58 protein-coding genes are annotated in these 56,955 nt (G+C 68.9%); 31 read left to right on the top strand and 27 right to left on the bottom strand.

The features are described 5' to 3' along the window. The first annotated feature begins 55 nt into the window (after positions 1-55). Positions 56-880, top strand: a complete 825-nt coding sequence (locus ACWGID_RS30100) for an aldo/keto reductase (RefSeq protein WP_452202224.1) — start codon at positions 56-58, stop codon at positions 878-880. Here the strand turns inward: ACWGID_RS30100 and ACWGID_RS30095 are convergent. After that, positions 877-1,770: a LysR family transcriptional regulator gene (locus tag ACWGID_RS30095; RefSeq protein WP_452202222.1), complete on the bottom strand. Its 894-nt coding sequence runs from the start codon at positions 1,768-1,770 to the stop codon at positions 877-879. The genes ACWGID_RS30100 and ACWGID_RS30095 overlap by 4 nt on opposite strands. A 265-nt stretch (positions 1,771-2,035) precedes the next feature. Between ACWGID_RS30095 and ACWGID_RS30090 the strand changes: the two genes are divergently transcribed. Continuing rightward, a complete protein-coding gene (locus ACWGID_RS30090) occupies positions 2,036-2,935 on the top strand; it encodes a LysR family transcriptional regulator (RefSeq protein WP_452202220.1) in 900 nt (299 codons plus the stop codon). 1 nt (position 2,936) lies between these two features. Here the strand turns inward: ACWGID_RS30090 and ACWGID_RS30085 are convergent, their stop codons facing one another. Continuing rightward, the gene (locus ACWGID_RS30085; protein WP_452202218.1) at positions 2,937-3,608 is read right to left on the bottom strand and encodes an NAD(P)-dependent oxidoreductase; all 672 of its coding nucleotides are present in this window, start codon (positions 3,606-3,608) and stop codon (positions 2,937-2,939) included. A gap of 98 nt (positions 3,609-3,706) precedes the next feature. Here ACWGID_RS30085 and ACWGID_RS30080 point away from each other — a divergent pair, with 98 nt between their 5' ends. Continuing rightward, positions 3,707-4,345, top strand: a complete 639-nt coding sequence (locus ACWGID_RS30080; RefSeq protein WP_452202216.1) for a TetR/AcrR family transcriptional regulator — start codon at positions 3,707-3,709, stop codon at positions 4,343-4,345. Here the strand turns inward: ACWGID_RS30080 and ACWGID_RS30075 are convergent. Further along, entirely contained in the window at positions 4,296-5,063 is a 768-nt protein-coding gene (locus ACWGID_RS30075) for an SDR family NAD(P)-dependent oxidoreductase (RefSeq protein WP_452202214.1), read from the bottom strand. The genes ACWGID_RS30080 and ACWGID_RS30075 overlap by 50 nt on opposite strands. Positions 5,064-5,118: 55 nt before the next feature. Between ACWGID_RS30075 and ACWGID_RS30070 the strand changes: the two genes are divergently transcribed. The 6 genes from ACWGID_RS30070 to ACWGID_RS30045 all read left to right on the top strand — a co-directional run bounded on the left by ACWGID_RS30070 (position 5,119) and on the right by ACWGID_RS30045 (position 10,374). Then, entirely contained in the window at positions 5,119-5,763 is a 645-nt protein-coding gene (locus ACWGID_RS30070; RefSeq protein ID WP_452202212.1) for a pyrimidine 5'-nucleotidase, read from the top strand. 96 nt (positions 5,764-5,859) lie between these two features. Continuing rightward, positions 5,860-6,558, top strand: a complete 699-nt coding sequence (locus tag ACWGID_RS30065) for a FadR/GntR family transcriptional regulator (protein ID WP_452202210.1) — start codon at positions 5,860-5,862, stop codon at positions 6,556-6,558. Beyond that, on the top strand, positions 6,555-6,983 hold the full coding sequence (locus tag ACWGID_RS30060; RefSeq protein ID WP_452202208.1) for an N-acetyltransferase family protein: 429 nt from the start codon (positions 6,555-6,557) through the stop codon (positions 6,981-6,983). Before ACWGID_RS30065 ends, ACWGID_RS30060 begins: the two co-directional genes overlap by 4 nt. Before the next feature lie 72 nt (positions 6,984-7,055). Next, positions 7,056-9,026 (top strand): glycosyl hydrolase family 28-related protein, encoded by a 1,971-nt coding sequence (locus tag ACWGID_RS30055; protein ID WP_452202206.1) that lies wholly within the window; start codon positions 7,056-7,058, stop codon positions 9,024-9,026. Positions 9,027-9,108: 82 nt separating this feature from the next. After that, the gene (locus tag ACWGID_RS30050; RefSeq protein WP_452202204.1) at positions 9,109-9,903 is read left to right on the top strand and encodes a LuxR C-terminal-related transcriptional regulator; all 795 of its coding nucleotides are present in this window, start codon (positions 9,109-9,111) and stop codon (positions 9,901-9,903) included. Positions 9,904-9,960: 57 nt separating this feature from the next. Then, positions 9,961-10,374, top strand: a complete 414-nt coding sequence (locus tag ACWGID_RS30045; RefSeq protein ID WP_452202202.1) for a hypothetical protein — start codon at positions 9,961-9,963, stop codon at positions 10,372-10,374. 16 nt (positions 10,375-10,390) lie between these two features. Here ACWGID_RS30045 and ACWGID_RS30040 read toward each other — a convergent pair whose 3' ends face one another. After that, a complete protein-coding gene (locus ACWGID_RS30040; protein ID WP_452202200.1) occupies positions 10,391-11,950 on the bottom strand; it encodes an MFS transporter in 1,560 nt (519 codons plus the stop codon). 117 nt (positions 11,951-12,067) lie between these two features. Between ACWGID_RS30040 and ACWGID_RS30035 the strand changes: the two genes are divergently transcribed. Further along, the gene (locus ACWGID_RS30035) at positions 12,068-12,511 is read left to right on the top strand and encodes a MarR family winged helix-turn-helix transcriptional regulator (RefSeq protein WP_452202198.1); all 444 of its coding nucleotides are present in this window, start codon (positions 12,068-12,070) and stop codon (positions 12,509-12,511) included. A gap of 10 nt (positions 12,512-12,521) precedes the next feature. Further along, positions 12,522-13,673: a pyridoxal phosphate-dependent aminotransferase gene (locus ACWGID_RS30030; RefSeq protein ID WP_452202196.1), complete on the top strand. Its 1,152-nt coding sequence runs from the start codon at positions 12,522-12,524 to the stop codon at positions 13,671-13,673. A gap of 150 nt (positions 13,674-13,823) precedes the next feature. Here the strand turns inward: ACWGID_RS30030 and ACWGID_RS30025 are convergent, their stop codons facing one another. The 10 genes from ACWGID_RS30025 to dnaK form a co-directional block, all read right to left on the bottom strand. Then, on the bottom strand, positions 13,824-14,318 hold the full coding sequence (locus tag ACWGID_RS30025; RefSeq protein ID WP_452202194.1) for a hypothetical protein: 495 nt from the start codon (positions 14,316-14,318) through the stop codon (positions 13,824-13,826). Positions 14,319-14,524: 206 nt separating this feature from the next. Beyond that, positions 14,525-14,872, bottom strand: coding sequence for an ArsC/Spx/MgsR family protein (locus ACWGID_RS30020; RefSeq protein ID WP_452202192.1), 348 nt, complete (start codon positions 14,870-14,872; stop codon positions 14,525-14,527). A gap of 15 nt (positions 14,873-14,887) precedes the next feature. Next, entirely contained in the window at positions 14,888-15,352 is a 465-nt protein-coding gene (locus ACWGID_RS30015; RefSeq protein WP_452202190.1) for a hypothetical protein, read from the bottom strand. Between the two features lie 71 nt (positions 15,353-15,423). Further along, entirely contained in the window at positions 15,424-16,017 is a 594-nt protein-coding gene (locus ACWGID_RS30010; protein ID WP_452202188.1) for a hypothetical protein, read from the bottom strand. Positions 16,018-16,094: 77 nt separating this feature from the next. Continuing rightward, the gene (gene clpB, locus ACWGID_RS30005; RefSeq protein ID WP_452202186.1) at positions 16,095-18,677 is read right to left on the bottom strand and encodes an ATP-dependent chaperone ClpB; all 2,583 of its coding nucleotides are present in this window, start codon (positions 18,675-18,677) and stop codon (positions 16,095-16,097) included. Positions 18,678-18,809: 132 nt separating this feature from the next. Continuing rightward, on the bottom strand, positions 18,810-19,337 hold the full coding sequence (locus ACWGID_RS30000; protein WP_452202327.1) for a GNAT family N-acetyltransferase: 528 nt from the start codon (positions 19,335-19,337) through the stop codon (positions 18,810-18,812). Positions 19,338-19,584: 247 nt separating this feature from the next. Further along, entirely contained in the window at positions 19,585-20,040 is a 456-nt protein-coding gene (locus ACWGID_RS29995) for a heat shock protein transcriptional repressor HspR (protein ID WP_452202184.1), read from the bottom strand. After that, a complete protein-coding gene (dnaJ, locus tag ACWGID_RS29990; RefSeq protein ID WP_452202182.1) occupies positions 20,040-21,218 on the bottom strand; it encodes a molecular chaperone DnaJ in 1,179 nt (392 codons plus the stop codon). The genes ACWGID_RS29995 and dnaJ overlap by 1 nt, the downstream gene beginning before the upstream one ends. A gap of 27 nt (positions 21,219-21,245) precedes the next feature. Then, positions 21,246-21,941, bottom strand: a complete 696-nt coding sequence (gene grpE / locus ACWGID_RS29985; protein WP_452202180.1) for a nucleotide exchange factor GrpE — start codon at positions 21,939-21,941, stop codon at positions 21,246-21,248. Then, positions 21,938-23,815, bottom strand: coding sequence for a molecular chaperone DnaK (dnaK, locus tag ACWGID_RS29980; RefSeq protein WP_452202178.1), 1,878 nt, complete (start codon positions 23,813-23,815; stop codon positions 21,938-21,940). Before dnaK ends, grpE begins: the two co-directional genes overlap by 4 nt. Positions 23,816-24,032: 217 nt before the next feature. Here dnaK and ACWGID_RS29975 point away from each other — a divergent pair, with 217 nt between their 5' ends. Beyond that, entirely contained in the window at positions 24,033-24,509 is a 477-nt protein-coding gene (locus ACWGID_RS29975) for a GNAT family N-acetyltransferase (protein WP_452202176.1), read from the top strand. Positions 24,510-24,536: 27 nt separating this feature from the next. Here ACWGID_RS29975 and ACWGID_RS29970 read toward each other — a convergent pair whose 3' ends face one another. Beyond that, positions 24,537-24,968, bottom strand: coding sequence for a phosphoribosyltransferase family protein (locus ACWGID_RS29970; protein ID WP_452202174.1), 432 nt, complete (start codon positions 24,966-24,968; stop codon positions 24,537-24,539). Positions 24,969-25,210: 242 nt separating this feature from the next. Between ACWGID_RS29970 and ACWGID_RS29965 the strand changes: the two genes are divergently transcribed. Further along, complete coding sequence (locus ACWGID_RS29965; RefSeq protein WP_452202173.1) at positions 25,211-26,161, top strand: hypothetical protein; 951 nt, start codon at positions 25,211-25,213, stop codon at positions 26,159-26,161. 28 nt (positions 26,162-26,189) lie between these two features. Here ACWGID_RS29965 and hutI read toward each other — a convergent pair whose 3' ends face one another. The 9 genes from hutI to hutH all read right to left on the bottom strand — a co-directional run bounded on the left by hutI (position 26,190) and on the right by hutH (position 36,549). Then, complete coding sequence (gene hutI, locus ACWGID_RS29960) at positions 26,190-27,353, bottom strand: imidazolonepropionase (RefSeq protein WP_452202171.1); 1,164 nt, start codon at positions 27,351-27,353, stop codon at positions 26,190-26,192. Then, positions 27,350-28,660, bottom strand: coding sequence for a formimidoylglutamate deiminase (locus ACWGID_RS29955; protein WP_452202169.1), 1,311 nt, complete (start codon positions 28,658-28,660; stop codon positions 27,350-27,352). Before ACWGID_RS29955 ends, hutI begins: the two co-directional genes overlap by 4 nt. Further along, entirely contained in the window at positions 28,657-29,844 is a 1,188-nt protein-coding gene (locus tag ACWGID_RS29950) for an allantoate amidohydrolase (RefSeq protein ID WP_452202168.1), read from the bottom strand. The genes ACWGID_RS29955 and ACWGID_RS29950 overlap by 4 nt, the downstream gene beginning before the upstream one ends. A gap of 7 nt (positions 29,845-29,851) precedes the next feature. After that, the gene (locus tag ACWGID_RS29945) at positions 29,852-30,775 is read right to left on the bottom strand and encodes an ABC transporter substrate-binding protein (RefSeq protein ID WP_452202166.1); all 924 of its coding nucleotides are present in this window, start codon (positions 30,773-30,775) and stop codon (positions 29,852-29,854) included. A gap of 119 nt (positions 30,776-30,894) precedes the next feature. Then, complete coding sequence (locus tag ACWGID_RS29940; protein WP_452202164.1) at positions 30,895-31,545, bottom strand: ABC transporter permease; 651 nt, start codon at positions 31,543-31,545, stop codon at positions 30,895-30,897. Position 31,546: 1 nt separating this feature from the next. Beyond that, positions 31,547-32,203: an ABC transporter permease gene (locus ACWGID_RS29935; RefSeq protein ID WP_452202162.1), complete on the bottom strand. Its 657-nt coding sequence runs from the start codon at positions 32,201-32,203 to the stop codon at positions 31,547-31,549. Next, positions 32,200-33,198, bottom strand: coding sequence for an ABC transporter ATP-binding protein (locus ACWGID_RS29930; protein WP_452202161.1), 999 nt, complete (start codon positions 33,196-33,198; stop codon positions 32,200-32,202). Before ACWGID_RS29930 ends, ACWGID_RS29935 begins: the two co-directional genes overlap by 4 nt. A gap of 134 nt (positions 33,199-33,332) precedes the next feature. Beyond that, positions 33,333-34,988, bottom strand: coding sequence for a urocanate hydratase (hutU, locus tag ACWGID_RS29925; protein ID WP_452202159.1), 1,656 nt, complete (start codon positions 34,986-34,988; stop codon positions 33,333-33,335). Between the two features lie 16 nt (positions 34,989-35,004). After that, positions 35,005-36,549, bottom strand: coding sequence for a histidine ammonia-lyase (gene hutH / locus ACWGID_RS29920; protein WP_452202325.1), 1,545 nt, complete (start codon positions 36,547-36,549; stop codon positions 35,005-35,007). A gap of 104 nt (positions 36,550-36,653) precedes the next feature. On the opposite strand from hutH, the gene ACWGID_RS29915 reads away from it, so the two are divergent. The 15 genes from ACWGID_RS29915 (at position 36,654) to ACWGID_RS29845 (ending at position 52,208) form a co-directional block, all read left to right on the top strand. Beyond that, positions 36,654-37,550, top strand: a complete 897-nt coding sequence (locus ACWGID_RS29915; protein ID WP_452202157.1) for a GNAT family N-acetyltransferase — start codon at positions 36,654-36,656, stop codon at positions 37,548-37,550. Continuing rightward, a complete protein-coding gene (locus tag ACWGID_RS29910) occupies positions 37,547-37,738 on the top strand; it encodes a hypothetical protein (RefSeq protein WP_452202155.1) in 192 nt (63 codons plus the stop codon). The genes ACWGID_RS29915 and ACWGID_RS29910 overlap by 4 nt, the downstream gene beginning before the upstream one ends. Before the next feature lie 15 nt (positions 37,739-37,753). Beyond that, entirely contained in the window at positions 37,754-38,512 is a 759-nt protein-coding gene (locus tag ACWGID_RS29905) for an IclR family transcriptional regulator (protein ID WP_452202154.1), read from the top strand. Between the two features lie 72 nt (positions 38,513-38,584). Further along, entirely contained in the window at positions 38,585-39,376 is a 792-nt protein-coding gene (locus tag ACWGID_RS29900; protein WP_452202152.1) for a thymidylate synthase, read from the top strand. Next, the gene (locus tag ACWGID_RS29895) at positions 39,373-39,855 is read left to right on the top strand and encodes a dihydrofolate reductase (protein ID WP_452202150.1); all 483 of its coding nucleotides are present in this window, start codon (positions 39,373-39,375) and stop codon (positions 39,853-39,855) included. The genes ACWGID_RS29900 and ACWGID_RS29895 overlap by 4 nt, the downstream gene beginning before the upstream one ends. 236 nt (positions 39,856-40,091) lie before the next feature. Then, positions 40,092-41,354: a toxic anion resistance protein gene (locus tag ACWGID_RS29890; RefSeq protein WP_452202148.1), complete on the top strand. Its 1,263-nt coding sequence runs from the start codon at positions 40,092-40,094 to the stop codon at positions 41,352-41,354. A 32-nt stretch (positions 41,355-41,386) separates the two neighbouring features. Further along, complete coding sequence (locus ACWGID_RS29885; protein WP_452202146.1) at positions 41,387-42,037, top strand: hypothetical protein; 651 nt, start codon at positions 41,387-41,389, stop codon at positions 42,035-42,037. Further along, on the top strand, positions 42,034-43,356 hold the full coding sequence (locus ACWGID_RS29880) for an AAA family ATPase (protein WP_452202144.1): 1,323 nt from the start codon (positions 42,034-42,036) through the stop codon (positions 43,354-43,356). The genes ACWGID_RS29885 and ACWGID_RS29880 overlap by 4 nt, the downstream gene beginning before the upstream one ends. Further along, the gene (locus ACWGID_RS29875; protein ID WP_452202142.1) at positions 43,353-44,678 is read left to right on the top strand and encodes a hypothetical protein; all 1,326 of its coding nucleotides are present in this window, start codon (positions 43,353-43,355) and stop codon (positions 44,676-44,678) included. Before ACWGID_RS29880 ends, ACWGID_RS29875 begins: the two co-directional genes overlap by 4 nt. Beyond that, the gene (locus tag ACWGID_RS29870; protein WP_452202140.1) at positions 44,675-45,637 is read left to right on the top strand and encodes a glutamate ABC transporter substrate-binding protein; all 963 of its coding nucleotides are present in this window, start codon (positions 44,675-44,677) and stop codon (positions 45,635-45,637) included. Before ACWGID_RS29875 ends, ACWGID_RS29870 begins: the two co-directional genes overlap by 4 nt. After that, positions 45,634-46,749 carry a hypothetical protein gene (locus ACWGID_RS29865; RefSeq protein ID WP_452202138.1) on the top strand — a complete coding sequence of 372 codons (1,116 nt, stop codon included), beginning with the start codon at positions 45,634-45,636 and terminating at the stop codon, positions 46,747-46,749. The genes ACWGID_RS29870 and ACWGID_RS29865 overlap by 4 nt, the downstream gene beginning before the upstream one ends. Then, positions 46,746-49,115, top strand: coding sequence for a tetratricopeptide repeat protein (locus ACWGID_RS29860; RefSeq protein WP_452202136.1), 2,370 nt, complete (start codon positions 46,746-46,748; stop codon positions 49,113-49,115). The genes ACWGID_RS29865 and ACWGID_RS29860 overlap by 4 nt, the downstream gene beginning before the upstream one ends. Next, positions 49,112-50,173 (top strand): protein phosphatase 2C domain-containing protein, encoded by a 1,062-nt coding sequence (locus ACWGID_RS29855; RefSeq protein WP_452202134.1) that lies wholly within the window; start codon positions 49,112-49,114, stop codon positions 50,171-50,173. The genes ACWGID_RS29860 and ACWGID_RS29855 overlap by 4 nt, the downstream gene beginning before the upstream one ends. A gap of 38 nt (positions 50,174-50,211) precedes the next feature. Next, the gene (locus tag ACWGID_RS29850) at positions 50,212-51,489 is read left to right on the top strand and encodes a VWA domain-containing protein (RefSeq protein WP_452202132.1); all 1,278 of its coding nucleotides are present in this window, start codon (positions 50,212-50,214) and stop codon (positions 51,487-51,489) included. A 230-nt stretch (positions 51,490-51,719) separates the two neighbouring features. Then, positions 51,720-52,208, top strand: a complete 489-nt coding sequence (locus ACWGID_RS29845; RefSeq protein ID WP_452202130.1) for an FHA domain-containing protein — start codon at positions 51,720-51,722, stop codon at positions 52,206-52,208. An 8-nt stretch (positions 52,209-52,216) separates the two neighbouring features. Here the strand turns inward: ACWGID_RS29845 and ACWGID_RS29840 are convergent, their stop codons facing one another. Next, complete coding sequence (locus ACWGID_RS29840; RefSeq protein ID WP_452202128.1) at positions 52,217-52,678, bottom strand: hypothetical protein; 462 nt, start codon at positions 52,676-52,678, stop codon at positions 52,217-52,219. Between the two features lie 95 nt (positions 52,679-52,773). Continuing rightward, positions 52,774-53,709: a GNAT family N-acetyltransferase gene (locus ACWGID_RS29835; RefSeq protein ID WP_452202126.1), complete on the bottom strand. Its 936-nt coding sequence runs from the start codon at positions 53,707-53,709 to the stop codon at positions 52,774-52,776. A 216-nt stretch (positions 53,710-53,925) separates the two neighbouring features. Here ACWGID_RS29835 and ACWGID_RS29830 point away from each other — a divergent pair, with 216 nt between their 5' ends. From ACWGID_RS29830 to ACWGID_RS29820, 3 genes are all read left to right on the top strand, one after another. After that, complete coding sequence (locus tag ACWGID_RS29830; protein ID WP_452202125.1) at positions 53,926-54,363, top strand: ribonuclease domain-containing protein; 438 nt, start codon at positions 53,926-53,928, stop codon at positions 54,361-54,363. Positions 54,364-54,429: 66 nt separating this feature from the next. Beyond that, positions 54,430-55,392, top strand: coding sequence for a glycoside hydrolase family 6 protein (locus tag ACWGID_RS29825; protein ID WP_452202123.1), 963 nt, complete (start codon positions 54,430-54,432; stop codon positions 55,390-55,392). A gap of 275 nt (positions 55,393-55,667) precedes the next feature. Next, positions 55,668-56,321 carry a hypothetical protein gene (locus tag ACWGID_RS29820; RefSeq protein WP_452202121.1) on the top strand — a complete coding sequence of 218 codons (654 nt, stop codon included), beginning with the start codon at positions 55,668-55,670 and terminating at the stop codon, positions 56,319-56,321. Positions 56,322-56,333: 12 nt separating this feature from the next. Here the strand turns inward: ACWGID_RS29820 and ACWGID_RS29815 are convergent, their stop codons facing one another. Continuing rightward, entirely contained in the window at positions 56,334-56,813 is a 480-nt protein-coding gene (locus ACWGID_RS29815; protein ID WP_452202119.1) for an AAA family ATPase, read from the bottom strand. Between the last annotated feature and the right edge of the window lie 142 nt (positions 56,814-56,955).

Genomic DNA, 56,955 nt, shown 5'->3' with positions numbered 1-56,955 from the left:
GTTGTCACACGTCAGATGACTGGGCCGGAAACCTTTTGCCGGGTGGAATGGGTAGATGAGCACAGTCCCCTCCATCACTCTGGACAACGGCGTCGAGATCCCGCAGCTGGGCCTGGGGGTCTGGCAGATCGAGGACGAGATCGTCACCGACGTCGTGACCGCTGGGTTCGAGACCGGCTACCGGCACATCGACACCGCGGCCATCTACGGCAACGAAGAAGGTGTCGGCCGGGCCATCGCCGCGTCCGGCATCCCCCGTGACGACCTGTTCATCACCACCAAGGTGTGGAACAGCGACCAGGGCTACGACTCCACGCTGAAGGCGTTCGACACCAGCCTGGCGAAGCTCGGCCTCGAGTACGTCGACCTGTACCTGATCCACTGGCAGTCGCTGCAGCGCGATCTGTACGTCGACACCTGGAAGGCCCTCGAGCAGCTGTACGCCGACAAGCGGGTCCGCTCGATCGGTGTCTCGAACTTCCACGAGCCCGCGCTGCGGCGGATCTTCGAGGAGACCACGATCCGGCCGGCGGTGAACCAGATCGAGCTGCACCCGGCGCTGCCGCAGGACGACCTGCGCGCGTTCAACGCCGAGAACGACATCGTCACCGAGGCGTGGAGCCCGCTGGCCTCCGGCGACCTGCTGGAGAACGCCGCGCTGAAGACGATCGGTGCGAAGTACGGCAAGTCGGCCGCGCAGGTGATGATCCGCTGGCACCTGCAGCTCGGCAACGTGGTGATCCCGAAGTCCAAGACGCCGAGCCGGATCCAGGAGAACTTCGAGGTCTTCGACTTCGCCCTGGACAACGACGACATGGCCGCGATCGCCGACCTCGAAACCGGCGTCCGCACCGGCGGCGACCCGGACGTCTTCGGCTAAACAAGCTCCAAGAAGCGTTGCAACACGGGTGAGCGGTTGGCCGGCGACCAGGCCACGGAGAGTTGCCAGGGTGGCAGGTCGTCGGACAACTCGCGGTAGACGACGCTGTCCGGGTTCGTCGGTGGTGTCGGGCTGATCAGCAGCGACACCCCGAGCCCGGCGGCGACCAGCGACACGATCGTCTGGACGTCGGCCGCCTCCTGCTCCATCTGCGGCGTGAACCCGGCCGCCCGGCAGAACCCGACGATCGTGTCGTACACCGCCGGGCCGCTCGGCCGCGAGTAGAACACGAACGGCTCGTCCGCCAGGTCCGTCAGCCGCACCCGTTTGCGCCGGGCCAGCCGATGCCGCGCCGGCAGCACGGCCACCAGCGGGTTCTCCGCCACCACCCGAGACGCCAGACTCGGCGCCAGTTGTACGACGGCATCCCCGCCCGACGGCGTACTCGGACGGAGTAGCCCCACGTCGATCCGCCCGTCCCGCAACGCCTCCGTCTGGCGCAGCGTCGTCAGCGTCTCCAGATCGAGCACCACCTCGGGATACGCCTCCCGAAAGGCTCCGAGGATCCGCGGCAGCGCCTCGAACGTTGCCGACTGCACGAATCGCAGCCGCAACGTCCCGAGCTCACCGCGCTGCGTCCGCTGCGCCGCGCGAACCGCCTCGTCGGCCCGCCGCAACAGATCCTGAGCCTCGGCGAGAAACGTCGCCCCCGCGGCCGTCAGCACGAACCGGCGCTTCACCCGGGCGAACAGCTCCACACCGAGATCGTGCTCCAGCGCGGCGATCTGCCGGCTGAGCGACGGCTGGGTGAGGTGCAGCCGGGTCGCGGCCCGCCCGACGTTCATCTCCTCGGCCACCACCACGAACGACCTGAGCTGACGCAGTTCCATACGCTCAATCATGCACCAGACACATCAACTCAGCGAAGAACTTTCATTGGACGCATCAAGGTCCCGGTTCCTACTGTCGAAGAGTCGAAAGGAACCACCGTGCACTACGTCCCGTTCAGCGTCATCAAGTCGATCCACGACCAGACCCACTCAGCCATGCCGGACGCACCGATCCGGCCCTACACTCCCCGTCGCCACTTCTTCTCCATGGTCAGCACGTGGTTCCGAACCACCCGGCCGGAACAGCTGTGCGAAGCTGAGGTCCGTGATCGAGGTACGACGCCTGCGGGTGTTGCGCGCGCTTGCTGACCACGGGACCGTGACGGCGGCCGCCGAGGTGCTGCACCTGACGCCCTCGGCGGTCTCCCAGCAGCTGGCCGCCCTGGAGTCCGAGGTCGGCCAGGAACTGCTCGAACGCCGCGGCCGCCGGGTCGCGATCACCTCGGCCGGCCGCCTGCTGCTCGCCCACGCGGACACGATCCTCGCCGAGGTCGAACGCGCCGAGGACGCGATGCGCCTGAACGCGAACGGCGTCAACGGCGAAGTGCGCGTGACCGCCTTCGCCACCGCCATCACCTTGCTGGTCGCCCCGACCCTGACCCGGCTGCGGGAGACCACCCCCGGCCTCGACCTCGTCGTCCGCGACGCCGAGGGGCACCAGGGCATCACCCAACTGCTCGATGGTGACGCCGACCTCGCGATCGCCGTCGAGCATCGCGGCTCGCCGCGCCCCGACGACCGCCGCCTGTCCCGGATCCCCTTGTACGCCGAACCGTTCGTCGCCGTCCTGCCACCGGCGCACCCGGCCGCGAACCACGACACCATCGAGCTGGCGATGCTCGCGCAGGACGACTGGGTGATGACCACCCCCGGCAACCCGATCCGCGACGTCGTCGTCCTCGCCTGCGAACAGGCCGGGTTCCAGCCGCGGATCGTCCACCAGTCCGACGACTTCCGCGCAGTCGCCGCACTTGTCGCCGCCGGCGCGGGCGTCTCTCTGGTCCCGCGCCTCGCCGTACCGGAGCCGACGCTGGCGCTGATCCGTCCGCTTCCCGATCCGGCCCCGACCCGCCGGGTGTACGCCGCAGTTCGCGCGAGTCGGGCCGATCACCCCCTGATCACCGCCACCCTCGACGTACTCACCGAGGTCGCGGAGAAGCTGTAGCTCAGTTCGAGATCACCACGGTCTTCCGAATCACGTCGGCGTCCTCGACCGCACGCAGCAGGTACGTCGCGACGTCGGCCCGCGTCATCGAGAAGCCGCCCCGCACGGTGCCCTCGGTGTTGCTGCGAATCCTGCCCTTCGCGGCACCATTCGTCAGTCGCGGCGGGCACACGATCGTCCAGTCGGTACCGCTCGCGGCGACCAACTCCTCCATCCGGCGGGTGTCCGCGAACGACTCTCGCAGGACCCGCTGCAGGATCGGCTTCACGACGTACTTCGTGAACGGGTCGTCCCCTTTGCTGTGGATCCCAGCGGCACTCACCACGAGGAACCGCCGTACACCGGTCGCGTCCATCGCCTCCAGCACGCTCCGCGCGCCGTCGGTCAGCACACTGCTCAGCCCCGACGGACGCGGACCGAGCGCGGACAACACCGCGTCGTGGCCGTCCACGACGGGCGTGATCGCGGCCGGATCCAGCACGTCGGCGGTCACCACGTCGACCAGTCCAGCGGGTACCCCGGCCCGCGCCGCGACCAACCGAAGCTCCGGCAGCGCCACCTGAAGACTCGAGCCCTCGCGCACCACGGCCGTCACCGCATGACCGGCCGCGATCCCCTGACGCACCAGCTCGGTCCCGATCCGGCCCGACGCCCCGAACACCACCAGCTTCATCCTCGACCCCTCCAGGTTAGTAAACACTCACTCACCATGGTTAGTGAACACTCACCAACCTGTCAAGGTAGGCTGCCGACGACGACGGGAGGACAGGGATGAGCACCAGGGAGGACATCCTGGACGCGGCCGCGGAGGTACTGCGGACGCAGGGCTTCGCGCGGGCGACCACCAAGTCGATCGCGCAGGTCGCCGGGTACTCCGAGGCGGCGCTCTACAAGCATTTCGCGGACAAGGCCGCGATCCTGCTCGCGGTCCTGCACGAGCGGATGCCCCAGCTCCCCGGCTCACTCAAGGAACTGATCGGCAACCCGGGCAGCGGGACAGTGCGCGGCAACCTGACCCGCCTGGCCCGGACCGCGATCGAGTTCTACGTCGAAGGGTTCCCGATCCTGGTGTCGCTGTTCTCGTCGCAGGACCTGCTCGTCGCCCATCGGCGCCGGCTGCAGGAACTCAACGCGGGGCCGCACAAGGCGCAGGAGGGACTGGTCCGCTACCTGCGCGAGGAGCAGAAGCTCGGGCGCATCCGGCGTACCGCTGATGTGGACGCCGCGGCGGCGCTGTTGTTCGGTGCCTGCTTCCAGCGCGGGTTCGAGGTCGCGTTCGCCGGTCTCGAGCCGACGGCCGACGAGCACGCCACGTTCGCGGCCGCGCTGGCCAAGACGTTGTCCGAGTCACTACTCCCGGTCAAGCGCGCCGCCGGGGGTCCAGCCCCACGGTCGACACCCGCGCGATGAGCGCGCGCGGCGTGAACCGCGCCGCGACCATAACCGCCTTGTAGCGCAGGCTCGGGACCGAGATCGCCTTGCCGCGCGCCAGGTCCTTCCAGGCCGCGTCGACCAGATCGGTCGCGTCCAGCCACATGAACGACGGGATGAGCGACTTGTCCATCCCCATCCGCTCGTGGAACTCGGTGTGCACGAACCCCGGGCACAGCGCCATCACGGCAACCCCCTGGGCGTGCAACTGGACCGCCAGCCCGGCCGAGAACGTCGTCACCCACGCCTTGTGCGCGCTGTAGACGTTGCGCTGCAGGAATCCGGCCACCGACGAAACGTTGATCACCGCACCGGAGCCACGCTCGATCATCGGCTGTACGGCGGCGTGCGTGAGCCGCAGGACGACGCGCACCAGCAGATCGAGTTGCTTCTCCTCGACCTCGACCGGGTTCAGCCAGAACGGCTTCTTCTGCCCGAATCCGGCGTTGTTCACCAGTACCTCGATCGGTCCGGTGCGGAACCGCTCCTCGACGCGGGCCAGGTCGTCCGGGTCGGTCAGGTCGGCGGCCAGCACCTCGCACTCGACACCGTGCAACCGGGTGATCTCGGTGGCGACCTCCTTGAGCCGCGCCTCGTCGCGCGACACCAGCACCAGGTCGTAACCCTCGCGCGCCAGCTTGTCCGCGAACGCCCGGCCGATCCCGGTCGCCGGTCCGGTGACCAGCGCAGTCGCCATGGTGTGCCGTCCCTCCCGTAGGTACAGAGTCCAGTGTGTCACCTACGCTGTTCGGATGCTGGCGGACATCGAGACCTGGGTGCTGGACCTCGACAACACTCTCTACCCGGCCGGTTCCGCGCTCGCCGATCAGCTCACCCACGGCATCCTCTCGACCCTGGCCGAGTACTACGGAACCGACCTCGCCGGCGCCCGTCGCCTCCAGTCCGAACTCGTCGCCGAATTCGGTACGTCGCTGCGCGGCGCGATGCTGACCGGCACGATCGACCCGCACGACTTCCTCGGCTTCGAGCGCCGGATCGACTACTCGGTGATCGGTCCCGACCCGGCACTCGCCGCCGCCCTGGAGACGCTGCCCGGACGCCGGTACGTGTACACGAACGGATCGGCGTACCACGCGGAGCAGGCGCTCGGGCGGCTCGGACTGGGCGACTGCATCGACGGTGTCTTCGACATCCTCGCCGGTGACCTGGTCCCGAAGCCGTACGCCGAGAGCCTGGACGCGTTCCTGACACGGTTCGGGATCGACCCGGCGCGGGCCGCGATGTTCGACGACCTCGAGGTGAACCTCGCGCTGCCGCACGAGCGCGGGATGACGACCGTGTGGGTGACCGGCGGGGCGCCGTACGAGCAGCTCGCGGCGCGGCGGTGGCGGGCGGCTGATGTATCAGGCTTTCTCAGTGCGCTGACAAAGATCTGATGAATTGTGGGCTGCGACCCGTCGTCTCAGCCTGGCGATGGGCGATGTGACCGCGAATGGTCTGAGGACTTACGCTTCTGGGGAGGAGGTGAGGGGATGGCTGCAACGGACAAGGCGCTGGCCGGGCTCCGGCAGATGATCGCGTCCGGTGAGCTCGGTCCGGGGGCCAAGTTCCCGCCGGAGCCGGAGTTGTGCGACCACCTGGGGGTGTCCCGGAGCTCGCTGCGCGAGGCGGTGCGCTCGCTGGGGGCGCTCGGGGTGATCGAGTCCCGGCACGGTTCGGGGACGTACGTGTCGGCGCTGGACCCGGCCACGATCATCCGCCGGTTCTCGCTGTCGGTCGAGCTGATCCCGCTCGAGGGGGTGCTAGAACTGCTCGAGGTACGCCGGGTGCTCGAATCGCACGCGACCGCCGCAGCGGCGGCCCGGCAGGACCCGGAGCTGGCGGCACGGCTGGGAACGATCCTCGACCGGCTGGAGTCGACCACCGACGCGACCGAGATCCAGCACCTGGACGCCGAGTTCCACGGTGAGATCTGCGCGGCCGGCGGCAACCAGACCGTCACCGCGCTGACCGACGTGATCCGTGGTCGCGGCGGCCACTACCGGATCTTCGAACCGGGCTCGGACTTCGACGCGATCAAGCAGACCAGCGACCGAGGCCACCGCGCGATCCTGCACGGAATCACCAGCCGGGACCCGGCCGCGGCCGCCACCGCGGCCTCCGACCACATCGCCCAGACCGAGCGCTGGCTCCGCGCCCTCCGCCCGGTCCCCCAACCGGACCTGCCATGAACTGGACTCTCCGCCCCGCGACCACCGCCGACCTCGAGGACCTCGTCGAGCTCCGGGCCGTCGTCATGCGCCCGGACCTGGAACGCCTCGGGCGGTACGACGCGGTGCGCGTCCGGCAACGGCTGCGCGACGCGTTCGTCCCTGAGAACACCCGGATCATCGAGGTCGACGGCGAGCTCGCCGGCTCGATCACCTTGCGGCCCGCCGCGGACCGTCAGTGGCTGGAGCACTTCTACCTCGCCCCGCACCACCAAGGGCGCGGCCTCGGTACGGCCGTTCTGGCGTCGGTGTTGGAACGCGCGGATATGACCGTCGCGCTGAACGTCCTGCAAGGCAGCCCGGCCCGCAAGCTGTACGACCGCCACGGCTTCGTGGTGGAGAGCGAAGACCCGGTCGACGTCTTCATGGTCCGTAAATTTCTCTGACCTGTCGAGATCTTGCGTGCCTGACGTCGGGTGCATAACCTCCAGACATTTCGTCCGGGAGGGGATCCGCCGATGTCCCGTTCGCGCTTGCTCACGGTCGCCCTGACGACCGCCGTCCTCGGTGCCCTGTTCATCACCCAACTGCTCATCACCCAGCCGGCCACCGCCCAACCCGGTACGCCGCGGGTCACCCGCGCCGGCCTCGATCCCGCACTGGTCGCCGGCCGCGGCGCCGACGTACCGTTCGTCGAGCAGGAGGTGGAGAACGCACTCTTCACCGGCGAACGGATCGGTCCGAGTCGCGAGGCGTACACGCTCCCGGCCGAGGCCTCCGGGCGCAGCGCCGTACGCCTTCAGCCGAAGCAGTACGTCGAATTCACGCTGACCCGTCCCGCGAACGCGCTGACGCTGCGGTACAGCATCCCCGACGCAGCAACCGGTGGCGGGATCACCGCACCACTGGACGTGTCGGTGAACGGGAAGCACAAGCGCACGATGACGCTGACGTCGCAGTACGCCTGGCTGTACGGGATGTATCCGTTCTCGAACGACCCGAACGTCGACCCGACCCCGGGCTGGTGGAAACCCGAACCGGATCCGGTCGCGAAGCCCTTCCGGCCGAACCACTTCTACGACGAGCAACGGGTGCTGCTCGATCGGACCTACCAGGCCGGTGATCGCGTGCGATTCGCCGTACCGCGGACCACGCCGGCCGCGTGGACGGTCGTCGACGTCGCGGACTTCGAACTGGTGAACGCACCGCTGCGGCAGCCGGCGCGATCGCTCGACGTACGACTCTTCGGGGCCGACCCGACCGGACGGCGGGATGCCGCGCCGGCGATCGAACGGACGATCGCGGCAGCGAAACGGATCGGCTGGTCGGTGTTCATTCCGGCGGGCACGTTCCAGGTCAACCGGCACATCGTCGTCGACCAGATGACGGTCCGCGGCGCCGGCAACTGGTGGACGATCATCAAGGGCCGGGTCCTCCCGCTCGCCGAACCGGCGCCGGACAAGTCCGTGCACAGCGCGCCCGGCTTCTACGGCCGGTACGCCGCCGACGGCGGGAGCACCGGCGTACATCTGTCGGACTTCGCGATCGAGGGTGACGTCCGGGAACGCATCGACACCGATCAGGTGAACGGGATCGGCGGCGCGATCGGCGGCGGCTCGACGATCGAGAACCTGTACCTGCACCACACGAAGGCGGGGATCTGGCTCGACGGCCCGATGGACGGTCTACTGATCCGGAACAACGTGATCACCGATGCCGTTGCCGACGGCATCAACCTGCATCTCGGTGTGTCGAACGTCCGGGCTACCAACAACTTCGTGCGCAACAGCGGTGACGACGGGCTCGCGATGTGGTCGGAGGCGAACCCATCCGGTCTCGTCAACCACGACAACGTCTACGACCACAACACCGTGCAGACGCCGGTCCTCGCGAACAACATCGCCATCTATGGCGGCCGGGACAACGCGGTGACCGACAACCTCGTCGCCGACCCGATCCGGGAGGGCAGCACGCTGCACGCCGGATCACGGTTCAACGCGACACCGTTCGAGGGCACGCTGACCTTCGCCCGGAACACCACGGTCCGCGGCGGGCCCCGCGACCTGAACTGGGACATCGGACTCGGGGCGATCTGGCTGTACGCCTTGCAGTCCACGATGTCCGGCAGGATCGAGATCACCGACAGTTCGTTCCTGGACTCGACGTACAACGCGATGCTGTTCGTCGTCGACTGGCCGGTGAAGGACGAGTACGCGATCACGAACGTTGCCGTCCGCAACATCAAGGTCGACGGCACCGGGACGAACGTGGTGAACGCCCGGGTCGGCGGCGGGGCGACGTTCGAGAACGTCGACGCGCGGAACGTCGGCGCGCCGTTCGTCAACAACTGCGGCACGTTCCACTTCAACGGCCCGCCCGAGTTCGAGGTGCGCGACCTCGGCGGCAACGACGGCGGCTGGACCGGCGCAACCTGGTGCGAGGACCGCCCCACCGTCGTGCCACCCCCGCCACCGTCGCTCTGGGGGTGAATTTGTCGCCCACCGGAGGCGTGCGCTAACCCGCCGTAGATGAGACGATCACCCCGGGGTGGGATCGCCACGGGGGGGTGGGATGAGTCATTCGACCAGCAGGCAGGTCGTGCTGGACGCGTCGCTGCGGCTACAGGTCGTGCGCGCGCGAAGCTGCGACGAGTGGTTAGCGGGGCACGGCACGGCGGACGTGCGGATCTTCGGGGAGGACGACGACGCCCTGCGGGACTGGTTGCAAGACCAGTGCGGCAGGTCGGAGGAGCTGGTCGCGGTTACCTCGACGCGCTGCCAGACGCTGCACGGGTTTCGGCGGGGCCACGCGTACAACCAGATCCTGATCGAGCGCGGCGTACGGATGACCAGCTACTTCGACACCTGCGGCGGGGCGGACCAGGTCACCGACTTCATCATCGATGCCGAGAACATGCCGTACCACCTCGCCGACGGGGCGATGCAGGTGAAACTGCTGGACCGTGAGCGCGTCATCGTCGAAGGACCGGTCGTCGACGGCCGGCGCAGCCTGATGCTGCTGCGCTGCACCGAGGCGGTGAACGCGACCGGTCAGTATCTGCGGGCCGTCCGCGAAACCGCCGTACGGGCGGCGGAGTTCCGGGTGCGGCCAGGTGAGCTGACCGCGCGCCAGCGAGTGATCGCCGAGCAGCTCGAGGACGGGTGCACGGACGAGGAGATCGCGGAGCAGCTCGGGTTGAGCGTCCGGACCGTGCGGTACGAGGTCGCGCGGTTGCTCGACGTCTTCCAGGTCGTCACACGGTTCGCGGCCGGCGTCCGGTACGCGCGGTTGAAGGCCGTCGAGGACCGCGCGATTGCAGGAACCTGCAACCGATTCGCCGTCCCCGTCGGCACTCGGCGACGCTGAGCCACCGCACCGGTCCCCCGTCCGGGATCGGGCGGACTCAGCAAAGGGGATGACGCGATGCGTAAGACGACCCGGGTGGCCGCCGCTCTGGCCACCACTGCCGCACTGGTGACCCTGACCGCCACGCAGGCCAGCGCTGCAGTGACCTGGCTGTGGCAGCAGGGCGACGGGAACAACATCGGTACAGCGAGCTACACCGACACCGGCAACGTGATCAAGGTCAACGACCAGGAGGCCGACGGCCACTCACTGCTGCTGTTCGTGCACAAGCCGGGTGTCAGCTCCGGCTGGGCGTGCTGGGACCACAGCGGCGCCGACACCTCGGGAACGACCTGCACCCTGACCGCGTACGACGAGAACACGCTGCTGGAGGGCTACCTCTGCCGCGGCGAGTGGGCCACCAACCCGGCCGACCGGGTCATCTTCTGGGACCGCTGCTACACCGCGGGCGCGCACAACTTCCGTAAGTAGGCGGTTCCCCAGGCCATCACAATCGGCTGGCGTCGGCGGGCTCACGCTCGCCGGCCGGCTGATCCGCGGATTGTGATGGCCTGGGGCTCCGGAAGGCGAGCACGAGGACGATCGCGCCGACCAGGACGATGCCCGCTCCGACCAGCGCCGCGGTGTGCATGGCGTGGATGAAGGCGTCGTTCGCGGCCTTCACCAGTTCCGGGCGGCCGAGCGTGCCGGCCACGTGCCGGGTCGCCTCGGCCGAGGTCCCGGCGGCCTCCCGGGCACCGTCCGGCAGACCGGTCAGCGCCGACCCGATCCGGTGCTGGTACGTCGACGAGACGACCGTCCCGAGGATGGCGACCCCGAGAACGCTGCCGACCTGACGCAGGACATTGTTGACCGCGGAACCGGCGCCCATCCGATCCAGCGGGAGAGTCGCGAGTACGGCGGTCGTGGTGGGTGCCGTGGTCATCCCGATGGACAGGCCGACCAGCGCACCGATCACCCCGACCCACACCAGTGGGGTGTCGACGTCGTACAGCAGGTTCAGTGCGGAACAGACGGCGAGCATGAAGACCGCCGTACCCGAGACCTTGGCGACTCCGAACCGGGCCGCGAGCCGGGCGCCCAGTTGCGACCCAACGATGACACCGCTTGCGGCCGGCAACGACATCAGGCCGGCCGACAGCGCGCTCATCCCGCGCGCACCCTGCAGGTAGAAGGCGAGGTAGAAGCTCTGGCCGGTCAGCAGCAGGAAGACGACCGCGAGGGCGAAGTTGCCGGCGGCGAATCGGCGGTTGCGGAACAGCCGCGGGTCGAAGCTCGGCTCGCGTTCCCGCCATTCGGAGAAGACGAAACCGGCGAGCAGGACGAGTCCGCCGGCGATGCTCGCCCAGACCTGCCAGCGGTTCCAGCCGCCCTGATGACCGCCTTCGATCAGGCCGTACGAGAGACCGAGCAGACCGAACGTCGACAGTCCGAGGCCGAGCGGGTCGAGGCGGCGGCGCTGCGGGCTGCGCGGATTCGGGAGGACGAGGGCCGCGCCGAGCAGGCCGAAGGCGACGATCGGCAGGTTGATGGTGAAGACCGAGCCCCACCAGAAGTGGTCGATCAGCAGGCCGCCGAGAACCGGTCCGACGGCGACACCGACGCCGGCCGACGAACCCCAGATCGCGATCGCGCCGGCCCGGCGCTCCGGCGGGAAGGTCCAGCCGATGATCGCCATCGACGGCGGCATGATCAGCGCGCCACCGAGGCCCATGGCGGCGCGGGCAAGGATGAGCGCGACCGGTCCGGTGGCCCAGGCGGCCCAGGCCGAGGCGGCTCCGAAGATCACCAGACCGGCCATCAGCACGGTGCGATGGCCGTAGCGGTCGCCTAGCGCGCCGGCGAGGAACAGCGCGGTGGCGAACAGCAGCGAGTAGATGCCGACTGCCCACTGCAGCTGGCCGGGCGTGGCACCGAGCCCGGTGACCGGGTCGGCGAGCCGTTCGAGAGCGATACCGAGGACGGTCGAGTCGATCCAGATCAGGACGGCCGAGACCACCAGGATCGCGAGGATGCGGCGTTGCCGCGGGGGGTCGATCGTGGACACGAAGTCTCCTATGATTGTCAGGACCCTGACGAGGTTTCCCATCGTCGTAGATTGACAGGAACCTGTCAATCACCTTTTCGTGATCCCGCGCTGCGCGGGCCCGGCAGAATGGAGCGCATGGACTCCTCCCCCGACCCCGCATTCGAGGACGGCTGCATCACCTTTCTCGTCCGGCACGCCTGGCTGAGCATGCGCTCGGCGCTGGCAGAGGTGCTGGCGGAGCACGAGCTGTCGGTGCAGCAGTACGGGACGCTGCTGTGCGTGCGGAAGGATCCGGGCCTGACCATCGCGGACGTCGGCCGCGTCGTCGGCACCACGCGGCAGTCGGCCAACGAACTGATCACCGGCATGGAGCGGGCCGGCCTGATCGAGCGGCAGCCGAACCCGAAGGACCGACGTACCCAGCAGGTGCACCTGACCACCGCCGGGGCCCGCCGGCTGGACGAGGCCACGCCCGCGATCCGCAAGCTCGAGGACGAACTCGAGGCGTCCTTCAGCCGCCCCGACCGCACCACCGCCCGCGCCTGGCTGACCCACATGGTGGAGACGATCGAAAGCTAGAGTCGGTGACATGCGCGCACAGAGTGAGCGGTTGACCGGGCTGGGTACGACGATCTTCGCCGAGTTCTCCGCGCTCGCGGTGGCGACCGGGTCGGTGAATCTCGGGCAGGGGTTCCCGGATCGCGACGGGCCGGACTCGCTGCTCGAGGACGCGATCGCGGCGATCCGCGCGGGCGCGAACCAGTACCCGCCCGCGCGTGGCATCCCCGCGCTCCGCGAGGCGGTCACCGAACACCAGAAGCGGTTCTACGACCTCGCGTACGACCCCGACACGCAGGTCCTGGTCACCACCGGCGCGACCGAGGCGGTCGCTGCCGCGTTGCTCGCGTTCGTCGAGCCCGGTGACGAGGTGATCGCCCTCGAGCCGTACTACGACTCGTACGCGGCCGGCATCGCGTTCGCCGGCGGCCGCCGCGTCCCGGTCACGCTGCGCGCACCGTCGTACCGCTTGGATCTCGACGAGCTGCGCGCTGCGGTCAGCCCGCGGACGAAGGTGCTGCTGATCAACTCACCGCACAACCCGACCGGGACCGTGCTCACCGACGACGAACTGCGCGGGATCTGCGCGGTCGCGATCGAGCACGACCTGGTCGTCATCACCGACGAGGTCTACGAACACCTCGTGTACGACGGACTTCGGCACCGGCCGCTGGCGTCGTACGACGGGATGGCGGAGCGAACCGTCTCGATCAGCAGCGCCGGCAAGACGTTCGCGGTCACCGGGTGGAAGATCGGCTGGGTCACCGGGTCCCCGGAGGTGGTCACGGCCGTCACCACCGCGAAGCAGTTCCTCACGTTCACCTCCGGCGCGCCCTTCCAGCCGGCCGTCGCCAACGCGCTTGCCCTAGGCAACGACTACTTCGACGCGTTGCGCGCCGACCTCCAGTCCCGCCGCGACCTGCTGGCCGACGGCCTGGCCGAGCTGGGCTTCGAGGTCCACCGCCCGTCCGGCACCTACTTCGTCACCACCGACATCCGCCCCCTCGGCCACACCGACGGCATCGAGTTCTGCCGCATGCTCCCCGAACGAACCGGCGTCGTCGCCATCCCCCACCAGGTCTTCTACGACCACCCCGAACCCGGCCGCCCCCTGGTCCGCTGGGCCTTCTGCAAACAACCCGAAGTCCTCCAAGAAGCCCTGACCCGCCTCCAAAAACTCTGACCCTGTGGACAACACGACACCGGCCGCTTGGTTGTGCGAAGATGGTGACAGCTCACCTCGCGTTGCTGGGTGAGAAGTGAAGCTGGGATTCCCGCCGGAACGACGGGCCCCAGCTTTCGCGCTTTCCGGGGCTGGCCCGCGCAGCATCCGTCAGCGGATGGCGACCTGATGGATGGTCACGACAGCAGCCATCGCCGCAAGCCAACGGTCCTCGCCCACCACCGACGCCGACATCGCCCCGGCAACCGCGTCCGGCAGCCAGAGCATCGGCTCACCCGCCGGCCGCGCGAACTGCACTTGCAGGTCACGCGAGGTCGAGCGCTTCCGGCGTGCGCTGTCGACGAGCCGCAGGTCGCGCCGGTCCTGCACCGCGCTCCTCGACTCCAGCCAAGCGCCCGAGACGCCGAACCGATCCAGTTCGTACAGCAAGCGCTCAAGACAGCACCGCCGAGCACGCTCCTGCCGCGACCGTTCCATCGGCGTACCAACGGTGAGAATCGCGGCGATGTCCAACCGGGCGATCACCTCGGCGATCAGGTCCCGTCGCTTGACGGACTCGCTGACCCAGTGCAGCCGAACTCCAGGCTTGATGCTCAGATCGGTGAGCTCGCGACGCAGTTCGTCGCAGCGTGCGTCATCGGTCACGACTGCTGCCATCGTGTACGTTCCGGCACCACCAACGGGACCGACGACTACTGACTCGTCAACCCAGGCAGAGAGGCTGAAGGTGGGCTCGGGCGGACTCGGCATTCATGGAATTCTCCAGGAAATGCCGAGTCGAACACCGGCGTCATCCACAGGCGTCCCGGGGCAGGACGGGGCATCCCGGGGCAGATCGGCGCCGGCCGGGCTCAGGGGAGGAAGGATTTGAGGGATTGGGGGTCTCGGGTTATGCGGGTGGTTTGGGGGGTGGTGATGATGGGGCGTTGGATGAGGATGGGGTTGGTGACCATCGCCTGGATCCAGTCGGGGCGGTGGGCCTCGTCGCGGGGGAGGTCGCGGAGGGGCTCGGCTTCGGTTTCGTTGTGGCGGACGACGTCCCACGGGTCGAGGTCGAGGCGGGTGAGGATCGTGGTGAGTTCCTCAACCGTGGGTGGGTCGTCGAGGTAGCGCCGTACGGTGTAGTCGAGGCCGGCCTCGTCGAGGGCCTGGGTGGCGGCTCGGCATTTTGAGCAGGCGGGGTTGATCCAGATCTCCACGAGGGTCTCCCGGCGTCAGCGGTGGTGGAACCACAGTTTGGTGGGCTGCTGCAGCATCAGGACCAGCAGGGTGACGTGGATGGCCAGGCCGAGCAGGCTGGCGGGGAGCGCCATCACGCCGCCGGCGATCCCCATCGCGGCGACGGCGATCAGGACGTAGCGGGACCACGGGCGGCGCTTGCGGAGGTAGATCGCCGGCACCATGTAGATCACCGCGCAGACGAGCGTCGCGGCGGCGGCGATCGGTGTGTTGCCGCGGGAGCCGGTGAGGACCTCGGAGATCTGGTCCCCGGCAGAGGTCACCGTGAGCGCGGCCAGTAGCAGGCACATCGCGCCCAGCCCGAGCGAGATGACCGAGGCGATCTTGACCTGCTTCGGAGTCGTCGCCTGATAGCTGTACGTGTCCGGCACGGCGCCGAACAACCCGCTGTACGGCCCCGGCCCACTCTCACCCGGCTCGTCCCGGCGCTGCTCAGTCATCGACTCCGAACTTCCTTCCACGACCCCCGCACCCGATCCTCCCAGATCACCCAAACCAGGAGGGCGCACCGCTAGGACACGGTGATGTCGAGATGCGGGAAGGCGAAGGGGTACGTCGTGAGCGGCGCGAGCTCGACCGACGGACGGAAGTGCACAGTGGTACCCGTGGTGCCATCGGACTCGATCGGTTCCAGATCGGTGACCGGGAGGCCGTGTTCGTAACGCTGCGTCCAGGATCCGTTGACGCGGTGATTGGTGTGGATCAGCCACTCGCTCAGCGCGGCGACGACCGACATACCGCGTCGCGGGTGACCGTCCGGGAGCAGTGGCGCGGCGGGATCCTCGAAGAAGCGCAGGTCCTTCGTCGCCATGATCGGCTTCTTCACGACGTTGCCGTTCTCGTCGACGCGCGTGTCGGTGCCCCGCCCGTTGTCGGTGACGGCGATCGAGCCATCGGCGTACCGGGTGATCGAGCACCTGCCCCGCGCCCCGGCCGACTCGGCCTCGTCGTCGGGGTAGGCGAGCACCTCCAGGACCAGATGCAGTACGCCGCCCGGCGCGTACTGCTCGACGTCGGCGCGGATCGCCGCGAGATGTTCCTGGTCGACCGCGGCCGCCCAGTCGTGCGTGGTGTTGATCCAGTCCGCCCGAGATGGTTGCGTCACTTCCCCATTCTCCCTGCCCGGTGGCGCCTGGACCGCAGTCGGGCCCGGTCGTTGTGACCGGGCCCCGATACGGCTTGTCAGGCTGCGGAAACGTCCAGGGCGTCCTTGGCCTCGTTCAACGTGACCTTGACGGTCTGGCCGTCGCGGATCGACCCGTCGAGAAGGCCGCGGGCCATCTCGTCGCCGATCGCGGACTGGACCAGCCGGCGCAGCGGGCGGGCGCCGAACACCGGGTCGTACCCGGTGACCGCCAGCCACTCCATCGCGCCCTCGTCGACCTCCAGCGTGATCCGCCGGTCGCTCAGCCGGCGCTGCAGGCTGTTGATCTGCAGGCCGACGATCTGCGTCAGCTCCTCGCTGCCGAGTGCGTCGAACAGCACGATCTCGTCCAGCCGGTTGATGAACTCGGGCTTGAAGGACTGCCGCACGACCGCCATCACCTGGTCACGCTTGACCTTCTCGTCCAGCTTCATGTCGGCCAGGTACGTCGACCCCAGGTTGCTGGTCAAGATCAGGATCACGTTGCGGAAGTCGACCGTCCGCCCCTGGCCGTCGGTCAGCCGACCGTCGTCCAGCACCTGGAGCAGGATGTCGAAGACCTCCGGGTGCGCCTTCTCCACCTCGTCGAGCAGGATCACGGAGTACGGGCGACGGCGGACAGCCTCGGTGAGCTGGCCACCCTCTTCGTACCCGACGTACCCGGGCGGGGCACCGACGAGCCGCGCGACGCTGTGCTTCTCGCTGTACTCCGACATGTCGATCCGGACCATCGCCCGCTCGTCGTCGAACAGGAAGTCCGCCAGCGCCTTCGCGAGCTCGGTCTTACCGACACCGGTCGGACCGAGGAACAGGAACGAACCGGTCGGCCGGTCCGGGTCCGAGATGCCCGCGCGAGCCCGCCGTACGGCGTCGCTCACGGCCTTGACCGCCTCGCGCTGACCGATCAGCCGGCGGCCCAGCTCGTCCTCCATCCGGAGCAGCTTCCCGGTCTCCCCCTCGAGCAGCCGCCCGGTCGGGATCCCGGTCCACATCGCGATCACTTCCGCGATCTCGGTCGGCCCGACCTCCTCGTTCACCATCGCCTCGGGGACGTCGCCGATCTCTTCCTCGGCGTCGGCCTCCTCGAGCTCCTTGGTGAGCCGCGGAATCTCGCCGTACAGCAGGCGGGACGCCGTCTCCAGGTCGCCGTCGCGCTGGGCGCGCTCGGCCTGGCCACGGAGTTCGTCGAGCCGCTCCTTGACCTCACCGACGCGGTTCAGGCCGGACTTCTCCTTGTCCCAGCGAGACTCCAGCGCCCGCAGCTCCTCCTCGCGGTCGGCGAGGTCGGCGCGCAAACGCTCCAGTCGCTCCTGCGACGAGGCGTCCTCCTCGCGGGACAGCGCGAGCTCCTCCATCTTCAGCCGGTCGACGGTACGGCGCAGCGAGTCGATCTCGACCGGGGAGGAGTCGATCTCCATCCGCAGCCGGGACGCGGCCTCGTCGACCAGGTCGATCGCCTTGTCCGGCAGTTGGCGGCCGGTGATGTAGCGGTTCGACAGGGTCGCGGCGGCGACCAGCGCGGAGTCGGAGATGGCGACCTTGTGGTGCGCCTCGTACCGCTCCTTCAGACCGCGCAGGATCGCGATCGAGTCCTCGACCGAGGGCTCGCCGACGAACACCTGCTGGAAACGACGCTCCAGCGCCGGGTCCTTCTCGATCCGGGTCCGGTACTCGTCCAGCGTCGTCGCGCCGATCATCCGGAGCTCGCCGCGGGCCAGCATCGGCTTCAGCATGTTGCCGGCGTCCATCGCGCCCTCGCCGGACGCACCGGCGCCGACGACGGTGTGCAGCTCGTCGATGAACGTGATGATCTGACCGTCGGACTCCTTGATCTCGGTCAGCACCGCCTTCAGCCGCTCCTCGAACTCACCGCGGTACTTCGCACCGGCGACCATCGCACCGAGATCCAGACTGATCAGGCGGCGGCCACGCAGCGACTCGGGCACGTCACCGGCCACGATCCGCTGGGCCAGCCCCTCGACGACGGCGGTCTTGCCGACGCCGGGCTCACCGATCAGCACCGGGTTGTTCTTGGTACGGCGGGACAGCACCTGGACCACGCGACGGATCTCGGAGTCCCGGCCGATCACCGGGTCGAGCTTGCCGTCCTTGGCCCGCTCGGTCAGGTCGACGCCGTACTTCTCCAAGGTCTTGGTGGTGCCCTCGGCCTCCGGGGAGGTGATCCGCCGGTTGCCGCGCATCTGGGCGAACGCCTCCAGCAGCGCTTCCGGCGTGACGCCGAGCGCCTTGTTCGCGGCGCCCTCGACGGTCGCGAGCGCGATCAGCAGGTGCTCGGTGGAGACGTACTCGTCCCCGAGCCCGAGGGCCCGCTGCTCGGCCTGGTTCAGCACCTCGCTGGTCTTCGGCGACAGGCTCGGCGCCTGCACACTGCCGCCGCTCGCCTTCGGGAGCCGGGTGATCTGCTCGGCCGTCTTCCGGCGGACCGCTTCCAGGTCTCCACCGGCGGCCTCGAGCAGGCCGATCGTCGTCCCCTCGGGCTGCGCGAGCAGCGCGGAGAGCAGGTGGATCGGTTCCACGGTCGGGTTGCCCGCCGCGGACGTCTGACGGATCGCGACCGACAGGGTTTCCCGGGCCAGCGTCGTCAACCGCTGAACATCCATCTAGTTCCAGCCTTTCAGTTCCAGCAACAAACAGTCACTAGACACAACCTATCCAAAGTTGAGTCCATTCCACTCAACTCTAGACAATCTCAGGGCTGAATCAGGGTCGCTCGGTGCGGTACGCGCCGTAGATCAGGTGCTGAACTCCGATGCTCGCATCCGGTACACCTGCAGGTTCAGGTCGTAGTACTTGTCGGTCTCGCCGACCCACTGCATGCCGAGCCGGCGCGCGGTGGCGATCGCGCGTTTGTTGGCCGGCCGCGCGACCGCGAACAGCTCGTCGACCTCACCGTCCTGGAACGCCCAGCGCATCAGCGCGCTGCTCGCCTCGGTCGCGTACCCCTGACCCCAGGCGCTCGGCCGCAACTGCCAGCCGATCTCCAGATCCTCCTCGTACGGCGGGAGCAGGCGGATCAGCAGCGCGCCGACAATCTCACCGTCGTCGCGACGCGCGACCGCCCACCGGCCGGCCGGTACGACGAAGTTCGGTTGGGCCTCGATCCAGGACTGCAGGATCATCCGCATGGTCGCGGCGTCCGGCACCTTGTCGATGGCGGGTGACAGCCAGGGCGCGACGTCGGCGGAGCCAAAGATCTCCAGCGCGGCGTCAGCGTCGTCTTCCTCCCAGTCCCGGATCAGCAGCCGGTCCGTCTCCAGCATCAGCGTCACCTCGCCAGGGTAGGCGGTGGCTGCCGCAGGCAACAGGTTCCGTTCGCCCGGCCGACCGGCCGGTGAAATGCGAGCCGCAGGGCGGTCCTGGAACGGACCACCCTGCGGGGGCCGAAGGGCGCCGGGGGGTGGGCGCACCTTCGACAGGTGGAGGCGTCGTGGGGGTTGACGACCTCCACCGACCGGAGGCTCCGAGGGTGGGTCTTTCGGAAGGCCTCCGGTGCCTTTGGGTGAAGGATCAGCGCGAGCCGAGTTCCAGAGGCTGGGTGCGGATCCACCGGGTCGTGGTCTGCTGCCGGCCCATGGCGATCACGTCGCCGGCGGGACCGGCGGAGAAGACCCGGCTGGCGGCGGGACGCCGAGAGGCGCCGACACCGCGCTGGACCTCTGCCAGTAGCTGGTTGACCCGCTTGCGCAGGTCCTCCACTTCGGACTGTAGCGCGAGAATGTGCCGAATTCCCGCCAGGTTGATGCCGTCTTCCTGGCTGAGGTGCTGGACGTAGCGCAGCTTCGCCACGTCGTACGCCGAGTACCGCCGGCCACGGCCGGACGCCCGGCTCGGCACCACCAGGCCGAGCCGGTCGTACTGGCGCAAAGTCTGCGGATGCATGCCGGCCAGTTGGGCCGCCACCGAGATCACGTAGATCGGGGTGCGGTCGTCCCAGGTCGGCACCTGGCTGAACGGGATGCCCATCACGTGCTCCCGAACAACCCGGCCCGCAGATCAGGCTGGTCCGACGCGGAGTTGAACTCCTGCAGCTTCTCCTTCTGCTCGTCGGTCAGCTCGTGCGGCACCTGCACCTCGAGGGTGAGCAGCAGGTCGCCTTTGGTCCCGTCGCGGCGGACCGAACCCTTGCCACGGACGCGCAGCTTGCTGCCGTTCGCCGTACCGGCGGGGATCCGGACCGTGACGGGCAGGCCGTCCAGGGTCGGCACCTTGATCTCGGCACCCAACGCCGCCTCGGTGAAGCTCACCGGGACGTTCAGCGTCAGGTGCTCGCCCTGCCGGCCGAAGATCCGGTGGCCCTTGACGTGCACGGTGACGTAGAGGTCGCCCGCCGGGCCACCGCGCTCGCCCGCCGCGCCCTTGCCCTTCAGCCGGATCCGCTGACCGTCCTGCACGCCCGCCGGGATGCGGACCTGCATGGTCTTGCTCGACTGGCCGCGGCCGGAGCCGTGGCAGGTCTCGCAGGGCTGGTCGACGACCAGGCCGCGACCCTTGCACTCGGTGCACGGCTCGGTCATGGCGAACACGCCGCCCTGGACCGAGGTCTGCATCCCCGTGCCCTCGCACTTCAGGCACACCTTCGGCACCGTGCCGTACTTCGCGCCGGTCCCCCGGCAGGTCGGGCACGGCTCGTCACTGGTCATCCGGAGCCCGACCGTGACACCGTTCACGGCCTCGGCGAACTCGATCGTCGCCTCGGTCTCGATGTCCTGGCCGCGTCGCGGACGGGCCGTAGTCGTGGTGGTCGTGGTGCGGCCACCACCGCCGAACATGCCGCCCAGGATGTCGCCGAGCCCACCGCCGGCGCCACCGGCGCCACCGCTGCGGTTGAACAGGTCGCCGACGTCGAAGTTGAACCCGCCGCCGCCCTGACCACCGCTGCCGGTCGGCATCCGGAAGCCGCCGCTGCCGAACAGCCGGCGCGCCTCGTCGTACTCCTTGCGCTTCTTGGGGTCACCAACGACGTCGTACGCCTCGGAGACCTCCTTGAACTTGGCCTCCGCCTTGGTGTCCCCGGCGTTGGAGTCCGGGTGGTACTGGCGCGCCAGCTTGCGGTAGGCCTTCTTGATCTCGTCGGCCTCAGCGGTCTTGGAGACGCCGAGAACCTTGTAGAAGTCCTTCTCGAGCCAGTCCTTCGTGCTCATTCGACGCCTCCCCTCCCGTTGTGCCGACTACTCCGCGGACTTGTCCGCGGCTGGTTCGTCATCTGTGCTCTCCACCGGTACGTCGGCCTTCGCGGCGTCGGCCGGTAGTGATTCGGTCGGCTCCGACACGGCCACCCGCGCCGCCCGCAGGACCCGCTCGCCGAGCCGGTAGCCCGGTTGCATGATCATCGTCGCGGTCGGACCGTCGACCTCGTCGGAGTAGTTGTGCAGCAGGGCCTCGTGGATCCGCGGGTCGAAGGTGTCACCCTTCTCGCCGAACTTCACCAGGCCGAGCTTCTCGGTGACCCGTTCCAGCGATTCGGAGACCGCCTTGAACGCGCCGTCCAGCTCGCCGGCTTCCCGGGCCCGGCCGATGTCGTCCAGGATCCCGAGCAGCTCGGTGAGCACCGAGCCGACCACGAGCTCCCGGGCCGCCTCGCGGTCCCGGTCCACCCGGCGCTTGTAGTTCACGTACTCGGCCTGCAGTCGCTGCAGGTCCGCCGTACGCTCGGACAGCGCTTCGGTCAGCAGAGCTTCCTGCGCGGACGGACCGATCAGATCGGACGGGTCCCGCGGCGGCTGGCCGCCCGGGGCACCCGCCGCGGGAGGTGCGGACTGGTCCGCAGGCTCCCGCAGCGCGCCGGTGTCCGGGTCGATCCGGCGCTTGTCGCGGACGACGGGCTCACCGTCGCCGAACTCGCTGCCAGTCGGTCGATCCGTCACTTGTCCTCCGTCTTGTCCTGCGGCCGGTCCTCGTCCACGATCTCGGCGTCGACGACGTCGTCGTCGGCGTTGGCGTTGGCGTTCGCGTTGCCGTCGGAGTCAGCGCTCGCGCCGTCCTCCGACGCACCGCCGGCGGCCTGGGCGTTCGCGTACATCGCGGCACCCATCTTCTGGCTGGACTGGGCGAGCTTCTCCGAGGCGGCCTTGACCGCGTCGGCGTCCTCACCCTCGAGCGCCTTCTTCAGCTCCGCCACGCCGTCCTTGACCTCGGTCTTGACGTCGTCCGGGATCTTGTCCTCGTTCTCCTCGAGGAACTTCTCGGTCTGGTAGACGAGGGACTCCGCCTGGTTGCGGTTCTCCACGGCCTCGCGGCGCTTGCGGTCCTCCTCGGCGTACTGCTCGGCGTCGCGGACCATCTGGTCGATGTCGGTCTTCGGCAGCGCGGAGCCACCGGTCACCGTCATCCGCTGCTCCTTGCCGGTGGCCAGGTCCTTGGCGTTCACGTGCACGATGCCGTTCGCGTCGATGTCGAAGGTGACCTCGATCTGCGGCACGTTCCGCGGCGCCGGCGGCAGGCCGGTCAGCTCGAAGTTGCCCAGCGACTTGTTGTCGCGGGCCATCTCGCGCTCGCCCTGGTAGACCTGGATCATCACCGACGGCTGGTTGTCCTCGGCCGTGGTGAAGATCTCCGAGCCCTTGGTCGGGATCGTGGTATTGCGCTCGATGATCTTGGTGAACACGCCACCCTTGGTCTCGATGCCGAGGCTCAGCGGGGTCACGTCGAGCAGCAGGACGTCCTTGACCTCACCCTTCAGCACACCGGCCTGCAGGGAGGCGCCGACCGCGACGACCTCGTCCGGGTTCACGCCCTTGTTCGGGTCCTTGCCACCGGTCAGCTCCTTGACCAGGTCGGCCACCGCGGGCATCCGGGTCGAACCGCCGACCAGGATCACGTGGTCGATCTTCGCCACGTCGATACCGGCGTCCTTGATGACGGCCTTGAACGGGGCGCGGGCGCGCTCCAGCAGGTCGTTCGACATCTTCTGGAACTCCGCGCGGGAGAGCTTCTCCTCCAGGTGCAGCGGGCCCGAGTCGGTGAGGCTCAGGTACGGCAGGTGGATGGTGGTCTCGGCGGCGCTGGACAGCTCGATCTTGGCCTTCTCGGCGGCCTCGGTGAGCCGCTGCATGGCCATCTTGTCGCCGGACAGGTCGGTGCCGTTCTTGTTCTTGAACTGGGTCACCAGCCACTGGACGATCCGGTTGTCCCAGTCGTCACCACCGAGGTGGTTGTCACCACTGGTCGCCTTCACCTCGAAGACACCGTCGCCGATCTCCAGCAGGGAGACGTCGAAGGTGCCGCCACCGAGGTCGAAGACCAGGATGGTCTGCTCGGTGCCCTTGTCCAGGCCGTAGGCGAGCGCGGCCGCGGTCGGCTCGTTGACGATCCGGTGCACCTTCAGGCCCGCGATCTCGCCGGCCTCCTTGGTCGCCTGGCGCTGCGCGTCGGAGAAGTACGCCGGCACGGTGATGACCGCGTCGGTGACCTGCTCCCCGAGGTACGCCTCGGCGTCCCGCTTCAGCTTCTGCAGCACGAACGCGCTGATCTGCTGCGGGGTGAACTTCTTGCCGTCGATGTCGACGTTCCACGCCTCGCCCATGTGGCGCTTCACCGAGCGGATGGTGCGGTCGACGTTCGTGGTGGCCTGGCGCTTCGCCACCTCGCCGACCAGGACCTCGCCGTTCTTGGCGAAAGCCACCACCGAGGGCGTCGTACGCGCTCCCTCGGCGTTGGGGATGACGGTGGGCTCGCCACCTTCCAGTACGGCGATGACGGAGTTCGTCGTACCGAGATCGATTCCGACCGCGCGGGCCATTCTGTTACCTCCACGAAGTTGAGTGATGCAGACTCAATGTTGCCGTTCGCCCGCCTCGGTTTCAAATCCGTGACTGAACAAACTTGAGTTCACTAGGCTCAACATTGCACACCGGGTAGGTCATTCCCAAGAGTGATCCCGATTTTCGGGGGCGGGGCCAGGGTGTGACCAGGGAGACCCCTCCCGTGGCAAAGGCTTTCCGTGCGACGCTGATCACGTGCAACTCCGCCCGATGACCTCCGCCGACATCGCCCCTGTGCTCGCCCTCAACGCCACCGCGGAAGGTCAGGTCGAGTCGCTCGGCGCCGACCGCCTGGACTGGCTCCGCCTGATCGCCGCCCACGCCGCCGTCGTCGACCTGGACGGTACCCCGGCCGGCTTCGTCCTCACGTTCACCCCCGGATCGGCGTACGACGGGCTGGCCTTCGAGTCCTTCAGCCAGACGTACGCCGACCGGTTCCTGCTCGTCGAGCGGATCGTGATCGCCGCCGAGTACCGCCGCCAGGGCATCGCGTCCAAGGTGTACCGCGCGATCGAACGCGCCGCCCAGCCGTTCGACCGCACCGTCGCCGCCGTCCCGGCCGCCGGCGCCGCGCTGTCCTTCCACACCGCCCGCGGGTACGAGGAGGTCGGAAGACAGCGCTTGCCCAACGGCACCAACACCACCCTGGTGTCCAAGGAACTGGCCGCCTGAACCGCACACCCTCTACCAAGGCACCAACTAGAGCTGCCGTACGTCGAGCAGCGCCCGCAGCGGGAGGTCGTGGCGGAGTCGCGGGTCCGTGAGCCCGTCGACGATGCAGGCCGCGCCGATCCAGTGCGCGCCACAGTCCTCGACCAGCAACCGTGCGGTCCGCGCGGTCATGCCCGTGTCCGCCCAGTCGTCCACCATCAGCACCCGATCGGCGGGCCGGATCAGCCCGCGCCGGAACCCGAACACCTCGTGCCGATCCCGATAGTCGGGCCCCGTGGTACGCCGTACCCACCGATCGCTGTCGACCGCCGGACACGCGTCCTTCCGCATCTCCACGAACCCGGCACCCGCCGCAGCCGCGGTCAACGCCCCGACCAACGACCCACGGGACACCGGCCCGAGCACGACCGTCGGCGTCTCCTCGTACAACCCCGCGAGCGCCGGTCCAATCTCCCGCAACAACTCAGCGTCCCGCCACCACCCGGTGACGTCCGCGTAAGAACTTCAGACGCCCCGATCCGTCCGCCACCGAAACGCCACCCGAAGCCCCGCCGTGATGTCCATACCTCCAGCATGACGCGTCGCCCCGCACCAGCGCATGGTGTTTACGGACCGCCAGGCCATCACAATCGGCATCTGAACGCCCGGCCACGCGGGCGAGTGCGGGCTTGGCGTGATTGTGATGGCCTGGGGATCCGGCTGTGGATAAGTACAGCGGCGTGGCGAGGTCGTGCGGGGCCATCGAGCACATGCCCGAAGTCGTCGATGTGCTGCTCCGCCGTGACGGTACGGCGACCTTCGGGGAGTTGCGGGCCGTCGTCCCCGGACGCGCGATCCGGGCGGCGCTGGCCGGCGGGATGATCCGCCGGATCGCGAAAGGGGTCTACGCACTGCCGCAGGCGCCCGATCCGATCGTCGCCGCCAGGGCCCAAGGTGGCCTGGTGTCGCATCGCAGCGCGGCCGCCCTGCACGGCTTCGACGTCTTGGAGCTGCCCGACAAACCAGAGATCACCGTCCCTCGCGGGCAGCACCGTCGCCTCAGCCCGGTCGGCTGCGAGGTGCACTGGGCGGACGACGTGCCATCCGACGGCTATTGCACCGACAAGCTCCGAACGGTCCTGGACTGTGCCCGGACGCTGCCGTTCGCCGCGGGACTGACCGTCGCCGACTCCGCGCTACGTCTGCGTGGCGTGGACCGCTCCCAGCTGATGGTCGCCGCTGCCGAGTTGCGTGGGCCGGGCAGCCTCCGCGCCAGGCAGGTGGCGGCGGCTGCCGACGGACGCGCGGAGTCGGCGTTGGAGTCGGCGCTCCGAGCGATCCTGGTCGAGGAGGGCATCCGGGGTTTCGAGCCGCAGCTCGTCGTTCGTGACGGCGGCTTCTCGGCTCGGATCGACCTCGGCAATGCCGCGCTGTCGATCGCGGCCGAGACGGATGGCTTCGCGTATCACGGCACGCGCGCCGCGCTTGCTCGCGACTGCCGCCGCCACGTCGGCCTCACGGTGCGAGGGTGGCGGCTGCTGAGGTTCAGCTGGGAGGACGTGATGTTCGACCGGCAGTGGGTGGTGGGTGCGTTCCGCGACGCGATCGCCGGATCCCCAGGCCATCACAGTCTGCCCTTTGCCCCAGCTCGCCCGCGTGGAGCAGCTGCTTAGCGGCGATTGTGATGGCCTGGCGGTTCGCTCACAGCAGTCGCCCGCCGAGGAACGTCTGAGTCACCAGCGGGACGCCCGGGCGGTAGGCGAGGTGGAGGTACGACGGGGCGTCGAGGACTGCGAGGTTGGCTTTAGCGCCGGGGGCCAGGCGGCCGATGTCGGTGCGGCGGAGGGACGTGGCGCCGCCGGCGGTGGCGGACCAGAGGGCCTCGGCGGGGGTCATGTGCATCTCGCGGACGGCGAGGGCGATGCAGAACGGCATCGAGGACGAGTAGCCGGAGCCGGGGTTGCAGTCGGTGGCGAGGGCGACGGTGACGCCGGCGTCGAGGAGGCGACGGGCGTCGGGGTACGGCGACCTCGTCGAGAACTCGATCGCAGGCAGCAGACCGGCAACGACGCCCGTGGAAGCGAGCGCGTCGACGTCGGCATCGGTCAGATAGGTGCAGTGGTCCGCGGCTGCGGCGCCCATCGAGCACGCGAGTTGAACCCCGGGCCCCTCACCCAACTGGTTGGCGTGGACACGAGCCTGCAGCCCGCGCGCCAGACCCGCCTGCAGGATCGCGCGCCCCTGGTCCGCGTCGAAGGCGCCACGCTCCACGAACACATCGATCCACTTCGAGTGCTTCGCCGCGGCGTCGAGCATCGGCCCGGTCACCAGCGCCACGTAGCCCGCCGGGTCGTCGGCGTACTCGGCCGGCACTACGTGCGCCCCGAGGTACGTCGTCTCCTCGGTGAACTGCCCCGCGATCTCGAGCGCTCGCGCCTCGTCCGCGACCGTCAGCCCGTACCCGGACTTGATCTCGACCGTCGTGGTCCCCTGCCGCCGCATCTCGGTCACCAACCGGGACACGTTCGCGGTCAGCTGCTCGTCGGTGGCCGCACGCGTCGCCGCCACCGTGGTCCGAATGCCTCCGGCGGAGTACGGCGTCCCGGTCATCCGGGCCGCGAACTCCTCGGCGCGGTCGCCCGCGAACACCAGGTGGGAATGCGCATCGACGAAGCCCGGGATCACCGCCCGCCCACCGAGATCGATCGACCCGTCCGCGTCCGGTGCGGCCCGCCGCGACCCGACCCAGGCGATCGTGCTGCCGTCGATCACCAAGGCCGCATCATGCAGCTCACCAAGGACACCGCCGTACGCGGGATCGTTGGTCACCAGCGAACCGATGCCGGTCAGCAGGAGCGATGTCATGCCGTCACCGCCGCAATGGACGCACCCAACGCAGCGGGAACATCAAGTGTCACGTGCTTGCCCGAAGCAACCAGCTGCTTGCCGGAGACAACCACGTCCGTCACGTCGGCCGCCGACGCCGCGAACACCGCGGTCTCCACGGTCCCGCCGGTGCCCGCCGTACGCACACTGTCGAGCCGGAGCGCGACCAGATCCGCGCGAGCTCCCACCTCGATCACCCCCGCATCCTCGAAACCGATCGACCGATGACCGTCGACTGTCGCCGCCCTGAGCAGCTCGGCCGCCGACCAATGACCGCGCTCCTGGGATGCGAGCCGCTCGTCCAACTCCACGGCCCGCATCTCCTCGAACAGATCGATCACCGCATGACTGTCCGACCCCAGCGTCAGCGGCGACCCGGCGTCGCGCAGTTGCACCGACGGGCCGATGCCGTCCGCGAGATCGCGTTCGGTCGTCGGGCAGAAGCAGGAGTACGACGCCGAGCTCCCGAGCAACCCGACATCGACCGAGGTCAAGTGGGTCGCGTGCACCGCGCTCGTCCGCCCGCTCAGGAAGCCGGCCTCGTCGAGGATCTGCGCGGGAGTCCGCCCGTATGCCGCGAGACACGCCTCGTTCTCTGCGACCTGCTCGGACAGATGAATATGCAGCGGTACGTCGGGAAACGCCGACGCGACCGCACCGATCTGATCCTGCGGAACGCCGCGCACCGAATGCGCAGCCGCCCCGATCACCACATCGTCGCTACCCGTCAACCGCGAGACCCGGGAAGCCCAGGCAGTCGCGTCGCCGTCGCTGAAGCGCTGCTGCACCTCGTTCAGCGGCTGCTCGATGCCGCCCGCGACGTAGCAGGTGTCGAGCAGCGTGATCCGGAGGCCGACGTCCTGCGCGGCCGCGATCAGGGCGGCGCCCATCGCGTTCGGGTCGTCGTACCGCCGGCCGCCGGGCGCGTGGTGCAGGTAGTGGAACTCCCCCACCGCGGTGATGCCTGCGAGCAGCATCTCGCCGTACACGGCGCGCGCGAGGTCGTAGTACGTGTCCGGCGTGAGCGAGGACGCGACGGCGTACATCTGCTCGCGCCAGGTCCAGAACGTGCCGCGCTCGGTCTGCGTCCGGCCGCGGAGCGCGCGGTGGAACGCGTGACTGTGACAGTTCGCGAGCCCGGGCACGACCAGTCCGTGGAGAACGTGGGCGCCCGCGGGGTCGGCACCGGCTTCGACGGACGTGAAGCGGCCGTTCTCGACGGACACCAGGACTCGTTCGGCGAGGCTGTCCGGAAGGAGCGCGGTCTCGCACCAGTACGTCGTCACCCTGCGAGGTCCTTCAGTACGGCGGCCAGTGCCTCCACGCCCGCGAGACAGTCGTCCATCTCGGCGTACTCCGCCGGTGAATGCGAGACGCCGGTCGGGTTGCGGACGAACAGCATCGCGGTCGGGATGCCCGCCGTCGAGAACACGCCGGCGTCATGACCCGCACCGGTCGGCAGCACCGGGGCGCCGTCGAGGACGTTCACCAGCCGGTCCCGCAGGCCGGCTGGGAAGTCGACGATCGGCGACACCGACTCGGGCGTCACCTCGACCGCGGTCCCGTCCCGCTCGGCGCGCTCGGACGCCTGCTTCGTGATTGCCGCGAGCAACAGTTCGAGGGTCGCGGTGTCGGCGGCCCGCGCGTCCAGCCAGGCCGTCACCTGCGACGGTACGGCGTTGGTCCCGTTGGGCTCGACCGCGACGCGGCCGAACGTCGCCCGCGCACCGGCGAGACGGGCCTGCTTGTTGGCGGCCAACGCGGTCATCGCGTAGGTGAGCATCGGGTCGTGCCGGTCCTCCATCAGCGTCGTCCCGGCGTGGTTCGCCTCGCCCGTGAACGTGAACCGGTACCGCCCGTGCGGCCAGATCGAACTCGCGACACCGACCGGCGCGGTCAGGCCGCGCCCTTGTTCTACATGCAGCTCGACGAATGTCCCCATCCGCTGCATCAGCGGCGACGGCCCGACTCCCGCCGGGTCGATCCCCGCACCTTCCAACGCCGACTCCAGCGATACCCCGGCCCGGTCGGTCAAGGCCAGCGCCTTCGTGGCAGGCAACACCCCGGCCGCGACCCGGGACCCCAAGCAGGGCATCCCGAACCGCGCGCCTTCTTCTTCTACAAAAGCACCGATCCCGATCGGCACGGACGGCTCGAACCCTGAAGCGCGCAGCACATCTACCGCCGCCAGAGCCGAAACCACCCCCAACGGTCCATCGAAGGCGCCACCATCAATCACCGAATCCAGATGACTTCCGGTGACCACACCAGGTCCGTCGGCGTCGCCCCACCAAGCGATGAGGTTGCCGATGCCGTCGGATTCGACTTTCAAGCCGCGGGCGGCGCACTGGTCGAGGAACCAGTGCGTCGCCTCGCGTTCGGTGGGCGTCCAGCCGCCGCGCGTGTAGCCGCCGGTGTCCTGATGGCGGCCGATCGCGGACTCGTCGGCCCAGAGTGATTCGAAGCTCACGGCAGACTCAGGCCAGCGGGTTCTTCGAGAGCCAGTCCTTGGCGACCGCGTCCGCGCTCTCCTTGCCGGCGTCGATCCGCTTGACCAGGTCGGTCAGCGCGTCCGTGGTCAGCTTGGCGTCCACCGCGTCCAGCGTCTTCACGACGTCGTCGGACTTGTGGTCGGTCCGGATCAACGGAACGATGTTGTTCGGCGGCAGGATGTTCTCCGGGTCCTCCAGCTGCACGAAGCCCTTCTCCTTGATCACCGCCTGCGTGGTGAACAGGTCCGTGACCTGGATCGTGTTGTCCTCGAGCGCCTTGATGCTCAGCGGACCACCGGCGTCCAGGGTCTTGTAGTCCTTGAAGTCGACGTCGTACTTCTCCTTCATGCCCTTCAGCCCGGCGGTCCGGACCTTGAACTCGGGGCTGCCGCCGGCGACCAGGTTCTTACCCTTCAGGTCGGCGATCGACTTCAGGTTGTACTTCGCCGCGGTCTCCTTGGTCACCACCACGGTGTCCTCGTCGGCGGCCGGCGACATCGTCAGGACCTCCAGACCGGACGGCACCGCCTTCTTCAGCGCGTCGTACGCCTTCTGCGGGTCGGTCTCGGTGGAGTTCTTGTCGAAGTACGCCAGCGCGGCGCCGGTGTACTCCGGCACCAGGTCGACGGACCCGTCCTTGATCGCGGCCATGTAGGTCTCGCGGTTGCCGATGTTGGGCTTCTTCTTCACCTCGATGCCCTTGGCGGCGAGCGCCTGACCGTAGATCTCCGCCAGCAGCTGGCTCTCGGAGAAGTCGGCCGACCCGACGGTGATGCTGCTCACCTTCGACGGCGCGGGTGAGGATCCGGCGTTGTCGTTGCCGAGCTGGTCGCCCCCACCCCCACAACCGGCCAGGCCGAGCACCGCCACCCCGGCGATCGCAGTACGGATGAGTGTGGATCTCAACACGAGAGCCTCCAGTGTTCTCGTTCAGCCACCGGCCGGTGCCGATGGATGCAACTCAAGTTCATCAGGTTCGTCGGACAGTTCAACCACGTCAGCAAACGTGAGCGGAGAGTCAGCAGGGATCAGCCGACTTTGAGGCCGGGCGACACGGTGATCTTCCCGATCAGCGCGAACACCGCGTCGAGGAGCAACGCCATCAGTGCCACCAGCAGCGCCCCGGTGAACATCTGTGGGAAGTCCCGCAGCTTCAGCCCGTCGATCACGTACCGCCCCAGGCCGCCGAGCGACACCAGCGCCGCGATCGTCGCGGTCGAGACGATCTGCAGGGTCGCGCTGCGGATGCCGGAGATGATCAACGGCAGCCCGATCGGGATCTCCACCTTGGTCAGGATCTCGCGGCCGGTCATTCCCATCCCCCGCGCGGCGTCGATCGTGGCCGGATCGACACCCGAGATCCCGGCGTACGTCGAGGCCAGGATCGGCGGTACGCCGAGCGCGAACAGCGCGATCAGCACCGGCAGGAAGCCGATCTGGTTGGTCAGCAGGACCGCGATCATCAGCAGGCCGAGGCTCGGTAGGGCCCGGGCGGCGTTGCCGAGGTTGATCGCCAGGAACGCGCCACGCCGGGTGTGGCCGATCCGGAGGCCGACCGGCACCGCGACCAGCACGGCCAGCCCGAGGGCGGCGAACGTGTACCAGAGGTGCTCGAGGATCCGCGCCCAGATCCCTTCGTTCCCGGACCAGTTGTACGAGTCGGTGAGGTACTGCCACATGTCAGACCGCCTCTCTCACGGGAGTGGCGACCCGCGCCCAGGGAGTCAGGAACCGCTGCAGCACGACCAGGATCAGGTCCGCGATCAGCGCCAGCAGCAGGGACAGCACCACGCCGACGACGACCGGTGTGAGGAAGTCTTTCTGGAAGCCGAGGGTGAACAGCTCCCCCAGGCCGCCGATACCGATCACCGCGCCGACGCTGACCATCGAGATGTTCGCGACCGTGACGACGCGCAGTCCGGTGAAGATCACCGGTACGGCGATCGGCAGGTCGATCGCGATCACCCGGTGCAACGGGCTGTACCCGACCGCGACCGCCGACTGGCGGACATCGGGTGGTACGGAGCGAAGCCCGTCGATCACGTTGCGGATCAGCAGCGAGACCGTATAGATGGTCAGCGCGATGATGATGTTCACCGTGGACAGCACCTTGGTGCCGATGAGGGCGGGAATCACGATGAAGAGCGCGATCGACGGCAGCGAGTACAGCAGTCCGCCGAGGGCGATCAGCGGGTTCGCGAGCCAGGAGTACCGCGTCGCGACGTACCCCAACGGCACCGAGATGATCAGCCCGAGGATCACCGGCACGATCGCCAGGTAGAGATGCTCGCGCAACTGCTCCCAGATCAGTCCGATGTTGTCGCCGACCCATGTCATGAGCGCAACGCTTCCGCGACTGTTGTCTGGTCGATGACGCCGATGGCCTTGCCGTCCGCGTCGACGCAGATGCCGCGACCGGTCGGCGAGGTGAGGACCGCGTCCAGGGCCGCGCGCAACGAGTCACCACGTTGGTACAGCGCACCCACCGGAAGCAGCTGCTCCGAGCCGTTGCGCCAGCCGACGGGTACGCCGTCCTTCAGCGCGAGCTCCTCCGGCACCGGCTTCAGCGGCAGCTCGTCCGGATGCACGAACGTCAGCGCGCGGTAACCGCGGTCCTGCCCGACGAACCCGCGGACGAAGTCGTCGACCGGGTTGGCGAGGAGCTCGGCCGGCGGCGCGAACTGGGCCAGCTTGCCGCCGACCTGGAGCACCGCGACGTTGTCGCCGAGCTTGATCGCCTCGTCGATGTCGTGGGTGACGAACACGATGGTCTTACCGATGTCGCGTTGCAGCCGGAGCAGCTCTTCCTGGAGCTGGTGGCGGACGATCGGGTCGACCGCGCTGAACGGTTCGTCCATCAGCATGATCGCCGGATCGGCCGCCAGTGCACGGGCGACGCCGACTCGTTGCTGCTGGCCACCGGACAGCTGTGCCGGGTACCGCTCGGCCATCTTGAGGTCCAGGCCGACGCGTTCGAGCAGCTCCATCGCAGTACTGTGCGCCTTGCGCTTGTCCCAGCCGAGCAGCTTCGGCACGGTGGCGATGTTGTCCACCACGGTCTTGTGCGGGAACAGGCCGGCGTTCTGGATCACGTAGCCGATACCGCGGCGCAACGTGACGGCGTCCTTGGCGTTGATGTCCTCGCCGTCGATCGAGATCGTCCCACTGGTCCGCTCGATGGTCCGGTTGATCATCCGCAGCGAGGTGGTCTTGCCACAGCCGGACGGACCGACGAACACGGTGATCTGGTTGCTCGGGATCTGCAGGGACAGTGTGTCGACGGCGACGGTGCCGTCCGGATACTGCTTGGTGACGTCCTCGAACTCGATCATGGCGCCCCTTCGCGCTGGTCGTCGGTCGCCCGAAGACCCTAGCGGAACGAAAGACCGAAACCACGTGCTCCGATGGTTTCTCGCCCCTTGGAAAAGTGCACCGTAGCACTACAGATTGCCACGATCGCACACAGTTAGTTTTCCCGCATCGGAACCCGGACTCCACGCTCGCCGGCGACCTCGACGGCCTGGTCGTAGCCGGCGTCGACGTGACGGATGACACCCATCGCCGGGTCGTTGGTGAGCACCCGCTCGAGCTTCTGCCGGGCCAGGTCGGTGCCATCGGCAACCGACACCTGACCGGCGTGGATGGACCGGCCGATGCCGACACCGCCGCCGTGGTGGATCGACACCCAGGACGCGCCGCTGGCCACGTTCACCATCGCGTTCAGCAACGGCCAGTCCGCGATCGCGTCCGAGCCGTCGAGCATGCCTTCGGTCTCCCGGTACGGCGAGGCGACGCTGCCGGTGTCCAGGTGATCGCGACCGATCACGATCGGCGCCTCGAGTTCACCGGACGCGACCATGTCGTTGAACCGCACCCCGGCCTTGTCCCGCTCGCCCTGGCCGAGCCAGCAGATCCGGGCCGGCAGGCCCTGGAACGCGACCCGCTCACCGGCCAGCTTGATCCAGCGCGCGAGGTGCTCGTTGTCCGGGAACAGGTCCAGGATCGCCTGGTCGGTCTTCGCGATGTCGGCCGGGTTGCCGGACAGCGCCGCCCACCGGAACGGGCCTTTTCCTTCACAGAACAACGGCCGGATGTACGCCGGCACGAAGCCGGGGAACTCGAACGCCCGGGAGAATCCGGCCTTGCGCGCCTCGTCCCGGATCGAGTTGCCGTAGTCGAACACCTCGGCGCCCGCGTCCTGGAACCCGACCATCGCCGCGACGTGACGCGCCATCGAGGCCTGCGCGCGCTCGGTGAAACCGGCCGGGTCCTTCTCGCGAGCGGTCACCCAGTCGTCGAACTCGATGCCGACCGGCAGGTACATCAGCGGGTCGTGCGCCGAGGTCTGGTCGGTGACGATGTCGATCGGCGCACCCAGCTCCAGCAACTCCGGCACGATCACCGCGGCGTTGCCCAGCACACCGATCGACAGCGGCCGCCGAGCCTTCTTGGCCTCCTCCGCCAGCCGCAGCGCATCACTCAGGTCCTTGGCCCGTACGTCGAGGTACCGGTGCTCGATGCGGCGCTGGATGCGGGACTCGTCGACGTCGATGCAGATCGCCACACCGTCGTTCATCGTGACTGCCAACGGCTGCGCGCCGCCCATGCCACCGAGGCCCGCGGTCAGCGTGATCGTTCCGGCCAGCGAGCCGCCGAACTTCTTCTCCGCGACCGCGCCGAAGGTCTCGTACGTGCCCTGCAGGATGCCCTGGGTGCCGATGTAGATCCACGACCCGGCCGTCATCTGGCCGTACATCGTGAGGCCCATCGCCTCCAGCTTGCGGAACTCCTCCCAGGTGGCCCAGTCGCCGACCAGGTTCGAGTTCGCGATCAGCACCCGCGGCGCCCACTCGTGGGTCTGCATGACGCCGACCGGGCGACCGGACTGGACGAGCATCGTCTCGTCGTCCTTCAGCGTGGTCAGCGTGCGGACCATCGCGTCGAACGAGTTCCAGTCCCGGGCGGCCTTGCCGGAACCGCCGTACACGACGAGTTCGTCGGGGTGCTCGGCGACCTCGGGGTCGAGGTTGTTCTGCAGCATCCGCAGCGCGGCTTCCTGCTGCCAGCCACGGGCGGTCAGAGTGGTACCGCGGGGCGCGCGGACGGGACGTGGTCCGGACATGGGTGGTCCAGCCTTTCTAGTTCAGCGGGCCGGTGACGGCCTCGGCTGCGGTCAGGTAGGTGCCGTCGGCAACGAGGCGGACGGAGTGTTCGAGTTCCGGGGCGAGATGCCGGTCGGTGCCCGGCCCTTCGACGTACACCCGGAGGGCGTCCCGGACGGCGGCGGTCGCCGGGGCCGGGGCCAGCGGCGCGCGCAGGTCCAGGGCCCGCGCGGCGGTGAGGATCTCGACCGCGAGTACCCGCTGCAGACCGTCGACGGCTTTGCGCAGCTTGCGAGCGGCGGACCAGCCCATCGAGACGTGGTCCTCCTGCATCGCGCTGCTCGGGATCGAGTCGACGCTGGCGGGGACGGCGAGCCGCTTCAGTTCGGAGACGATCGCGGCCTGGGTGTACTGCGCGATCATGTGCCCGCTGTCCACGCCCGGATCGTCGGCGAGGAACGCGTTCAGACCATGGTTCCGCGCGACATCCAGGAAGCGATCGGTACGCCGTTCGCTGATGCTTGCCAGGTCCGCGACGGCGATCGCCAGGAAGTCGAGCACGTACCCGACCGGCGCACCATGGAAGTTTCCGTTGGACTCCACCCGACCGTCCGGCAGTACGACGGGGTTGTCGATCGCGGCCGACAACTCGCGACCGGCGACAGTCGCCGCGTGTGCTGCGGTGTCCCGGGCAGCGCCGTGCACCTGCGGAGAACACCTGAGGGAATAGGCGTCCTGGACGCGGTTGCAGTCCGGGCCCCGGTGGCTCGCGACGATCGCGCTGTCCTTGAGGAACGCGCGCAGATTGGCCGCGGAAGCGGCCTGGCCGGGGTGCGGGCGAAGGGCCTGCAGGTCTTCCGCGAACACCCGGTCGGTGCCGAGCTGCGCCTCGACGCTCATCGCGGCGGCCAGGTCGGCGGTCTTGAAGAGCTGGTCGAGGTCGGCCAACGCGAGGACCAGCATGCCGAGCATGCCGTCGGTCCCGTTGATCAGTGCCAGGCCTTCCTTCTCGGCCAGTACGACCGGCGCAAGACCGTGCGCTGCCAGCGCTTCGCCGGCGTCCCGAAGCGTGCCGTCGGCATCGCGGACCTTGCCCTCACCCAGGATCGCGAGCGCGACATGGGACAGCGGGGCGAGATCGCCGGAGCATCCGAGACTGCCGTACTCGTGCACCACCGGAGTGAGGTGCGCGTTGAGCAGCCCGGCGTACGCCTGGGCGGTGTCGACCTTCACACCGGTGCGGCCGGTGGCGAGGGTGGACAACCGCAGCAGGGCGAGTGCCCGGACGACCTCCGTCTCCACCTCCGGACCGGAACCGGCCGCGTGCGAGCGGATCAGGCTGCGCTGCAGCTGGGCCCGTAGCTCCGGCGCGATGTGCCGGGTGGCGAGCGCGCCGAACCCGGTCGAGACGCCGTAGTGCGGGGTGTCCGCATGGGCCAGCGCCTCGATCGCGGCGCGCGACTTCGCGATCTCTTCGAGGGCCTGGTCGTCGATCCGTACCTGCGCGCCGTACCGTGCGACCGCGACCACGTCGGTCGGGGTCAGCGGTCCGACGCCGACAATCACCGTGTGTTCCACCAGAACATTGCACCGCGCCGGATTGCTCCGCGGCAGGACCGGCGAACCACTTTCTGTCTCGGGTCTGAGACATGGGTGGCGACCCTCGGTAGCCGTAGGGTGCTGCCATGGTGTTCGAGATCCGGACGGCGGAGCCGGAGGACGCGGTGGGGATCGCCCGGGTCTGGGCCGCGGCGATGCCGCAACTGGTGAAGACGGCACGCGCGATCGAGATCGAACTGCGGCACAACCGGAGCCGGGAGATCCTGATCGCCGTCGACGGGCCGGACGTGGTCGGGTACTCCAATCTCTACCTGCCGGCGATCGACGCGCAGGCGCCGCGGGTGCGGGTCACGATCCAGGTGCCACCGGAGTTCCGCCGGCGCGGCATCGGCAGCGCGCTGACGACCGCGATCACGTCGCGGGCGCTCGGCGTCCGGGCCGAGCGGTTGCTGACGGTCGTGGGCGAGGACGAGGAGTCGAAGGACTTCGCCGCGAAGCGCGGATTCGTGCTCGGGCGGCGGATGACGCATTCCGCGGCGGATCTGAACGCGGTACGCGAGCCGCTCGCGCCACCGGCCGGGCTGCGCGTCGTGAGCTACGACGAGGTGCAGCCGCGGCAGGTGTACGACGCGGAGGTCCAGGTCCGCGACGACGACCCGAGCGGGTTGTCAGGAGGACCGGAGTACGACGAATGGGTCCGCACCTCGTGGGAGAACCCGGACGGGCGGCGCGATCTGAGCGTCGCCGTACTCGACGGGGACGAGGTGTTGTCGTTCGTGACCACCACCGCGGATCCGGACCGGAAGATGATCTGGTCGAACCTGACCGGGACGATCCCCTCGGCCCGTGGACGCGGTCTGGCGAAGGTGGCGAAGTCCGCGGCACTCGTCCGGGCGCGGGACGCCGGGATGACGATCGCCTCCACCGGGAACGACGCGGCGAACGAGCCGATGCTCGCGGTGAACCGGTGGCTCGGCTACCGGGAGACGACCGGCGCGTGGACCGCGGAGAAGGAGCTGTGAAGCGCCTCGGCCTCACGATGCTGTTCTTCCTGGTCGTGTCGCTCGTCGTCGGGCTCCTGGTCTCCGGGGAGGAAGACATGGACTGGGGCGTGGCCGGCGGACTCTTCGTGATCGCCGTCCTCGGCGAGAGTTTCCGGTTCTGGTTGCAGCGGAGCCGCGCGAAGAAACGCGAATCGTCCGGCATCTGAGGTTACGCTGCCGTTGTGAGCGGCAACGTTCCCGCCTCGACCCGCACGCTGCGGGTGCTGACGTTCCTGGCCACCCAGCCCGGCCCCGTGCCGATGGAGCGCATCGCCTCCGCGGTCGGACTGCCACGCTCCTCGACGTACCACTTGCTGCGGGCAATGATCGACGAAGGGTTCGTCGTGCATCTGCCCGAGGAGAAGCGGTACGGGCTCGGGGTCGCCGCGTTCGAGATCGGATCCGCTTATCTGCGGCATGACCCGCTGGAGCGGTTGGCGCGGCCGTTGCTGGTGCAGTTGGTGCACGAAGTGGGTCAGACGGCGCATCTCGGCGTACTGCATGGTCGGGAGCTGGTGTACCTGCTCAAGGAGCAGCCGCCGCGGCCGGTGACGCTGGTGACCGACGTCGGCGTACGCCTGCCCGCGACGCTCACCGCGTCCGGCCGCGCCCTGCTGGCCGAGCTCCCGCCGGCCCAGGTCCGCGCACTCTTCCCGTCCCCCGAGTCCTTCGTACGGCGTACCGACCTCGGACCGCAGACGCTCACCCAACTCCGCCGCCTGCTGACGGACGAGAAACGCCAGGGATTCGCCGTCGAGGACTCCTTCATCTCCCCCGGCGTCGCATCGGTCGCCAGCGCCGCCGTCGACCACACCGGCCACCCGGTCGCCGCCATCAGCGTCACCTTCCGCACCGACGCCGTACCCCCGACCGACCGTCCCCACCTGGCCCGCAAGATCCGCCAAGCCGCCACCGCCCTGACCCGCCGCCTCCACGGCTGAGCCGCGGCGCAGATGATGTGGGAGTGCGCGCCGCCGGCCCGGTCGGCGTTGGGATGGAGGTAGGTTGGCGCCATGCAGCAGTACCTGGATCTCCTGAAGCACGTGCTCGACAACGGGGCCGAGAAGGGGGACCGGACCGGGACGGGCACGCTGAGTGTGTTCGGGTACCAGTCGCGGTACGACCTCCGTGAGGGATTCCCGGCGGTCACCACGAAGAAGCTGCATCTGCGCTCGGTGATCGGGGAGCTGATCTGGTTCCTCAGCGGTTCGACGAACATCAAGTGGCTGCACGAGAACAACATCAGCATCTGGGACGAGTGGGCCGACGAGAACGGCGAGCTCGGTCCGGTGTACGGGTACCAGTGGCGCTCGTGGCCGACTCCGGACGGGCGGCACGTCGACCAGATCACCAAGCTGGTCGAGGCGATCAAGAACAACCCGGACTCGCGCCGGCACATCGTCAGCGCCTGGAACGTCGCGGACGTGGACGACATGGCGTTGCCGCCGTGTCACACCATGTTCCAGTTCTACGTCGCGGACGGCCGGCTCTCCTGCCAGCTGTACCAGCGGTCGGCTGACATCTTCCTCGGTGTGCCGTTCAACATCGCGTCGTACGCGCTGCTCACCCACATGGTCGCGCAGCAGACCGGGCTCGAGGTCGGTGACTTCGTGCACACCCTCGGCGACGCGCACCTGTACCTGAACCACCTCGACCAGGCCCGCCTGCAGCTCACTCGCGAACCGCGCCCGCTGCCGACGCTGAACCTGACCAAGCGCGACTCGATCGACTCGTACGAGATCGCCGATGTCGAACTGGTCGGGTACGACCCGCATCCCGGGATCAAGGCGCCCATCGCCGTATGAGCATCATCCTGATCGCGGCCGTCGGACAGAACGGTGTGATCGGGCGGGACAACGACCTGCCCTGGCGGATCCGTGAAGACCTGCAGCGCTTCAAGCAGCTCACCCTCGGCCACACGTTGGTGATGGGCCGCAAGACCTACGACTCGATCGGTCGCCCACTCCCCGGTCGCCGTACCGTCGTCGTCACCCGGCAACCCGACTGGTCCGCCAACGGTGTCGACGTCACGCACTCCCTCGACGAGGCCCTGCGGTCCGACAGCACCGTCTACGTGGCCGGCGGCGGCGAGATCTACCGCCAGTCCCTCCCGCACGCCACCCACCTCGAACTCACAGAGGTGCACCAGTCCCCCACGGGCGACGTCACCTTCCCCACCATCGACCCGGCAGACTGGACCGAAACAGCCCGCGACGGCCACGACGGGTTCTCGTTCGTCTCCTTCCGTCGCAGCCAGGTTGGGTGTGGTGATCACACGCCGTAGCGAGCAGGTGCTCGGTGCGGTGGCTCGGTGCGCGGGAGCGAAGGTCTCGATGCGGAGCATCGTGGCCTTTGCTCACGTGCAGCGAGGTGCCGTGCCGAGTGCCGCGCAGTAGGCGTGTGATCACCACACCCAACCTCGCAACGAGTAGCTAACGACTCGGCCAAGGAAGACCTGGAACCGCGTAGATTGGGCGCGCGTCACGGGAGTACCAGGGGCGTCTCTCGGAGGGGAACACCATGACTGAAGCTGACAACACCGCAGGTGCGGCGGCTGCTCAGCCTGCCGCCGCGCAGCCGCTGCAGCCGCCGACGGCGACCGCGCCGGGCCTGATACTGACCGCACCGCCGCCGTCACAGCCAGTCGCCGAAACCGCGGCACCGAGTATGGCGCCCGCGGTCGACCCGGCCGCGTTGCCGGGGCTGGACACCAAGGTGGACACCTTCCTGAACGCGCTGATGGCCGCCGAGCCGCGGTCGCCGGAGTTCGCCGCGAAGGCGAGCGACGTGCGCAGCATGGGCGACGTCGACATCCGCGCCGCCGCCGAGAGCTCGAACCGGCTGCTGCAGTCGCCGGTGAAGGCCCTGCAGAGCGGTGGCCTGTCGGAGGGTTCGACCGTCGGCAAGACGCTGCTCGAACTCCGCCGTACGGTCGAGGACCTGGACCCGAAGGAAGCGAGCGGGCCGAAGAAGCTGCTCGGGATGATCCCGTTCGGCGACAAGATCGAGGACTACTTCCGCAAGTACCAGAGCGCGCAGAGCCACCTCGAGGGCATCCTGCACAGCCTGCGCAACGGCCAGGACGAGCTCGGCAAGGACAACGCCGCGCTGAACCTGGAGAAGCAGAACCTCTGGGACGCGATGACCCGGCTCAACCAGTACGTGTACGTCGCGGAGCGCCTCGACGCGCGGCTGTCCGCGGCGATCGCGGAGCTGGAGGCGACGAACCCGGACAAGGCGAAGGCGTTCCGCGAGGACGTGCTGTTCTACGTCCGGCAGAAGCACCAGGACCTGCTCACCCAGCTCGCGGTCTCGATCCAGAACTACCTGGCCATCGACATCGTGATCAAGAACAACATCGAGCTGATCAAGGGTGTCGACCGCGCGTCGACCACCACGGTCTCGGCCTTGCGTACGGCGGTCATCGTCGCGCAGGCGCTCGGCAACCAGAAGCTCGTGCTGGACCAGATCACCGCGCTGAACACGACCACCAGCGGGATGATCGAGCGCACCTCGGAGATGCTCCGGGACAACTCGGTCGCGATCCAGCAGCAGGCCGCGTCGGCGACGATCGGGCTGCCGCAGCTGCAGGCCGCGTTCGCGAACATCTACGCGACGATGGACGCGATCGACACCTTCAAGGGCGAGGCGCTCGACAACATGGCCGCGACGATCGGCACGCTGGAGACCGAGGTGACCAAGTCCCGCTCGTACCTGGACCGGGTCGCCCAGCAGAACCAGCAGGTCGTGCACGGCAGCCTCGACCTCGACCTCGGTCGCTGACACCAACTCACCACCTGGAGACGGGGGACTGCATGGCGCTCGGTGACTTCTTCGCACGGCTGACCGGCCGTAAGGAGGAGCCCGAGCCTGCCCCCGTACCCCGGCCGCCGACGAACGACGACCTGCTGGCGGCGCTGGTCCGCGTCGAGCAGCTGGTCGCGGGTGGCGCCGTACCGGCGGTCGTCGCGTCGCGTGTCGGGCGGGTGGTCCGGGTGGTGCGGGAGACGATCCCGCGGCTCGGCAATCTGGGCGGTAGCGCGCAGGCGTACTCCGTGATGGCGACGGCGACCGACTACCTGCCGGAGGCGATCGGCGGGTACCTGCGGCTGCCGCGGCAGTGGGCCGACACCCGGCCGGTGGACCGCGGCAAGACGTCGCTGATGATCCTCATCGATCAGTTGGACCTCTTGGCAGCGACGATGGACAAGGTCTTCGACGCGGTGAACCGCGCCGACGCGGCGGCGCTGATCGCCCATGGCAGGTTCCTGCAGGAGAAATTCGGCACCGGCTCCACCGGCGGAGGCTTGGCGCTCGGCCCGACCGAGTCGACCCCGGCACCGACGATGGGGCCGAACAGCACACCAAGCACAGGACCAAGTACGGGCCCGAGCGCTGGACCAACTGGACCAAGCAGTGGACCGGCGGGGCCGTTGACACCACCACCTGGACGAGGAGGGACATGACCGGCGCGGGGGGAAGCTCGCTGCAGCAGGCGCTGTCCGCGCTGCTGGAGGTCGCCGGCCGTGCCGGGATCGCGGAGGACCGGGCCCGGTCCGAGGCGTTGGCGTTGGCCGCCGCGTTGGCGGAGTCGGCGCCGGGTGCATCCGCCGACTGGGGTAAAGCGGTCGACGACGCGACAACCCAGGACTTCTTCGACGCGGCCGTTCGCGGCCGGCGGTGGCGGGGCGCGCCGACGGCGGTGCTGAGCGAGTTGATCGCCGCGGGTTCGACCGAGAAGGCGGCGTACGCCGAAGCTCTCGCGGAGATCGCCTCCGCGGCGTGCACGTTGGGTGAACCAACGATGCGGGTCATAGGAAACGCGTCGGTAGCAGCCGCGGCACAGCTTCAAGCCGCGGGCGCGCGACCGCTGCAGACCACCTCAACTCCTGCACCTGCCGCTCCACCTGCACAGGAAACTCCGAAGGTAGAAGAGGTTCCGGAGAAGACGGTTGAGGAGTTGCTGGGTGAGCTCGATGAGTTGACGGGGCTCGCTCGGGTGAAGCGGGAAGTGCATCGGCAGGTCGCCGTACTGCGGGTCGAGAAGTTGCGGACCGAGGCGGGACTGAAGAGCGCGACGATCACCCGGCACCTGGTCTTCGTGGGGAATCCGGGGACCGGGAAGACGACCGTCGCTCGGCTGGTGAGCGGGATCTACAAGGCGCTCGGCCTGCTGTCCAAGGGACAACTGGTCGAGGTCGACCGTTCTGAACTAGTGGCCGGGTACCTCGGGCAGACCGCGACGAAGACCGCCGAGGTCGTCGAGTCCGCGGCGGGTGGCGTGCTGTTCATCGACGAGGCCTACAGCCTGACCGCCGGTGACAACGGCGCCGACCAGTACGGGCGCGAGGCCGTCGACACGCTGGTCAAGGAGATGGAGGACCGGCGCGACGACCTGGTCGTGATCGTCGCCGGGTACCCCGTGCCGATGGCCGCGTTCATCGCCGCGAACCCCGGACTCGCCAGCCGGTTCCGGACCACGATCGAGTTCGAGAACTACAGCGACGACGAGCTGACCGACATTCTCACCGGGCTCGCCGAAGCGGCCGACTACGAGTTGGTCCCGGAAGCGCTGGAGCGGTTCCACGAGATTCTCACCGCGACGCCGCGGGACGGTTCGTTCGGCAATGGGCGGTTCGCCCGCAACGTACTGGAGGCCGCGATCGGCCGGCAGGCCTGGCGGTTGCGCGACGTGACGGCACCGACGACCGAGCAGTTGCGTCAGATCGTGGCGACGGATCTCGACGAGGACGAAGAACAAGCCGAGCAAGGAGTACAGGCGTGACCCAGACGCAGAGTGCGCCGCCCGCGACCTTGGCGCCCGCGCCGGGTGCGGTGCAGCAGGCGCCGTCCGCCCAGGCCCCGAGCCGGCGCGGCGCGGTCGCGCAGTGGTTCGCGGGTACGCCGGGCCGGATGCGCGCGTTCCTGATCATTGCCGCCGCGATGAGCGTGGTCTTCGGACTGGCCGCCGCGCAGGGCTTCAGCCAGTCCGACGGCGCCCTGGACCGCGCGCAGGCGAACGCCGCGCAACTGGTCCGGATCCAGGCGATCCACACCAACCTGGTCAGCGCGAACGCCGACGCGACCAACGCGTTCCTGGTCGGCGGTCTCGAACCGCCGGACCAGCGCCAGCACTACGTCGACTCGATGGCCGCGGCCGCCGGGTTGATCTCCGATGCCGCGAGCGCACAGCCCGCGGACCGGGAGGCGCTCGGGGCGTTGAACAAGACGCTGGTCACCTACGAAGGGCTGATCGAGCAGGCCCGGGCGAACAACCGCCAGGGGTTGCCGATCGGTTCGCAGTACCTGAAGGACGCCAACTCGGTCCTGCAGGAGAACTCGCTCCCGCTCGTGAAGGCGCTGGTCGAGGCGAACGAGAAGCGGGTCGACACCGAGTTCGACGGGATCAGCTACGGCACCATCTGGATCGTCGTCGGTGGTGTGCTCGCGCTGGTGATCTTCGCCGTCACGCTGCGCTGGCTGGCCGGCCGTACGCACCGCTACATCAACGTCCCGATCGCGGCCGGAGCGCTGCTCGTGCTGCTGACGACCGTCGTCGGTGGGATCGCACTGGCGAGCGCATCCGGCGCGGCGAAGGACACGCGCAGTACGGAGTACGAACGCACCCTCGCACTGTCCCGCGCCCGCATCGCGGCGTACGACGCCCGCTCGAACGAAAGCCTCACCCTGATCGCCCGCGGCTCGGGTGACAACTTCGACCAGGCGTACAACGCGGCGGCCGCGCAGGTGAACGAGCAACTCGACAAGCTCGGCACGACCGACATGACCCTGCGGAACCTGTGGAACGAATACTCCACTGTGCACACCAAGGTCCGGCAGACCGACGGCAAGGAAGGCAACTGGGACGGCGCCGTCGCGATGGCGGTCGGTGCGGACAACCAGAAGTACAACTCCGTCGACACCTTCAAAGCCTTCGACACCGCGTCGAACGAGCAGCTCGACGACACCAGTACGTCGGTGCAGAGCCGGCTGGCCGATGCTCGCGACGGGCTGCCGCCGATCGGCTGGCTCGGCGTACCGATCGGCATCGTCGCCGCCCTGCTCGTCGCCTGGGGCATGTCGCAGCGCCTGGAGGAGTACCGATGAAGAAACTGATCCCGATCGCGGCCACCGCCGCGCTGCTCCTCACCGCCTGCGGCAGCGGCAACTATGCGGCCACCCAGATCCCGGCCGAGCCCGCGCCGACCACACCGTCGGCCGCACCGGCGACGCCGTCGAGCTGCGACAAGACCACCGAACTGCAGTCCTACAAGCCCGAGGGCGCACTGCCCGCGCCGGGCCAGATGCCGGCCGGTACGACGATGGCGGACATCCAGGCTCGCGGCCGATTGATCGCTGGTGTCTCGGCGGACAGCCTGCACCTCGGCGCCCGGAACCCGCTGACCGGCGTGATCGAGGGCTTCGACATCGACATGGTGAAGGCGGTCGCGACGGCGATCTTCGGCACCTGGAAGGGTCACCTCGAGCTCCGGGTGATCTCGAGCCCGCAGCGGATCCCCTCGCTGCAGAACAAGAGCGTCGACATCGTCTCTCGGAACATGACGATCAACTGCGAGCGCTGGCAGCAGATCGCGTTCTCGGCGGAGTACTACCGCTCCGGCCAGAAGACGCTGGTCCAGAGTGACTCGACCGCCAAGACGCTCCAGGACCTCTCCGGCGAGACGATCTGCGCCCCGGCCGGATCGACCAGCCTGGACAACCTGAAGAAGGCGAACCCGAAGATCAAGCCGATCACCGCCGACACCGACACCGGGTGCCTGGTGCTGTTCCAGCAGGGCAAGGCGGCCGGGATCAGCGGTGACGACACGGTGCTGGCCGGTGACGCCGCGCAGGACCCGTACGCGAAGGTGCTGAACGAGCGGATCAGCAACGAGCCCTACGGCCTGGGCATCAACAAGGACAACGTCGAGTTCGTGAAGTTCGTCAACGGTGTGCTCGCGCAGATGAAGGCCGACGGTCGATGGATGACGTCCTACAACCAGTGGCTCGAGCCTGACCTCGGTGAGCTCAAGGCCCCACCGACACCCGCGTACGGACGCTCATGACCGTTCGTACGCCGACCGCTTCGGCGCCCGCGTCGCCGGGGAAAATGGGGAGCAGTGTTCCGGCGACGGAGCTGCTGTCCTATCTGAACGCGCTCGGCGAGTGGCGGGACCGGCGCAAGGCGGAGCTGGACGAACTGGATCAGGCCGCCCTGCACGCGGCAGAGGCGGATGCGCTGAGCGCGGACGTCGTACTCAGCATGACGGTCTGGAAGGCGGTCTCGGACCGGTACGAGCTGATCCTCGTCACCTGGGACTCGGGTCGCGTCGGCGCGAAGGAGACCGAGCAGATCTCGACGCTGATCTGGGGCGGTCTGGACGCCGGCGCCGCGGGCGGCTCGCTCGCGGTTTCGTTGCCCGAGGCATGCAAGCTGTCGGATGCGCTGGCGTCCAGCCTGCGCGCCAAGCTCGCGCTGGAGCCCGGCGACGCCGACCTCGCCGCCCGCCTCCGGCAGTTGCGCGCGCAGGTCGAGCGGATCAGCGACCTGGTCAAGCAGGAGCCCGCGAACGTCCGCGACACAGCGCTCGCCTCACATCACGACCTCGACCGCCGCCTCACAGACCTTGCCGACCGCAACAAACGCGGCGCGGACATCGGCGGACTGATCGGCCCGCTCGAACTGGACGCGGCCAAGGCGGAACGTGACCTGATCGTCGGTGCCGCGACCCGCAAGGAACGCGCCGCCGACGTCGCCCGCGCCCGCGCGCTACGGAGCGAGCTCGAAGCCCAGGGTACGGCGGTCCGCGCGCTCGCCGACAAGACCGTCGCGACGGTCAGTCCGGCCCCGCGCCTCGCCGTACCGGATGTGACCGCGCTCGGTGCGGTGCCGAACACCCCGGCCGAGCTGGCGAAGTACCTGACCCGGCTCGACGCCGTACGACGGGCGCTCGGGCAGGCGCAGGCGGCGTACGGGGCGGCGCTCGGACGACGTGACGAGCTCACCCAACTGCTGGACGCCTATCAGGTCAAGGCGGCAAGTGTTGCCCCGGGCAACGAGGATCTCGCCGAGCTGTACCGGCGCGGCCGAGCGGTGATCGAGGCCGAGCCGGTGGACCTGGCCCGCCTCGGTGCACTGGTAGCGGCCTACCAGGCCTACCTGGAAGGAACGAAATGACGACCTGCACCCAGCCGGGCTGCACCGGCTCGATCGTGGACGGGTACTGCGACGTCTGCGGCTCCCCCGCCGCGGCAGCAGCGCCGGTAGCGTCGGCTCCCGCGACAGGCGCCTGCACCCAGCCCGGCTGCACCGGCACGTACGTCGACGGGTACTGCGACGTGTGCGGCTCGCCCGCGCCCGACGGCTCGTCCAGCCCGTCAGCAGTCTCCGGCGCCCCGGCCGTCGTCCACGAGGCGGACCCGCTCAGCTCCGTGTCGACAGTGTCACGCGCGTCCAACCGCCTGGCGTCCACGCCGCTCGGTTCGGCCCGCGCGGCCCAGGCCGGTTCGAAACTGACCCGCAAGCTCGGTACGTCGTCCACGCGGCTGCGCGGCGCGCGCCTCGGTGCCGGACTGACGCAGGTACCGTCGATCCCCGCGATCGACGCCAGCAAGGCGATCCTGGCGAACCCGATGGTCCCGGAGGACCGACGGAACTGCCCGAGCTGCGGCAACCCGGTCGGCCGCTCCCGCAACGGACAGCCGGGCCGCACCGAGGGCTTCTGCCCGAAGTGCCGCAATCGGTTCTCGTTCGCGCCGAAGCTGAAGGACGGTGACCTGGTCGGCGGCCAGTACCTCGTGCGCGGCTGCCTGGCGCACGGCGGTTTCGGCTGGATCTACCTGGCCCAGGACAAGAACGTGTCCGACCGCTGGGTGGTGCTGAAGGGCCTGCTGAACTCCGAGGACCCGGACGCGGTCGCGGCGGCGATCGCGGAGCAGCAGTTCCTGGCCCGCGTCGAGCACCCGTTGATCGTCGAGATCTACAACTTCGTCACCCATGACGGCGCCGGCTACATCGTGATGGAGTACGTCGGCGGCACCTCGCTGAAGACGCTGCTCAAGCAACGGATGTCCGAGAACCACGGCCAGTACAACGCGCTGCCGATCGACCAGGCGATCGCGTACCTGCTGGAGATCCTGCCCGCGTTCTCGTACCTGCACGATCTCGGCCTGGTGTACTGCGACTTCAAGCCGGACAACATCATCCAGGTCGGTGACGCGGTCAAGCTGATCGACCTCGGTGGCGTGCGGCGGATCGACGACCTCGACTCGGCGATCTACGGAACGGTCGGTTTCCAGGCTCCCGAGGTGGCCGAGGTCGGCCCGTCGATTGCCTCCGACATCTACACACTCGGCCGGACCCTGTGCGTGCTGGCGATGGAGTTCCGCGGCTATCAGAGCCGGTACGTCGACTCGCTGCCGCCGGTCGGCGAAGTACCGCTGTTCCAGAAGTACGACTCGGTGTACCGCCTGCTGGCCAAGGCGTGCGCGAAGGACCCGGCGGACCGTTTCCAGTCCGCTGACGAGTTCCGCGTGCAACTGCTCGGCGTACTGCGTGAGGTCGTGGCGGACAAGCAGGGCACCAAGGCGGCTCAGCACTCGGCGTCCTCGCTGCTGTTCGGGACTCCGGGCGACAAGGCAGCCGGACTGGGGGAGGCGGCCGCGCCGTGGCAGCAGCTGCCGTCACTGGCGCCGGACGACGGCGACAAGATGGCCGGCTGGCTCAAGACGGTCAGCGTGCCGGACCCGGCCAAGCGGCTGGAGCTGCTGGTCGACGCGCCGGAGCAGTCCCCGCAGACGCTGCTGGAGGTCGCTGAGGCCGCTCTGGAGATCGGGCCGGAGCGTTACGACATGGTCGACACCGCGGTGGCCGACCTGCTCAACTCCGACCCGTGGGAGTGGCGAGCGGTCTGGATGGCCGGACTGGTCGCGCTGGCCCGTGGTGACTCGGCCGCGGCCCAGTCCGCGTTCAACGCCGTCTACGGACAGGTGCCGGGTGAGCTGGCACCGAAGCTCGCGCTCGCGATCGCCTGTGAACACAGCAACGAGTACGACGTTGCCGAGGGCCTCTACCTCACCTGTGCGCGGACGGATGCCAACTACATCGCACCGTCGGCGTTCGGTCTGGCCACGATCCGGACGCAGCGCAACGACCTGGATGGAGCGCTCGGCGCGCTCGACCTGGTACCCCGGACCAGCGGCGAGTACGTACGGGCCCGTCGCCAGCGAGCCGGTCTCCTGGCAGGATCGGGGCGTGGCCTTCCCGCGCTCGCCCAGGCGATGGACAGCATCGCGACGCTGACCATCGACCCGGTCGACCGGGCCAACCTGGCCGCGAACGTGTTCCGGACCGCGCTGACCGAGGTCCAGCAGTCCGGTCCGCAGGAGGCTCTGCGGATCGACGGCCGGGCGGCGACCGAGCCTGCTCTGCGGGACGGGCTCGAGGCCACCTACCGGTTGCTGGCCGACCAGGCCCAGTCCCGGCCGGAACGGATCGCCCTGGTCGACCAGGCCAACGAGGTTCGAGGATGGACGTTGCGATGACGAGTAAGACCGAGACGGTCTGCCCCAGCTGCGGTGGGCCGGTGTCCGAGGCCGATCGCTTCTGCGAGGCCTGCGGCACCGAGCTGACCTCGGCGGCCACACCGAACACCCCGGCCCTGGACACCGACACCGAGCCGACCGTGGAGATCACCGCGGTCGCGATCCCCGAGGCGGACCCGGCCGGGCCGTGCCGGTCGTGCGGCGGCACCGTCGGCGCCGACGGGTACTGCGAGACGTGTGGGACCAAGGCCGCGAAGCCCCGGGACCACTTCGAGGAGCAGCCGGCACCGTGGGTCGCCGGAGTGTGCGACCGCGGGATCCGGCACAGCCGCAACGAGGACGCGATGGCGATCGAGGCCGACGAGGCGCCGGGCAGCCGCGCGCTCCTGGTCGTCTGCGACGGGGTCAGCTCGTCGCTCGACTCCGACGTCGCCAGCCTCGCCGCCGCCCGTGCGGCACGTGAGGTCCTGGCGGCCGGCCATGCGCAGGGTCTCGGCACCGAGCCGTCCCGGAGCGGTGCGATGGCGGCCCGCTTGAAGGCGGCGGCCGACGCTGCGAGTGACGCCGTACTGGACAGCACGAGTCCGGACAGCCCGAACCCGGCGTCCTGCACGTTCGTCGCGGCGGTGCTGGAGGACGGTCTGCTGGTCGCGGGCAACGTTGGCGACAGTCGCGCGTACTGGTTCCCGGACGACGCCGAGGCGGTCGCGCTGACCGTCGACGACTCGTGGGCGGCCGAGCTGATCGCCACCGGGATCTCCCGTGCGGAGGCCGAGTCCGGCCCGCACGCGCACGCGATCACCCGCTGGCTCGGCAAGGACGCACCGGACCACACGCCGCGGATCATGACGGTTCAGGTCACCGGGCCGGGCTGGCTGCTGGTCTGCTCGGACGGCCTGTGGAACTACTGCTCGGAGGCGGCACCGCTGGCCGACCTCGTACGTCAGACTGCTGCGGGCACGGGTGGCGAGCCGAAGGCCACCGCGTCCGCCCTGGTCGACTGGGCGAACGCCCAGGGTGGTCAGGACAACATCACCGTCGCCCTGGCACGGATCTAGCCCTTTCCCACCCCACCACCCCAGACAGAGGACCCGAGATGGCCGACTTCACCGCCTCCGTGTACCAGAACGAGTTCCTGCCCGACGGCGGGACCGACGTGCACGCCATCGTCACGGTGAACTGCGCCGGTGCCGGCTCCGCCGGGCAGTCCGGCAGCGGTGACGCGGGCGAGATCATCATCGTCGACACCTCCGGCTCGATGGGCCGCGACGGCGTCCAGGCCGCCGCCTTCGCCGCGCAGACCGCGATCGACCAGATCCTCGACGGCGTCTGGTTCGCGGTGATCTCCGGCAACGACCGGGCGCAGCTGGCGTTCCCGCCGTCCGCCGAACCGGTGATGGTCCGGATGGACTCGTACACCCGGCAGGCCGCGAAGGATGCGGTGTCCCGCTTCTACGCCGACGGCGGCACCGCGATGGGCACCTGGCTGCGGCTGGCCTCGCGAGTCTTCGCGACCGTGCCGTCGCTGTCGCAGAAGCACGCGATCCTGCTGACCGACGGCGAGAACCAGCACGAGACGCCGGAGGCGCTGACCCAGGCGATCGAGTCGGTCACCGGTCAGTTCCAGTGCGACACCCGCGGCGTCGGCGTGGCCTGGCAGGTCGACGAGGTACGGCGGATCGCGCAGGCGCTGCTCGGGACGGTCGACATCATCCCGGCACCGGACCAGCTGGCTGCCGAGTTCTCGAAGCTGATCCAGAACGCGATGAGCCGCGGTGTCGCGCAGGCCGACCTGCGGGTGTGGGCGCCGCAGGGTGCCGAGGTGCTGTTCGTCCGGCAGGTCGCCCCGACGGTCGAGGACCTGACCAGCCGCCGTACGTCGGTCAACCCGCTGACCGGCTCGTACCCGACCGGGTCGTGGGGTGACGAGTCACGCGACTACCACGTGGCGATCCGGCTGGCTGCCAAGGCGGTCGGACAGGAGCAGCTGGCCGCTCGCGTGCAACTGGTGCTCGGTGACGACGTGGTCGCGCAGGGCCTGGTGAAGGCGCTGTGGTCGGCCGACGAGGCGCTCACCACCCGGATCAGCCCGGAGGTCGCGCACTACACCGGGCAGACCGAGCTGGCGCAGGCGATCCAGGACGGTCTGGCCGCGAAGGCCGCCGGTGACACCGCGACGGCGACCACGAAGCTCGGCCGCGCGGTCCAGCTCGCGGCGGCGACCGGGAACGAGGAAGCGACCACGCGGCTGCGCAAGGTCGTGGACATCGACGACCAGGAAACGGGTACGGTGCGGCTCAAGCGCACGGTCGAGAAGGCCGACGAGATGGCGCTCGACACAGCCTCCACCAAGACCACCCGGGTGCGGAAATGACCGTGAACTGTCCGAGCGGACACCCCTCCACGTCAACCGACTACTGCGACGTCTGCGGCCTCCCGATGGCCGCACCGGAAGCAGGTGCCGCAGAAGCAGGAGCCCCAGAAGCTGCTGCGCCTGCACCGGCAGCACCTCCGGCTGGGCAGACCTGCCCGAATTGTTCTGAGCCTGCGTCAGCCGACGCGCTGTTCTGTGAGAGCTGCGGCTACGACTTCACCACCGGCACGATGCCGCGCCCTGCGTCGTCGCTCGACCTGTCCGCCGCCCCGGCCCCGACGACCCCGCCGGCGCCGGCCGCGACAGCCGAGTGGGTTGTCGAGCGCTGGGTCGACCCCGACTGGTACGCCGTACAGCAGAGTGACGACCCCTGCCCGTCGCCGGGCCTCCCGGCCGTCATCCCGCTGACCGAGAAGAGTCTGCTGGTCGGCCGCCCGTCGCGCAGTCGCGGTATCTCGCCCGAGGTCGACTGCGGCGACGACACCGGCGTCAGCCGCCGCCAAGCGCAACTCACCACCGACGGTCAGCGCTGGTGGGTCGAGGACCTGCAGTCCTCCAACGGCACGTACGTCGCCTCCGCGGCCGGCCCGTTGCCGGAAACCCCGATCGTCCCGGGCCAGCGCCAGGAACTGAACCCCGACGACCGCATCTACGTCGGCGCGTGGACCCGGCTCGTCGTCCGCAAGGCCACGCCGGAAGAACTCGCGGGCCAGGCTTAGAAACAGGCCTAGGAACTGGTGCCGGGCTGGAATCCGCGGGTCCAGCCCGGAGCGGGGTTGAAGCAGAGCCACTCGATGGCGGCCGATCCGAGGACAATCGGGATCGCCCACGCCCACGGCTGGTGCGGGAGGCTGACGATCGCGACAGCCGTCCACAGTGCGATCCAGCCACCGCCGTACCCGCGAAGCACGCCGCGGTACCAGAGACCACCCGGGGCCTCGGCGGCGCGCTGACCGAGGTACACGAACAAGTACGACGCGATCGTGATCGGCCAGAAGTACCAGAGCCGGCCCCAGTCGTACGGGACCATCACCAGCGCGGTCAGGCAGACCAGCGCGATCAGCCAGTGGTAGGTCTCGCCGGCCCAGTTCAGCCGGCGACGGCGCAGCGTCAGGACGATCGCCAACGGACCGAACACGACGGCGAGACCGCCGGCCGCAACATGCAGGATCAGCGCGATATCACGCATCTCGGCGACTCCCCGACCCCCGAGCCATCTGACATGTCAGGGAGCATAGGGGTCGGGACGCCGCTCGTCTGCACCTCGAACGGTGCGAGTTCAGGTCAGCTCTCGGGGAACGACAGCACCCGCCGTACGGCGAACTTCCGGTATCCCCCACGCTCGAAACTCTTCGCCATCGGCACGTTCCCGAAGTCGGTGTCGGCGCGGACCCACTTGGCGTCCATCTCCGACTGCAGGTGGGTGATCTCCGCCAGCAGGTCGTCGATGAAGTGGTGTCCCCGGTGCTCGGGCAGGACGCCCAGGTACCCGACGGTCGGTCCGCTGGCGTTCGCGGACGGGATCGCGAACCCGATCAGCTTGCCCTCGCCGTCGTACCCGAGCCGCCACCAGGACCGGTCACTGTTCGGCATCGACTTGTACAGCTCGAGCTCTTCGCGGGCCGAACCCTCGACGCCTAGCCGGGCGATCTCCCGCGCGGTCGCGGCGTCCAGGCTGCCCTGGCTGACCCGCATGAACACGTCGACGAACGCGTCGTCGTCGGCCGGCTCGAACCGCAGCCGGGTGGACCGCTCCGGGAGCCCGTACTCCGGCTTCCACTCGTACCGCAGCCGGTCGGTGATCTCGGTCAGACCGGCCGCCGCGGCCGCCTGCGCCCGCGACTCGAGCGCGGCGACGACATCCGGCTTGTCCTGCCAGTCGCTGTCCAGGAAGAAGTGGTACTCGGGTGGCTCGGCATCGGCCGGCCGGGCAGCGATCGCGTGCTTGATCAACTCGGTCCACACCGGGACCGGGTCGCCATCGCCGGCGTAGTACAGGCCGTCGATGCTGAACGGGTGGTCGTCGGTCGGGCCGCCCCACCAGATGGCGAGCGCCTGGATCGTGCCGTTCTCCTCGACGGCCCAGGTCCAGTCGTCGCGGTAGTAGCCCGCGGCAACGTACTCGCGGTACCGCTCGAGGGTGACGGTGTTGACGGATTTGTTCTCGATGAGAGCAATGATGGTGTCGAGGTCGGCCTCGACGGTGGTGCGGATGGTCACGAATCCTCCAGAAGGAGGCGCGGGCTCCGCTCAGTGCGAGCTGGACGAGCGGACGGGTCGCGCCGGAAAACAAGTCAGAGTGTTCATCGGTCGCTCCTTCCACGTCGCGTGTCGTTCTCGCCGTCGCAGACTCTAGGTGAACGCCGGGGTCATAGTCCACCTGTTATTCACAGCTGGGATGTCCCGGCGGCGCCGCGACAGGGAAGCCTCTCGAGCATGAGAACCCTCATCGCTGCCGTGACCCTGGCGACCACCGCCGCCCTCGGGTCCACGGCCTACGCCGCCCCAACCGCCCCGACCGCCCCGACGTACGTCGCGCCGCACACCGTCGCAGCCCAGACTGTCGCGGCACCAGCTGCGATCGATCGCTGTGCGCTCAGTTCGCTGCCGTCCCAGGCATCCGACACCTTGAAGCTGATCCACTCCGGCGGGCCGTTCCCGTACCGCCAGGACGGGACTGTCTTCTCGAACCGGGAGGGCGTCCTTCCCGATGAGTCGTCCGGGTACTACCACGAGTACACCGTGGTCACGCCCGGCTCCCCGGACCGCGGCGCCCGCCGGCTGATCGGCGGCGGCGCGAAGACCACCCCCGAGCACGTCTACTACACCAGCGACCACTACGCCTCGTTCTGCGAGGTCGACGAGAACAGCTGACACGTCTGAGAGTAGTGTCGTCGGCACTTTGGGTGATCATTCCGTGGACGGAAGGATTCTTCACCGATGCCGACTCTGCATCCGGTCCTGCGGTCCGTGACCGCTGGACTCGTGCTGTCCGCCGCTCTGCTCGGCTTCGGCCGGCCCGACTCCGGGCTGGCCGAAGCGACCGGCGATCCGCTCAAGCTCACCACGGGGATCTACGTGGACCCGGCCTCCTCCGCGGCGGCCTACGTACGGCGCCATCCGGAGGACACCGAGCTCGCGTCAAAGATCGCCACCCAGCCGTCGGCGCGATGGCTCGGCGCCTGGAGCGGCGACGTGAAGGCTGGCGTCACGGCGTACACGACGGCTGCTGACCAGGCCGGCAAGCTGCCGGTGCTGGTGACCGACAACCTGCCCGGCCGGCAGTGCGGGATCGGGGGCGGTGCCGCGACGGACACGGCGTACCGGCAGTGGATCGCGGCCGTTTCGGACGGCATCGGCGCGCGGCCGGCGGTAGTGGTTCTTGAGCCGGACGCGCTGGCGCGGCTGGACTGCTACCCGACGTCGGAGTGGGACGGTCGGATCGCGCTGCTGAAGTACGCCGTCGGGCTGCTCGCGGTGAAGAACCCGAACACGTGGACGTACCTCGACGCGGGCAACGCGACATCCGGCGACGCGAAGGAGATGGCGCGCCGACTGCGGCTCGCGGACGTCGGTAAGGTCCGCGGGTTCGCCCTGAACACCGCGAACTACTTCACCACCGACCAGTCCGTCACCCGCGGCACCGAGATCCTGAACGCGCTCGGCGGCGGCACTCACTACGTCATCGACACCAGCCGCAACGGCAACGGCTCCGACGGCAGCTCCTGCAACCCAATCGGCCGCAAGCTCGGCACACCGGCCGCCAAGTCCACGTCTCCGGTCGATCTCCATCTCTGGCTCCGCACTCCCGGCGAATCCGACGGGCCGTGCGGACTGACGCCGGATCTGCCCACTCGGGCCTTCTCGCCACTGCTCGCGCATCGCCTGATCAGCGGCGTCTGAGTCGAGGTGGGCGGGGCACCCCGCGCGCCTGCTTGACACTTGTCCAGATTTCGCTGCGTTGTTACCAAAATCGGACCCCGGTGCTGCCCGTCGACCAGGGGGTGCAGCAGACTGGTGCGGTGATCGTTCCGGAGAGCCGCCGTACCCCCTCACACCGAGTAGGCGGACCTCTGGTCAAGCGGTCGTATCACGGCGTACCGTCGCCTGAAGCTGGGCCTTTCCTGGGCTTGGCGTCACCTCCGCAGCACCGACCGCCTCATGATCGGAGGGCGTGAATGGCATCCTGGCTACTGCGCGCCCAATGGTCGCACCGTGACGAGTCCGTCGAGCACCGCGCGCTCCGCGTCGGCCGGACGCTGACTGCGGTCGCGGTCGCGTTCCCCGACGTCCATAACTGGACCCAGGACGAGCGCTGGGGGTACCACGTCCTCGAGGCGGACGGCTCCACCCCGCTGCAGGAGATGGTCGAGGCGACCACCAAGGTGCTCGCGAACGGTACGAGTACGACGCGACTCCACCTGCAGAGCACCGGCGAACTCCCGTGGCTGTTCGATCTGTCCATGGGCGGCACGATGACGACCATCTCGGATCAGCTCACGCTGCACTGGAGCGACGAGGACGCGCTGCTGCAGTCTGAGCGGTTCGCCCAGGTCCTCCGCGCGGTCGTGACGATCTGGGAACCGCAGTGGGCCAGCATCGCCGACACCGAGCTCGCGGCCGCCGCCGGCGTTTTCCGGCGTGGCATCCCGATGATGGGCTGGCTCACGTACGTCCGTGGCATGGTGGCCGGCGCACCGGGTATCGACATCGACCTCACGCCGTACGAGCGTGGCACCCTGCTGCAGGCACCAGTGTCCCCCGTCGACATGACGCCCGTCCACATCTGCGCCGCGGCCGCCCTCGTCGGCATCGCCCCTGAAGAAAGCTAGCCCTGAAGAACGCTAGTCCGTCACCACTCTTTGCCGGTCCCAGCGGCTTAGCTCATCCGCAGTCGGCACTTCGAACTTCGTCTCGTACTCGCGGAGCTCCTCCCGAGTGATCCGGAACGTCGCCGGCGGGAGATTGGCGTTCCGCTTCTCCACCCGCTCCCAGAGGACATTGAACGGTGGATTGAGGAGGACTATCTCCGTGGTCGCGCCGAGCTCAGCGGCTTGGGTCCGGAAGAGATCGCGTTCTTCCATCGACCAACAGCCGTAGTCGAGGATCACGTCGACGCCGAGTACCAGCACCCTGGCGGCGACGCCCCACAGCATCTCCGACTCCAGGACCCAGCGGCGTCCGTCGACCTCGTTCGTGTTGAAGAGCGCCTGCATCCATGCGTCGGGCGTCAGCCTGAGAGCCCCGCGCTCTTCCTCGAGCCGGCGTGAGCACGACGTCTTTCCTGCACCCGGCAGTCCTACGACCAAGACCAGCACAGCCATGCCCAGAGCCTAGGCCGTTCAGTACGGTCCCGGCGACGGAAATAGTGGTGGGCACATATGTTAAGGGCCACCCCGATTGGGGTGGCCCTTAACAGTGTGAATGTCCGGCGGCGTCCTACTCTCCCACGACCTCCCGGTCGCA

Source organism: Kribbella sp. NPDC054772 (genome assembly GCF_053611945.1).
The sequence above is the reverse complement of the archived record's forward strand: the minus strand, read 5'-3'. Positions and strand labels throughout refer to the sequence as shown.

Coding starts and splice junctions, on each gene's coding strand:
- ACWGID_RS29930 (WP_452202161.1), bottom strand. CDS start 33,198: ATGATCGAGTTCGAGGACGTCACCAAGCAGTATCCGGACGGCACCGTC.
- ACWGID_RS30080 (WP_452202216.1), top strand. CDS start 3,707: ATGAGCACCAGGGAGGACATCCTGGACGCGGCCGCGGAGGTACTGCGG.
- ACWGID_RS30065 (WP_452202210.1), top strand. CDS start 5,860: ATGGCTGCAACGGACAAGGCGCTGGCCGGGCTCCGGCAGATGATCGCG.
- ACWGID_RS29895 (WP_452202150.1), top strand. CDS start 39,373: ATGAGCATCATCCTGATCGCGGCCGTCGGACAGAACGGTGTGATCGGG.
- clpB (WP_452202186.1), bottom strand. CDS start 18,677: ATGGATGTTCAGCGGTTGACGACGCTGGCCCGGGAAACCCTGTCGGTC.
- ACWGID_RS29820 (WP_452202121.1), top strand. CDS start 55,668: ATGGCATCCTGGCTACTGCGCGCCCAATGGTCGCACCGTGACGAGTCC.
- ACWGID_RS29865 (WP_452202138.1), top strand. CDS start 45,634: ATGACCGTTCGTACGCCGACCGCTTCGGCGCCCGCGTCGCCGGGGAAA.
- ACWGID_RS29850 (WP_452202132.1), top strand. CDS start 50,212: ATGGCCGACTTCACCGCCTCCGTGTACCAGAACGAGTTCCTGCCCGAC.
- ACWGID_RS30050 (WP_452202204.1), top strand. CDS start 9,109: ATGAGTCATTCGACCAGCAGGCAGGTCGTGCTGGACGCGTCGCTGCGG.
- ACWGID_RS29815 (WP_452202119.1), bottom strand. CDS start 56,813: ATGGCTGTGCTGGTCTTGGTCGTAGGACTGCCGGGTGCAGGAAAGACG.
- ACWGID_RS30000 (WP_452202327.1), bottom strand. CDS start 19,337: ATGCTGGAGACGGACCGGCTGCTGATCCGGGACTGGGAGGAAGACGAC.
- dnaK (WP_452202178.1), bottom strand. CDS start 23,815: ATGGCCCGCGCGGTCGGAATCGATCTCGGTACGACGAACTCCGTCATC.
- ACWGID_RS30030 (WP_452202196.1), top strand. CDS start 12,522: ATGCGCGCACAGAGTGAGCGGTTGACCGGGCTGGGTACGACGATCTTC.
- ACWGID_RS29935 (WP_452202162.1), bottom strand. CDS start 32,203: ATGACATGGGTCGGCGACAACATCGGACTGATCTGGGAGCAGTTGCGC.
- ACWGID_RS30095 (WP_452202222.1), bottom strand. CDS start 1,770: ATGGAACTGCGTCAGCTCAGGTCGTTCGTGGTGGTGGCCGAGGAGATG.
- ACWGID_RS29995 (WP_452202184.1), bottom strand. CDS start 20,040: ATGGGCATCCCGTTCAGCCAGGTGCCGACCTGGGACGACCGCACCCCG.
- dnaJ (WP_452202182.1), bottom strand. CDS start 21,218: ATGAGCACGAAGGACTGGCTCGAGAAGGACTTCTACAAGGTTCTCGGC.
- ACWGID_RS29855 (WP_452202134.1), top strand. CDS start 49,112: ATGACGAGTAAGACCGAGACGGTCTGCCCCAGCTGCGGTGGGCCGGTG.
- ACWGID_RS29870 (WP_452202140.1), top strand. CDS start 44,675: ATGAAGAAACTGATCCCGATCGCGGCCACCGCCGCGCTGCTCCTCACC.
- ACWGID_RS29845 (WP_452202130.1), top strand. CDS start 51,720: ATGCCGCGCCCTGCGTCGTCGCTCGACCTGTCCGCCGCCCCGGCCCCG.
- ACWGID_RS30070 (WP_452202212.1), top strand. CDS start 5,119: ATGCTGGCGGACATCGAGACCTGGGTGCTGGACCTCGACAACACTCTC.
- ACWGID_RS29840 (WP_452202128.1), bottom strand. CDS start 52,678: ATGCGTGATATCGCGCTGATCCTGCATGTTGCGGCCGGCGGTCTCGCC.
- ACWGID_RS30075 (WP_452202214.1), bottom strand. CDS start 5,063: ATGGCGACTGCGCTGGTCACCGGACCGGCGACCGGGATCGGCCGGGCG.
- ACWGID_RS30035 (WP_452202198.1), top strand. CDS start 12,068: ATGGACTCCTCCCCCGACCCCGCATTCGAGGACGGCTGCATCACCTTT.
- ACWGID_RS30055 (WP_452202206.1), top strand. CDS start 7,056: ATGTCCCGTTCGCGCTTGCTCACGGTCGCCCTGACGACCGCCGTCCTC.
- ACWGID_RS29860 (WP_452202136.1), top strand. CDS start 46,746: ATGACGACCTGCACCCAGCCGGGCTGCACCGGCTCGATCGTGGACGGG.
- ACWGID_RS29885 (WP_452202146.1), top strand. CDS start 41,387: ATGGCGCTCGGTGACTTCTTCGCACGGCTGACCGGCCGTAAGGAGGAG.
- ACWGID_RS30045 (WP_452202202.1), top strand. CDS start 9,961: ATGCGTAAGACGACCCGGGTGGCCGCCGCTCTGGCCACCACTGCCGCA.
- ACWGID_RS29880 (WP_452202144.1), top strand. CDS start 42,034: ATGACCGGCGCGGGGGGAAGCTCGCTGCAGCAGGCGCTGTCCGCGCTG.
- ACWGID_RS30060 (WP_452202208.1), top strand. CDS start 6,555: ATGAACTGGACTCTCCGCCCCGCGACCACCGCCGACCTCGAGGACCTC.
- ACWGID_RS29915 (WP_452202157.1), top strand. CDS start 36,654: ATGGTGTTCGAGATCCGGACGGCGGAGCCGGAGGACGCGGTGGGGATC.
- hutI (WP_452202171.1), bottom strand. CDS start 27,353: ATGACATCGCTCCTGCTGACCGGCATCGGTTCGCTGGTGACCAACGAT.
- ACWGID_RS29900 (WP_452202152.1), top strand. CDS start 38,585: ATGCAGCAGTACCTGGATCTCCTGAAGCACGTGCTCGACAACGGGGCC.
- ACWGID_RS29830 (WP_452202125.1), top strand. CDS start 53,926: ATGAGAACCCTCATCGCTGCCGTGACCCTGGCGACCACCGCCGCCCTC.
- hutU (WP_452202159.1), bottom strand. CDS start 34,988: ATGTCCGGACCACGTCCCGTCCGCGCGCCCCGCGGTACCACTCTGACC.
- ACWGID_RS30085 (WP_452202218.1), bottom strand. CDS start 3,608: ATGAAGCTGGTGGTGTTCGGGGCGTCGGGCCGGATCGGGACCGAGCTG.
- ACWGID_RS30100 (WP_452202224.1), top strand. CDS start 56: ATGAGCACAGTCCCCTCCATCACTCTGGACAACGGCGTCGAGATCCCG.
- ACWGID_RS29940 (WP_452202164.1), bottom strand. CDS start 31,545: ATGTGGCAGTACCTCACCGACTCGTACAACTGGTCCGGGAACGAAGGG.
- ACWGID_RS29890 (WP_452202148.1), top strand. CDS start 40,092: ATGACTGAAGCTGACAACACCGCAGGTGCGGCGGCTGCTCAGCCTGCC.
- ACWGID_RS30015 (WP_452202190.1), bottom strand. CDS start 15,352: ATGACTGAGCAGCGCCGGGACGAGCCGGGTGAGAGTGGGCCGGGGCCG.
- ACWGID_RS29825 (WP_452202123.1), top strand. CDS start 54,430: ATGCCGACTCTGCATCCGGTCCTGCGGTCCGTGACCGCTGGACTCGTG.